At 30.8% G+C, this 57,671-nt stretch carries 64 protein-coding genes, 1 tRNA gene and 2 pseudogenes (1 of these 67 running past the window's edge); 32 read left to right on the top strand and 35 right to left on the bottom strand.

What is annotated here, in order from left to right; genetic code table 11:
- Nucleotide 1 carries a 1-nt sliver of an AAA family ATPase gene (locus tag A8C32_RS12815; protein ID WP_069830828.1) on the top strand. The gene continues 3,659 nt to the left of window position 1, outside the view, so only 1 of the gene's 3,660 nt is visible here; the start codon falls outside the window, past its left edge; its stop codon straddles the left edge of the window (only 1 of its three bases is visible, at nt 1).
- A gap of 221 nt (nt 2-222) precedes the next feature.
- Here A8C32_RS12815 and A8C32_RS12810 read toward each other — a convergent pair whose 3' ends face one another.
- From A8C32_RS12810 to A8C32_RS21120, 3 genes are all read right to left on the bottom strand, one after another.
- Nucleotides 223-1,116 (bottom strand): mechanosensitive ion channel family protein, encoded by an 894-nt coding sequence (locus A8C32_RS12810; protein ID WP_069830827.1) that lies wholly within the window; start codon nt 1,114-1,116, stop codon nt 223-225.
- A gap of 104 nt (nt 1,117-1,220) precedes the next feature.
- Nucleotides 1,221-1,406 (bottom strand): ferritin family protein, encoded by a 186-nt coding sequence (locus A8C32_RS21125; RefSeq protein ID WP_240491741.1) that lies wholly within the window; start codon nt 1,404-1,406, stop codon nt 1,221-1,223.
- An 83-nt stretch (nt 1,407-1,489) separates the two neighbouring features.
- Entirely contained in the window at nt 1,490-1,627 is a 138-nt protein-coding gene (locus A8C32_RS21120) for a hypothetical protein (protein ID WP_240491740.1), read from the bottom strand.
- A gap of 204 nt (nt 1,628-1,831) precedes the next feature.
- On the opposite strand from A8C32_RS21120, the gene A8C32_RS12800 reads away from it, so the two are divergent.
- Nucleotides 1,832-2,299, top strand: coding sequence for a hypothetical protein (locus A8C32_RS12800; protein WP_069830826.1), 468 nt, complete (start codon nt 1,832-1,834; stop codon nt 2,297-2,299).
- Nucleotides 2,300-2,326: 27 nt separating this feature from the next.
- The gene (locus A8C32_RS12795) at nt 2,327-2,530 is read left to right on the top strand and encodes a hypothetical protein (RefSeq protein WP_069830825.1); all 204 of its coding nucleotides are present in this window, start codon (nt 2,327-2,329) and stop codon (nt 2,528-2,530) included.
- A gap of 87 nt (nt 2,531-2,617) precedes the next feature.
- Here the strand turns inward: A8C32_RS12795 and cls are convergent, their stop codons facing one another.
- The 3 genes from cls to A8C32_RS19990 form a co-directional block, all read right to left on the bottom strand.
- A complete protein-coding gene (gene cls, locus A8C32_RS12790; protein WP_069830824.1) occupies nt 2,618-4,042 on the bottom strand; it encodes a cardiolipin synthase in 1,425 nt (474 codons plus the stop codon).
- An 83-nt stretch (nt 4,043-4,125) separates the two neighbouring features.
- On the bottom strand, nt 4,126-4,302 hold the full coding sequence (locus tag A8C32_RS20705; protein ID WP_165605842.1) for a hypothetical protein: 177 nt from the start codon (nt 4,300-4,302) through the stop codon (nt 4,126-4,128).
- A gap of 66 nt (nt 4,303-4,368) precedes the next feature.
- Nucleotides 4,369-4,530 (bottom strand): DUF1328 domain-containing protein, encoded by a 162-nt coding sequence (locus A8C32_RS19990; protein ID WP_083253342.1) that lies wholly within the window; start codon nt 4,528-4,530, stop codon nt 4,369-4,371.
- Nucleotides 4,531-4,714: 184 nt separating this feature from the next.
- On the opposite strand from A8C32_RS19990, the gene A8C32_RS12780 reads away from it, so the two are divergent.
- Nucleotides 4,715-5,749 carry a helix-turn-helix domain-containing protein gene (locus tag A8C32_RS12780; RefSeq protein ID WP_069830822.1) on the top strand — a complete coding sequence of 345 codons (1,035 nt, stop codon included), beginning with the start codon at nt 4,715-4,717 and terminating at the stop codon, nt 5,747-5,749.
- A 146-nt stretch (nt 5,750-5,895) separates the two neighbouring features.
- Complete coding sequence (locus A8C32_RS12775; protein ID WP_069830821.1) at nt 5,896-6,927, top strand: AraC family transcriptional regulator; 1,032 nt, start codon at nt 5,896-5,898, stop codon at nt 6,925-6,927.
- Here A8C32_RS12775 and A8C32_RS12770 read toward each other — a convergent pair.
- Nucleotides 6,920-7,624: an SOS response-associated peptidase gene (locus A8C32_RS12770; RefSeq protein WP_069830820.1), complete on the bottom strand. Its 705-nt coding sequence runs from the start codon at nt 7,622-7,624 to the stop codon at nt 6,920-6,922. The genes A8C32_RS12775 and A8C32_RS12770 overlap by 8 nt on opposite strands.
- Before the next feature lie 203 nt (nt 7,625-7,827).
- Between A8C32_RS12770 and A8C32_RS12765 the strand changes: the two genes are divergently transcribed.
- Entirely contained in the window at nt 7,828-8,871 is a 1,044-nt protein-coding gene (locus A8C32_RS12765) for a helix-turn-helix domain-containing protein (RefSeq protein ID WP_069830819.1), read from the top strand.
- An 80-nt stretch (nt 8,872-8,951) separates the two neighbouring features.
- On the opposite strand, the gene A8C32_RS12760 is transcribed toward A8C32_RS12765, so the two are convergent.
- Nucleotides 8,952-9,401, bottom strand: a complete 450-nt coding sequence (locus A8C32_RS12760) for a ferritin-like domain-containing protein (protein WP_069830818.1) — start codon at nt 9,399-9,401, stop codon at nt 8,952-8,954.
- Nucleotides 9,402-9,653: 252 nt separating this feature from the next.
- On the opposite strand from A8C32_RS12760, the gene A8C32_RS12755 reads away from it, so the two are divergent.
- Nucleotides 9,654-10,688, top strand: a complete 1,035-nt coding sequence (locus A8C32_RS12755; protein WP_069830817.1) for a helix-turn-helix domain-containing protein — start codon at nt 9,654-9,656, stop codon at nt 10,686-10,688.
- Between the two features lie 371 nt (nt 10,689-11,059).
- On the opposite strand, the gene A8C32_RS12750 is transcribed toward A8C32_RS12755, so the two are convergent.
- Nucleotides 11,060-11,134 (bottom strand) — tRNA-Pro (locus A8C32_RS12750).
- Nucleotides 11,135-11,294: 160 nt separating this feature from the next.
- On the opposite strand from A8C32_RS12750, the gene udk reads away from it, so the two are divergent.
- The 12 genes from udk (at nt 11,295) to A8C32_RS12690 (ending at nt 22,427) form a co-directional block, all read left to right on the top strand.
- Entirely contained in the window at nt 11,295-11,900 is a 606-nt protein-coding gene (gene udk, locus A8C32_RS12745) for a uridine kinase (protein WP_069830816.1), read from the top strand.
- Nucleotides 11,901-11,902: 2 nt separating this feature from the next.
- Complete coding sequence (locus tag A8C32_RS12740; RefSeq protein ID WP_083253341.1) at nt 11,903-12,259, top strand: FtsB family cell division protein; 357 nt, start codon at nt 11,903-11,905, stop codon at nt 12,257-12,259.
- Nucleotide 12,260: 1 nt separating this feature from the next.
- Nucleotides 12,261-13,625 carry a methylmalonyl-CoA mutase subunit beta gene (locus A8C32_RS12735; protein WP_069830815.1) on the top strand — a complete coding sequence of 455 codons (1,365 nt, stop codon included), beginning with the start codon at nt 12,261-12,263 and terminating at the stop codon, nt 13,623-13,625.
- Between the two features lie 21 nt (nt 13,626-13,646).
- A complete protein-coding gene (locus A8C32_RS12730; RefSeq protein WP_069830814.1) occupies nt 13,647-14,267 on the top strand; it encodes a hypothetical protein in 621 nt (206 codons plus the stop codon).
- Between the two features lie 11 nt (nt 14,268-14,278).
- Nucleotides 14,279-16,426, top strand: coding sequence for a methylmalonyl-CoA mutase (scpA, locus tag A8C32_RS12725; RefSeq protein ID WP_069830813.1), 2,148 nt, complete (start codon nt 14,279-14,281; stop codon nt 16,424-16,426).
- A 264-nt stretch (nt 16,427-16,690) separates the two neighbouring features.
- Entirely contained in the window at nt 16,691-17,455 is a 765-nt protein-coding gene (locus tag A8C32_RS12720) for a ParA family protein (RefSeq protein ID WP_069830812.1), read from the top strand.
- 4 nt (nt 17,456-17,459) lie between these two features.
- Nucleotides 17,460-18,389 (top strand): ParB/RepB/Spo0J family partition protein, encoded by a 930-nt coding sequence (locus A8C32_RS12715; RefSeq protein ID WP_069830811.1) that lies wholly within the window; start codon nt 17,460-17,462, stop codon nt 18,387-18,389.
- Nucleotides 18,390-18,432: 43 nt separating this feature from the next.
- On the top strand, nt 18,433-18,969 hold the full coding sequence (locus tag A8C32_RS12710) for a DUF5683 domain-containing protein (protein WP_349267248.1): 537 nt from the start codon (nt 18,433-18,435) through the stop codon (nt 18,967-18,969).
- A gap of 45 nt (nt 18,970-19,014) precedes the next feature.
- A complete protein-coding gene (dapB, locus tag A8C32_RS12705; protein ID WP_069830809.1) occupies nt 19,015-19,722 on the top strand; it encodes a 4-hydroxy-tetrahydrodipicolinate reductase in 708 nt (235 codons plus the stop codon).
- A gap of 67 nt (nt 19,723-19,789) precedes the next feature.
- Nucleotides 19,790-21,373, top strand: a complete 1,584-nt coding sequence (lepB, locus tag A8C32_RS12700; RefSeq protein ID WP_069830808.1) for a signal peptidase I — start codon at nt 19,790-19,792, stop codon at nt 21,371-21,373.
- Nucleotides 21,374-21,492: 119 nt separating this feature from the next.
- Nucleotides 21,493-22,119 (top strand): WbqC family protein, encoded by a 627-nt coding sequence (locus A8C32_RS12695; protein ID WP_069830807.1) that lies wholly within the window; start codon nt 21,493-21,495, stop codon nt 22,117-22,119.
- Entirely contained in the window at nt 22,119-22,427 is a 309-nt protein-coding gene (locus A8C32_RS12690; RefSeq protein ID WP_069830806.1) for a DUF6122 family protein, read from the top strand. Before A8C32_RS12695 ends, A8C32_RS12690 begins: the two co-directional genes overlap by 1 nt.
- A gap of 18 nt (nt 22,428-22,445) precedes the next feature.
- Here the strand turns inward: A8C32_RS12690 and A8C32_RS12685 are convergent, their stop codons facing one another.
- The 7 genes from A8C32_RS12685 to A8C32_RS12650 all read right to left on the bottom strand — a co-directional run bounded on the left by A8C32_RS12685 (nt 22,446) and on the right by A8C32_RS12650 (nt 29,042).
- Nucleotides 22,446-23,471, bottom strand: coding sequence for an endonuclease/exonuclease/phosphatase family protein (locus A8C32_RS12685; protein WP_069830805.1), 1,026 nt, complete (start codon nt 23,469-23,471; stop codon nt 22,446-22,448).
- A 30-nt stretch (nt 23,472-23,501) separates the two neighbouring features.
- On the bottom strand, nt 23,502-24,371 hold the full coding sequence (locus A8C32_RS12680) for a rhomboid family intramembrane serine protease (protein WP_069830804.1): 870 nt from the start codon (nt 24,369-24,371) through the stop codon (nt 23,502-23,504).
- On the bottom strand, nt 24,371-25,099 hold the full coding sequence (locus tag A8C32_RS12675; RefSeq protein WP_069830803.1) for a rhomboid family intramembrane serine protease: 729 nt from the start codon (nt 25,097-25,099) through the stop codon (nt 24,371-24,373). Before A8C32_RS12675 ends, A8C32_RS12680 begins: the two co-directional genes overlap by 1 nt.
- 3 nt (nt 25,100-25,102) lie before the next feature.
- Nucleotides 25,103-26,956 carry a DNA mismatch repair endonuclease MutL gene (gene mutL, locus A8C32_RS12670; protein ID WP_069830802.1) on the bottom strand — a complete coding sequence of 618 codons (1,854 nt, stop codon included), beginning with the start codon at nt 26,954-26,956 and terminating at the stop codon, nt 25,103-25,105.
- A gap of 3 nt (nt 26,957-26,959) precedes the next feature.
- Nucleotides 26,960-27,247 (bottom strand): riboflavin synthase subunit beta, encoded by a 288-nt coding sequence (locus A8C32_RS12665; RefSeq protein WP_069830801.1) that lies wholly within the window; start codon nt 27,245-27,247, stop codon nt 26,960-26,962.
- A gap of 514 nt (nt 27,248-27,761) precedes the next feature.
- Entirely contained in the window at nt 27,762-28,256 is a 495-nt protein-coding gene (gene ribH / locus A8C32_RS12655) for a 6,7-dimethyl-8-ribityllumazine synthase (RefSeq protein WP_069830799.1), read from the bottom strand.
- A gap of 15 nt (nt 28,257-28,271) precedes the next feature.
- Nucleotides 28,272-29,042 (bottom strand): tetratricopeptide repeat protein, encoded by a 771-nt coding sequence (locus A8C32_RS12650; protein WP_069830798.1) that lies wholly within the window; start codon nt 29,040-29,042, stop codon nt 28,272-28,274.
- A 137-nt stretch (nt 29,043-29,179) separates the two neighbouring features.
- Here A8C32_RS12650 and recF point away from each other — a divergent pair, with 137 nt between their 5' ends.
- The 4 genes from recF (at nt 29,180) to A8C32_RS12630 (ending at nt 31,526) form a co-directional block, all read left to right on the top strand.
- Nucleotides 29,180-30,259: a DNA replication/repair protein RecF gene (gene recF, locus A8C32_RS12645; RefSeq protein WP_069830797.1), complete on the top strand. Its 1,080-nt coding sequence runs from the start codon at nt 29,180-29,182 to the stop codon at nt 30,257-30,259.
- A gap of 18 nt (nt 30,260-30,277) precedes the next feature.
- Complete coding sequence (locus tag A8C32_RS12640) at nt 30,278-30,574, top strand: DciA family protein (protein ID WP_069830796.1); 297 nt, start codon at nt 30,278-30,280, stop codon at nt 30,572-30,574.
- A gap of 99 nt (nt 30,575-30,673) precedes the next feature.
- Complete coding sequence (locus tag A8C32_RS12635) at nt 30,674-30,865, top strand: cold-shock protein (RefSeq protein ID WP_069830795.1); 192 nt, start codon at nt 30,674-30,676, stop codon at nt 30,863-30,865.
- A gap of 469 nt (nt 30,866-31,334) precedes the next feature.
- On the top strand, nt 31,335-31,526 hold the full coding sequence (locus tag A8C32_RS12630) for a cold-shock protein (protein ID WP_069830794.1): 192 nt from the start codon (nt 31,335-31,337) through the stop codon (nt 31,524-31,526).
- Between the two features lie 407 nt (nt 31,527-31,933).
- Here the strand turns inward: A8C32_RS12630 and A8C32_RS12625 are convergent, their stop codons facing one another.
- Entirely contained in the window at nt 31,934-32,353 is a 420-nt protein-coding gene (locus A8C32_RS12625) for a nucleoside-diphosphate kinase (RefSeq protein ID WP_069830793.1), read from the bottom strand.
- Between the two features lie 249 nt (nt 32,354-32,602).
- On the opposite strand from A8C32_RS12625, the gene A8C32_RS12620 reads away from it, so the two are divergent.
- The 5 genes from A8C32_RS12620 to A8C32_RS12600 are packed head-to-tail and all read left to right on the top strand — an operon-like array spanning nt 32,603 to nt 36,761.
- Entirely contained in the window at nt 32,603-33,622 is a 1,020-nt protein-coding gene (locus A8C32_RS12620; protein ID WP_069830792.1) for a DHH family phosphoesterase, read from the top strand.
- On the top strand, nt 33,615-34,157 hold the full coding sequence (gene gldI, locus A8C32_RS12615) for a gliding motility-associated peptidyl-prolyl isomerase GldI (protein ID WP_069830791.1): 543 nt from the start codon (nt 33,615-33,617) through the stop codon (nt 34,155-34,157). The genes A8C32_RS12620 and gldI overlap by 8 nt, the downstream gene beginning before the upstream one ends.
- Before the next feature lies 1 nt (nt 34,158).
- Nucleotides 34,159-35,286, top strand: a complete 1,128-nt coding sequence (locus tag A8C32_RS12610) for a peptidylprolyl isomerase (RefSeq protein WP_069830790.1) — start codon at nt 34,159-34,161, stop codon at nt 35,284-35,286.
- 55 nt (nt 35,287-35,341) lie between these two features.
- Nucleotides 35,342-36,271 carry a prolipoprotein diacylglyceryl transferase gene (lgt, locus tag A8C32_RS12605; protein ID WP_069830789.1) on the top strand — a complete coding sequence of 310 codons (930 nt, stop codon included), beginning with the start codon at nt 35,342-35,344 and terminating at the stop codon, nt 36,269-36,271.
- Between the two features lies 1 nt (nt 36,272).
- On the top strand, nt 36,273-36,761 hold the full coding sequence (locus tag A8C32_RS12600) for a DUF192 domain-containing protein (RefSeq protein ID WP_069830917.1): 489 nt from the start codon (nt 36,273-36,275) through the stop codon (nt 36,759-36,761).
- A 450-nt stretch (nt 36,762-37,211) separates the two neighbouring features.
- On the opposite strand, the gene A8C32_RS12595 is transcribed toward A8C32_RS12600, so the two are convergent.
- The 6 genes and pseudogenes from A8C32_RS12595 to A8C32_RS12570 form a co-directional block, all read right to left on the bottom strand.
- Entirely contained in the window at nt 37,212-37,481 is a 270-nt protein-coding gene (locus A8C32_RS12595) for a hypothetical protein (RefSeq protein WP_069830788.1), read from the bottom strand.
- Nucleotides 37,482-37,483: 2 nt separating this feature from the next.
- A pseudogene (locus A8C32_RS12590) lies at nt 37,484-38,533 on the bottom strand (RHS repeat-associated core domain-containing protein); the annotation flags it as partial.
- Between the two features lie 1,016 nt (nt 38,534-39,549).
- Entirely contained in the window at nt 39,550-40,083 is a 534-nt protein-coding gene (locus A8C32_RS12585) for an ORF6N domain-containing protein (protein ID WP_069830786.1), read from the bottom strand.
- Between the two features lie 38 nt (nt 40,084-40,121).
- Nucleotides 40,122-41,039 (bottom strand): tyrosine-type recombinase/integrase, encoded by a 918-nt coding sequence (locus A8C32_RS12580; protein ID WP_069830785.1) that lies wholly within the window; start codon nt 41,037-41,039, stop codon nt 40,122-40,124.
- The gene (locus A8C32_RS12575) at nt 41,032-41,967 is read right to left on the bottom strand and encodes a tyrosine-type recombinase/integrase (RefSeq protein ID WP_069830784.1); all 936 of its coding nucleotides are present in this window, start codon (nt 41,965-41,967) and stop codon (nt 41,032-41,034) included. The genes A8C32_RS12580 and A8C32_RS12575 overlap by 8 nt, the downstream gene beginning before the upstream one ends.
- Before the next feature lie 39 nt (nt 41,968-42,006).
- A complete protein-coding gene (locus A8C32_RS12570) occupies nt 42,007-43,596 on the bottom strand; it encodes a hypothetical protein (RefSeq protein ID WP_069830783.1) in 1,590 nt (529 codons plus the stop codon).
- A gap of 145 nt (nt 43,597-43,741) precedes the next feature.
- Here A8C32_RS12570 and A8C32_RS12565 point away from each other — a divergent pair, with 145 nt between their 5' ends.
- Complete coding sequence (locus A8C32_RS12565) at nt 43,742-44,074, top strand: helix-turn-helix domain-containing protein (protein ID WP_069830782.1); 333 nt, start codon at nt 43,742-43,744, stop codon at nt 44,072-44,074.
- A 41-nt stretch (nt 44,075-44,115) separates the two neighbouring features.
- On the opposite strand, the gene A8C32_RS12560 is transcribed toward A8C32_RS12565, so the two are convergent.
- From A8C32_RS12560 to A8C32_RS12525, 8 genes are all read right to left on the bottom strand, one after another.
- Nucleotides 44,116-44,565, bottom strand: a complete 450-nt coding sequence (locus A8C32_RS12560) for a hypothetical protein (protein WP_069830781.1) — start codon at nt 44,563-44,565, stop codon at nt 44,116-44,118.
- Nucleotides 44,566-45,531, bottom strand: coding sequence for an RHS repeat-associated core domain-containing protein (locus A8C32_RS12555; RefSeq protein WP_069830780.1), 966 nt, complete (start codon nt 45,529-45,531; stop codon nt 44,566-44,568).
- Nucleotides 45,532-45,680: 149 nt separating this feature from the next.
- Nucleotides 45,681-45,989, bottom strand: a complete 309-nt coding sequence (locus tag A8C32_RS12550) for a type II toxin-antitoxin system RelE/ParE family toxin (RefSeq protein WP_069830779.1) — start codon at nt 45,987-45,989, stop codon at nt 45,681-45,683.
- 1 nt (nt 45,990) lies between these two features.
- Nucleotides 45,991-46,242: a hypothetical protein gene (locus tag A8C32_RS12545; protein ID WP_069830778.1), complete on the bottom strand. Its 252-nt coding sequence runs from the start codon at nt 46,240-46,242 to the stop codon at nt 45,991-45,993.
- 56 nt (nt 46,243-46,298) lie between these two features.
- Nucleotides 46,299-47,192: a tyrosine-type recombinase/integrase gene (locus tag A8C32_RS12540; RefSeq protein WP_165605841.1), complete on the bottom strand. Its 894-nt coding sequence runs from the start codon at nt 47,190-47,192 to the stop codon at nt 46,299-46,301.
- Nucleotides 47,185-48,099, bottom strand: a complete 915-nt coding sequence (locus tag A8C32_RS12535) for a tyrosine-type recombinase/integrase (RefSeq protein ID WP_069830776.1) — start codon at nt 48,097-48,099, stop codon at nt 47,185-47,187. Before A8C32_RS12535 ends, A8C32_RS12540 begins: the two co-directional genes overlap by 8 nt.
- A gap of 120 nt (nt 48,100-48,219) precedes the next feature.
- A complete protein-coding gene (locus A8C32_RS12530) occupies nt 48,220-49,821 on the bottom strand; it encodes a hypothetical protein (RefSeq protein WP_123803423.1) in 1,602 nt (533 codons plus the stop codon).
- 464 nt (nt 49,822-50,285) lie between these two features.
- On the bottom strand, nt 50,286-50,936 hold the full coding sequence (locus tag A8C32_RS12525) for a recombinase family protein (RefSeq protein WP_069830774.1): 651 nt from the start codon (nt 50,934-50,936) through the stop codon (nt 50,286-50,288).
- A 321-nt stretch (nt 50,937-51,257) separates the two neighbouring features.
- Here A8C32_RS12525 and A8C32_RS12520 point away from each other — a divergent pair, with 321 nt between their 5' ends.
- Nucleotides 51,258-52,232 (top strand): DNA cytosine methyltransferase, encoded by a 975-nt coding sequence (locus A8C32_RS12520; RefSeq protein WP_069830773.1) that lies wholly within the window; start codon nt 51,258-51,260, stop codon nt 52,230-52,232.
- Nucleotides 52,233-52,957: 725 nt separating this feature from the next.
- A complete protein-coding gene (locus tag A8C32_RS12515) occupies nt 52,958-54,211 on the top strand; it encodes a BT4734/BF3469 family protein (protein ID WP_069830772.1) in 1,254 nt (417 codons plus the stop codon).
- 80 nt (nt 54,212-54,291) lie between these two features.
- Here A8C32_RS12515 and A8C32_RS12510 read toward each other — a convergent pair whose 3' ends face one another.
- On the bottom strand, nt 54,292-54,894 hold the full coding sequence (locus A8C32_RS12510) for a hypothetical protein (protein WP_069830771.1): 603 nt from the start codon (nt 54,892-54,894) through the stop codon (nt 54,292-54,294).
- Nucleotides 54,895-55,171: 277 nt separating this feature from the next.
- Nucleotides 55,172-55,477 (bottom strand): hypothetical protein, encoded by a 306-nt coding sequence (locus tag A8C32_RS12505; protein ID WP_069830770.1) that lies wholly within the window; start codon nt 55,475-55,477, stop codon nt 55,172-55,174.
- 13 nt (nt 55,478-55,490) lie between these two features.
- On the opposite strand from A8C32_RS12505, the gene A8C32_RS12500 reads away from it, so the two are divergent.
- Nucleotides 55,491-55,790, top strand: coding sequence for a helix-turn-helix domain-containing protein (locus A8C32_RS12500; protein ID WP_240491738.1), 300 nt, complete (start codon nt 55,491-55,493; stop codon nt 55,788-55,790).
- A gap of 232 nt (nt 55,791-56,022) precedes the next feature.
- On the opposite strand, the gene A8C32_RS12495 is transcribed toward A8C32_RS12500, so the two are convergent.
- Both A8C32_RS12495 and A8C32_RS12490 read right to left on the bottom strand, forming a co-directional pair.
- The gene (locus A8C32_RS12495) at nt 56,023-56,490 is read right to left on the bottom strand and encodes an Imm26 family immunity protein (RefSeq protein ID WP_069830768.1); all 468 of its coding nucleotides are present in this window, start codon (nt 56,488-56,490) and stop codon (nt 56,023-56,025) included.
- 14 nt (nt 56,491-56,504) lie between these two features.
- Nucleotides 56,505-57,497, bottom strand: a pseudogene (locus A8C32_RS12490) (RHS repeat-associated core domain-containing protein); the annotation flags it as partial.
- Between the last annotated feature and the right edge of the window lie 174 nt (nt 57,498-57,671).

Here is a 57,671-nt window from a genome sequence, read left to right as displayed (position 1 = left end):
ATTTTTTCATACTCACCTTACACCAAATTTGATATGGCAATAACACAAGTTGGAAAGATTTTAATTTACAGATCCTTTCATTGCGTTTATTGTAATTGTAATCGGTCTAAAGGAATTGAACTCATCTTGACTTTTTTAGGAAATAGAAAAAGTCAAGATGAGTTCAATATTAAAATAATTTTGTTATTACGAAACTTCCAAACTTTTTGGAAATCTTTTAAATTAATTGCTTGAAGCAACATTTTGGGTTTTATCTATAAGCTTATTGTCAAACTGAAGAGTTCTTATTGGAAATGGAATATTAAAACCTTCCCGATTATATGCCTTCTTAATTTCCTTAATACACTTGCTTTTTGCTCGCAACTTCTCTAAACTACTTTCTCCATCTACCCAAAATCGAGTGATATAGTTTATTGAGCTGTCACCAAATTCGGTATAATAAAACTCAACTTCTTTACCTATATTTTTTTGATTGTAAAATTTCTCTATGGTTTCTTTTGTTATTTGTTCTACTTTTTCTAAATCTGATTCATAGCCTACGCCGCACTCAATATTGACACGCATTTTACTAGTTAGAGTATAGTTCTTAAATGGATTTTCGAGTATGGCTTTATTGGGCAATACTACTGTATTATTATCTGCTTCTCTAATAACAAAATAATTAACATTAATATCTATAACTTCTCCTGAATATCCATTAGTTTCTATCCAATCTCCAATTCTAATATTTTTTCTAAAGGATAATACAATACCAGAAATGGTATTGGACAATGTACCTTGTAATGCTAAACCAATCACTAATCCTGATATTCCTGCACCTGTTAGTAAACCTGTTAAAGCCTTTCCTAAATTCAATGCTCCTAATGCCAAAAATAACCCTAGTAAAACGATAACAATTGATGCGCCTCTGGCTACTAATTTGGATATAGAAACTTGTTTTATTTGTCGTTTTGAAATTTTAAAGGTTATATTATATATTAATTTTGATATAAAATAAGAGGCCAATAGAACCAAAAATGCAACTCCAATGTTTGGCAAGTTAGTTATTAAAGTATCTAACCAAGCTTCAAGCTTTTCTGTTATTTTTTTAAATGATGATATGGTTTCTGTTTTCATTTTTTTAAATTTTTAAATTTTTAAATTAAGCATGAACCTCTATGAGCTTAATCTACCAAGCTCTTAACATCCAACAGTCTTTTCTAATTTTCTAATATATGCACCTAGCAAATATATAGTTTCTTCTTTTGTTTTAATAAAACTGAAGAACCATTCAATAGATTATTAACCATCTCTGTATCTTGAATTAAAGATAAAGGTTCTTTTATAGAAGATATTTCTAAATAATCACTAAACCGACTAATAGGATGATAATTCAAAGTTAAAATACGTTCAGCTATAGCATCCATTTTAAGTTTAGTGTCATTCTACATGTCTTCAAATTTATTATGCAAATAAAAAACTATGTCCGACAATATTCTAATAAAAATTTCTAAGTTTCTGCTAATAATTTGTTTAATTCTTTTACTACAGGTAAAAGGGCTTCTTTATTCATATTTAAGTAATCCATATAATTTTTATACAAAGATATCTTCAAGTTAAATACTTGCTTTGCTCTTATCAAATTCATCTTAACTCATTTAAGATAAATGCTATTTAATTAACATGCTTTAACGGTTTACACCATGTAAAAAATATAGAAATCATTATATGTTATGATAAGCCTAATTTCTTAAATAAATTCTTGGTCAAATAAGCAAAAACTTGTATTAAATGAGTTAACCTACAAACCTAAATCGATATACTTTTGTCTTGAACTAAAAAACACATAAAAATGAAAAAATCATTATTTATAGTACCATTATTACTCATTAGTATTTCAATGTATGCTCAAGAAGTTTCTAAAAATGCATTAGGACTTAGGTTAGGAGACAATGATGGATTTGGAGGCGAAATTTCATATCAGAGGTATTTAAAAGAGAATAATCGGTTAGAATTTGATTTAGGCTGGAGAGATAGTAATAATGTTGATGCATTTAAACTAGCTGCACTATATCAATGGGTTTTTCCTTTAGATGGGAATTTTAATTGGTATGTAGGTGCTGGTGGAGGTATTGGATCGTTTGATGCTGGTCCAGTAGATGGTACTTTTATTTTTGCTGCAGGAGATATTGGTATAGAGTATAATTTTGATATTCCATTACTTTTATCTCTAGATTTTAGACCAGAAATTGGTTTTAACGATGATTACTCAAATGATGTGGATTTTGATATAGCATTAGGAATTAGATATCAATTCTAATACAACAATCTACTAAAATTATACATTATGAAAAAACCAATAAAAAACATTTTATTAATAATCGGAATTATACTTTCAAGTTACGGTTTCTATATGCTTGTAGCACCTGAAGCTTCTGTCGATTTTGGATCAATAGATTTTAAAGCTCAAGATAACACTAATGCTTTTATAACTATAGGAATAGGCATTGCAACTCTGATAACGAGCTTTATAGCAGAAAAGAAAGTGTAATTTATATTAAAAGAATAATTTAAAAAAAGGCTAAATTATTGATAAGTTAGCCTTTTAAATTTTGATTTAAAACGCACAAAATTAACTTTACAATAAAGGGCTAAAAAACCGTGCTAATCCTTCAAAAAACTTATCCTGTATTGGACGTTCTTTGAATTGAGCTTCGTTAACTCTTAAACTAGATTCACAATCAGTAATAAAAACTTCATGAACTTCTTTTGCGAGTACACTATCATAAATTAATGCGTTTGTTTCGAAATTATGGTCAAAACTGCGGTTATCAAAATTCCCTGAACCGACCGATACTATTTCATTATCAATTAATATTAACTTACTATGCAGAAAAGCATCACGCTTTAAATAAATTTCAACGCCAGCTGCTATAATCTCTTCAAAATAAGAGCGCATGCAATATCTAGCTGTTATTGAATCAGACTGTTCTGGTAATAATATTTTTACACGAACACCACTTAAAGCCGCTATCTTTAGAGCTGTTAAAACTTGTGAACTAGGAATGAAATATGGATTAGCAATACATATAAAATCTTCGGCAAGGTTAATAAGCATTATGTATTGTTGCATGATTGCTGCATAATCTGAATCTGGACCACTAGCTACAATTTGAACAATACTGTTTCCTTTTATTTCTTGTTTAGGTAAATATTTACTATCGAGTAATATATCTTCTTTACTAGCAAAATAGTAATCTTTTATAAATACCTTATGTAAACTCTCGACAGCTGGCCCTTCAATTTTTACATGTGTATCTTCCCAAATACCCATATTAGTATTGGATTTAATATACTTATCTGTTAAATTAAATCCACCTGTAAAACCTATAACCCCGTCTATAACAACAATTTTTCTATGATTTCTGTAATTAAAAGAAAACAGAAAATTCCCGAAACGTAAAGGCATAGAAGAACAAATCGTTACACCAATGCTTTTAAAACGTTTGATGGATTTTCGTCTCCAATCAAAACTTCCAATAGCATCATACATCACTCGTATTTCTAATCCTTCCGCAATTTTTTCTTTAAACAAATTAAACATTTCATCCAGTAATTCCCCTTCTTCTAAAATGTAATATTGAATATGTATAAAACTCTTAGCCTCTTTAATTGCTTCAAAGATTGATGCGAATGTGGATTTACCATCTTGAAGTACTTCTACTTTATTTCCATCAAAAGGTAAATATTTATTGTTATTAGAAATTAGAGTTGCTAATTTCTCCTTTTTATTTGACTTGAATTTTTCAAAAGGCTTATGGTCGTTCGCCATATGATGATTACTGTCGTACAACCTCCGTTTATAAGTTTGCTTTAATTTAAAGAATTTTATTTTCCGCCTATTAATACCAAAAAGCAGATAAAAAATAACCCCTATAAATGGCATGAAAACAATCACGAAAAGCCAACTCAATGATCTACTTGGTCTGGCACCATAAAATACAACCCCCAGAAAAGCTAATCCAGATGTGATTATATATAAAATTAAAAGAAAACTTGACATGTAGCTAAATTAATAAAATAAGGGCAGCATGATTTAATCATTACCGCCCTTTTCATATAAGTTATGGTGTATGGTTATTTATATTATTCCATAGCGTCTTCAACAGCATCTTCAACATCATCTGCAGCATCTTCAACGTCATCTGCTACTTCCTCTACTGTATCTTCAATTTTTTCTCCTGTAGATTTTTCTTCTCTACACCCTATAAATATTACAGATGTGGCGAATAATAATATAAATGTATATGCTATTTTTTTCATGTCTATGTATGTTTTAAAAGTTAATATTTATTTTATATAAATTGGTATGAGTTCTTATTTATTGAACTACTTTTTAACGACTCCTTTTAATAGAGATAAAACGAATAATACTAAAAATATAAAGAAACATATTTTAGCTATTCCAGCTGATGCTCCAGCAACTCCTCCAAACCCTAATACTCCTGCAATTATTGCAATGATGATAAATGTGATTGTCCAACGTAACATATTTTTGATTTTTTAAGGTTAATAAAATTGAGCAGTAGTAAACGTTTTACTATTGCTTACAATACAAAGATGATTAAATAGTATATTATTACTTAACCCTTATGATTCAAATATTTGCTCATACACAAATTTCTAGATTATTAATTATAAAATAGATTATCTTTACTTCTATAGATTTAGAAAAGTGAGCAAAAAATTAACAATTAGGGATTTAGAAGCTAGCGATGTTATAAAAGACATGGCTGATATTTTGAACATTAATTTTGATGTTAAGCATAATGAGTATTGTTTAAAAATTCCAAAAAAAATAGGCTCAGGATATATAAAAGCAACTTGTTTTGATAATGGCATTGGTGTTTTAGAGTCCGATTATCTTTTAAAAAAAGAATTACATTTTGAGCATAAAAAAGGCGTTGTACACCCTCTAAAAATAATGTTTAACAGAGAATCTTCATTTGAACATGAATTTACTGAAGATACCGAAACCCATGCTATTAATAGATTGGAAAGTGTTATGATATCTAGAACACCAACCAATAATCATATTTTCAAAATACCAGCTAACACTCAAATTTGTACTTTTAGTTTAGAAATAAACAGAAAGCTATTCGAAGAAAAAATAGAATCATTCATTTCTAATATGAATGAGGAGTTGGTTCATGTTTTTAGAGATTTAAATGGTATCAATAAATTTTATTATAAAGGGCATTACAGCTTAGAAATAGCCAAATTAATTGAAGAATTTACAGAATGTGATTTGGAAGAAGATTTTATGAAATCTGTGTTTCTTGAAGCTAAAGCTAATGAAATACTCATCCATTATTTACAACAATATCTTGACGATTTAAATACGCCTGAAAAAAGAAAAATATTACGTCAGTCTACTATTGAAAGTATTGAAAATGCTGTGAAAATTATAAAAGATGAAATTGCAAATATTGATAGCATTGCTGTACTTGCAAAACGTGTTGGCTTAAATCAGAATATATTACAGAGCGGTTTTCGTCACTTATATAATTCTACAGTTAAAGAATTTATAAAGAACTATCGTATAGAAAAAGCAAAAGAACTTTTAGAAAACTCAGATTTAAACGTTACTGAAATAACATACAGAATTGGTATTAACTCTAGAAGCTATTTTTCTAAAATATTCAAAAAACGCTACGGTATTACCCCAAAGGCATATTTAAACAAATCTAGACACAATAAATCTGCTTAATTTACTTACTTTACACTTAAAATTATCCAAAAACGTTAAAAATACACCCCAAAAGTGTTATTTTATATTTCATAAGTGTTAATCTTTTTTTCCTATTCATAGGTTCTTTGCATTCTAAAACCCCAAATTAAAAGGATTTTTTAAGAATGCGTCTATTACATATAAAAAACACATCTACTTATGACACTCTTATTCAATTACAAGATTATTTGAACGGTGATTTAAAAGAAGCTTATGGTGAATATATTTTGACATTTAATAATGGCTTTGGAAATGGAGTTATTCGAGGGATTGATTTTGACTGGGGCTTAACGCTTATTGATTTCAATGTTAACCTTGTCGAGGTCACAAAAATGATTTTTGAAAATAATGATAAAAAACTTGTCGAGTTTATCTTTATTTCTGAAGGTTATTTAGATTTTAAAGAAGAGGAAGAAGCTACCACTTTCATGAACTTTGACCGTTATCAAAATATCATAATATCAAGTAAAATACATTCAAAAAAAGTTTTTATTTTTCCTAAATCTACTCAAATTAAAGTAAATATTATTCAATTAGATACGGTAAGTTATAAAGAAAAACAAAATAATAATTTAAGTTATTTAGATAAGGCATTACGAACAGTTTTCGAAAAACAAAACGAAGTTAATTCTTATCATCATCTAGGAAGCTACAATCTTAAAATTGCCGATAGAATTAAGCTTTTAGATGATAGTTCAGATACCGGAATTGTTAAAACACTATCTATTGAAGGCCAGTTAAACCTAATTATGGCTATGCAAATTCTTGAACACCAAAAAACGCAATCTAAAGATTTTTTATCAGATTCGTTATCAAGAGACCACATCAAAAAAATTCATGAACTTTCAACGTACATAACTGATAATATTTCTGAACCTTTATCAATAAATCATCTTTCCAAATTATCTGGATTAGGTCCTAAAAAATTACAAACAGGTTTTAAAGTACTGTACTCTAAGTCTGTGAATGAATATATAAGAGATTTAAAACTTGAGGTATCAAGAGATCAATTAAAAAACTGCGATTTAACCATTTCTGAAATAGTATACTCTGTAGGGTTTAAAAGTAGAAGTTATTTTAGTAAAATATTTTTTGAACGCTATGGTATCTTACCAAAAGATTATAGGAATAACATTAAAAAAGTTAAAATTACTTAGCTTTTGGAATACTGTTATAATTTACAGGCTCTAAAACCGAGTTGAAGTTTACTCTCAATTTATGAAATTCTTTAGCAATTGGATAAGCCTTAAAATCTAATCGAGATTCAGTATTTATAATTTCAGTAATTATATCATTTTTAGTATGGACATCTAACCATAAATCCTGATTATTTTCATCTAATACAACAGGCATTAAATTATCTGAATTATTTATTTTTTTTATAAACGGATTTGCTTTTGAAACAATTAAAGAACAGGTAATAAATCCATCATCTAATTGATTAAAAATACCAGCTATAGCAAAAGGAGTATGAGACTTTTGATGGACATAATATGGATATAAATCGCCATCATGCAGATAATAGGTAAAAAAACCAGTAACTATAACTAAACATCTCCTGTTAGCCAAAGCATTTCTATATTTTTCATTTTCATTAATAGTTTCAAAACTTAAATTTAATGTGTTCTGTACATTTTGAAAATACTGCCAATCATCTTGATACGTTTCAGGTAAAATACCCCAAATAGCCAAAGAAATTTTATCATTTTCTGATATTTTTATTACCGAAACAGATGATTCAACCAAACCATCTATAACTGGAGATTCTTTATGAAGCTTTGGAAACTCAAAAGAGGCATTAAATGCTTTTTCTATAGTTTCTTTAGTTGCTGTATTTGATATTCTATAGCACATTGTTTTCTTTTTACATGTAAAAGTCTAAAATAATTCAAGTTTTTTTTGACTATAACCAATTAAATGCTAACGCATTTGAAAATAAATATTAAAACGCATTAGTGTTACACTAATACTGTAAAACGGCAAGTTCAAAAAAATAGAGTATTTACCTTTAACATATTATAAAACAACCCTTTAAATATTTATTATTTCACATAATTATGTCTTACATAAACAAATATAACTGCCCCATTTTCAACTTAAAAGAGTTACAATTTAATTTAGGAGGCAACATAAAAGTTATTAATGGTATTAATACACTTAGCGTTAATAATTCAAATGGAAAAGGCAGAATTCGTTATTTAAATTTTGATAAAGGGCTGGCAAGTATTAATATAGATTTGTTACTCCATAAAAATTTCTCTTTCTCTTTAAACAATTCAAATAATGACATGCTTCAATTTATATATTGTTTGGAAGGCATAAGTTTGCATTCTTTTGAAAATTCTATAGCAATTAGAAAGCTTGATGAATTACAAACCGCTTTTTTAAAAAGTGATGCTAACACAAAAAATATAATTCATATTAAACCTAATAAAAGAGCGGTAATCAATATTATTAGTATTGATAAAAAAGTGTATTTTAAAAATGAAACGAACACTTCTTATCTTCCAAAAAGTAAATTATTAGAATTATTAAACATCTTGAACTCTAATGAACCTATTTATTTTGGATCATACAACTTAAAAATTGGAGAATACGTAAAGGCTTTGCTAAAAACTAATACAGAGGACGAAATTACCGAGTCAATGAATTTTAGGGCAATTAGTTATTTCATATTAGCAAACCATATTGAGCAACTTTTTGATGAATCTATACAATCAATAAACCATTATACACTTACAGCTACAGAATTAAAACGCATTTCTTCTACTATTGAAGACATAAAAACAAACCCGCAAGAGCAATATAGCATAGAAATGCTTTGTCATAAAACTAGACTTTCTCCAGCCAAATTACAAGAAGGTTTTAAAGCATTAAGTAATCGTACTGTATCAGATTTTATTCGTCATATTAGATTAAAAAAAGCTCTGCATTTACTTAAAACTACCGATTTGAATATCTCAGAAATTGTGTATTCAATTGGTTTTACTAGTAGAAGTTATTTTTGTAAAATATTTAAAGCTAAATATGGCTGTAGCCCAAAACATTATAAAAAAAATAAAAAATTAACCGCTACTATTTCTACATTGAAATTACTGTAAAAATATCCAGATATTAAAAAAGGATGTCTTGAGGAGACATCCTTTTTAAAAATAACCAAATTAATCTATAACTTAAAAGGTTAAGCTAAATCTTCCAATCTATTTATTGTAGATAAATCATTTTCAATTATATTTTTCTGTTTACTTAAAACATCTTTAGTTGATGGTGGTAAACTAGTTTCACTTAGCACATCACGGTATTCATCTACTGAAGATTTTTCTCCTCTTATAGCTTCTTCTAGCATAGATTCGGCATTATCATTAGATACAAATGTTTTAACATCCATCCAAGTGCGATGTACTTTTCCTGCTAAACTTCCTCCTTTATCTACATCATGCCCAAAAGATTTAATTTCTGCTTTCAGTTCATGTCCAAAATTATAACGCTCTGTTGCCTTTCTTTTAAAGAATTTTTTAAGAGCAGAATGTTCAACATTTTCAGACGCTTTCATATATCCCTTTTCAGCATCATAAGTTTTTTCTAATAAATCATTTAACTTTTCTCCAACTTTTTCTGTGTAAGTATTCATGCTTTTTTTTTAGATTAGTAACAATTCTTAAATATTTTTAATGATGCATTGTTACTTAACATCATTTTTACTTTTGTTTTACACAAATTTAAGTAACAGCTAAAACGCTTATTTGTTCTTTTAATTGAACTTTTAACTCATATAATTTAAGCATCCAAAATGCTGAAAAAAATCTCATATGAGATCTTTTTTTATGTAAAAATGTTAAAATAAAACAGGTAAGACATTCATAAATTAAATATCTTTGGTATTATGACTGAAATAAATATAACAGCCGAAAGTACTGAAGGTACTGTGAAACAAATTCAAGATGTTATAGGTGGAGATACCGTAGAACGGTGGGGAGAATATGTTTTAACAGTAGATAGTCATTTAGCTAAAGGAAATATTCGGTTTATTACGTTTGATTGGGGAGTAAGTTTATTAGAATATGATATTACTTTTTTTGATGACATAACACTTGTTATGGATGCATCAAATTACAACCCTATTCATTTTACATACTGTTTAAATGGTCATTGTGATCATAAATTTGGCTTTCAAAAAGAAACACGAACAATAGAGCAATTTCAGTCAGTAATTATAACTAGTAAGGATGGCGGATATAATTATGGTTATTTTCCTAAGGATGTTAAATTAGAAATTAATGTCATTCAAATTACACGAAAATTATATCTTAAAAAGCGTCTCAATAATGTTTCTCAACTAAATAAAAAATTATACGAAGTATTCTTAGATAAAGACCACGAAAATGTATTTGCATATTTTGGAAGCTATAATTTAAAAATGGCAGATACAATAGCTAAACTTCGAAAAGTAAAGCAAAAGGGGATGATAAGAATCCTTAAAATTGAAGGTATGGTGTACCAAATACTTTCTATGCATATACACCAACATGATATTGCTACAAAAGGTAAAAAGGTAGAAACAAACTTACTTAAAAGTGAACTTAAAATTATTAGGAAAATATCAAAACATATTTTAAAAAATGTATCTTTTGATTACTCACTAGATCAATTATCCTCAGAATCAGGTTTAACCCAAGCAAAGCTTCAAGAAGGTTTTAAAATTCTATATGCTAGGACTGTTACGGAATATATTAGACATGCTAGACTTGAAGCCGCTCGAGACTTAATGAATAACTCTGAGCTTAATATTTCTCAAATTGTTTACACCATAGGCTTTAGTAGCAGGAGCTATTTTTCAAAAATATTTAAGGAAAAATATAATATTAGTCCAAGTGAATATCTAAAAGCAAAAAGAGAAAAAATAACGCTCTCAATATAAAACCAATAGTTTTATTTAGTACTACTTATTAAAATTATTATTCCTCTTTTAAATACTTATTTTAAAGTTTCTATAGTCTAGTTAATTAGCGCATGCATTTTAAACGAAATGGTAAAGGCAAGAACTGAAAATAATGATACCCTGCTGTAAAAATAGTATAGGTAATTCTTATTAATTACCTGCCATTTCTAAGGTAATATGGAACTCATCATTCTCTCTATTTAGGCTAACTAATATTTTTGCCTAATCATTTAATCTCAAAACTTTTTTACTTGATCTCTTTTATTTGATATCAAATAAAATGTGTAAAATAAAAAACACTGATAATCACATGATTAACAGTGTTTTGCTATAACCTATTTCTAGATTCGTCGGGGTGGCAGGATTCGAACCTGCGGCCTCCACGTCCCAAACGTGGCGCGATAACCGGGCTACGCTACACCCCGAATTGACTATCATTTTTAAGGACTGCAAATATATAACTTTCTTTTACAAATAAAATCTTTTTTACATTTCTTTTTTACTTTTTAAAAATATGATGCCCTTCTAAAATTTTTACAAAGAAATAATCTTAAATTTGTTTAGTTAATTATTAAACTAACATATATGCTCATAATAGGTATTGCAGGTGGCACGGGATGTGGTAAGACTACCGTTGTAAACCAAATATTAAACGAACTTCCAGAAGGAGAAGTTGGTATTATTTCTCAAGATTCTTATTATAAAGACACCACACATTTAAGTTATGAAGAGCGTGTTAAAATAAATTTTGACCATCCTAGATCTATCGATTTTGATCTTTTAACAGAACATTTAAAAGCACTAAAGAATAATAAACCTATAAATCAACCTATTTATTCATTTGTTAAACACAATAGAACTGGAGATACTATTTTAACCCACCCTAGAAAAGTAATGATTGTTGAAGGTATTTTAATCCTTACAAATCCAGAATTAAGAAACCTATTTGATATTAAAATATTTGTACATGCAGATAGTGACGAACGCTTATTAAGGCGCCTAAAAAGAGATATTTCTGAACGCGGAAGGGATTTAGAAGAGGTACTTACCAGATATAAAACAACCCTAAAACCAATGCATAATCAATTCATAGAACCCATGAAAGAATATGCAGATATTATTATACCAAATAACAACTATAATACTGTGGCTATAAATATAGTTAAAACTATAATAAACGAGAAGCTATAATTATGGCTATAAAGCAAAACAAATATTTCAAATCATTAAAAAATATATTTCGTGCTATTTTTGCTGCTTTTGCTGCGCTAAAAAATATATTCGTTATAATTATAATTATTTTTATGGTTTGGATGGTATTTTTTGACACCAACTCATGGCTTATTCATCATGAATTAAATACAGATATTGAAGCTTTAGAAAACGAAAAGGACTATTATAAAAAGGAAATAGAAAAAGACAATAAAGCAATTAAAGAAATAAGCACAGAAAAAGGTTTAGAAAAATTTGCTCGCGAAGCCTATTACATGAAACGTGAAAATGAGGAAATTTACATTATTGAATACGAAGACAGCTTAAAAACTAAATAAGATGAATAATCAGTTGTTTGATAAATTTGATTCGGTTTCTGCTAAACAATGGAAGCAAAAAATTCAGTTCGACTTAAAAGGAACTGACTACAATGATACTCTCATTTGGAAAACCAATGAAGATATTCTGGTTAAACCATTCTATCATGCTGATGATTTTCAAGAACACCCAAATATATCTAACACAAAAGCAACACAATGGAAAATTTGTCAATCTATTTTTGTTGCAGATGAAACGAAATCAAATTTAAAAGCTATTGATGCTATTAAAAGAGGCGCAGAAAGCATTCAATTTATTATACCTTCTGAAAACACTTCTATTCACAATTTATTAAAAAATATAAATACTGAATCCAATCTACTTTATTTTGAATTAAAATTTCTATCTGAAACATTTATAAAAAAATTATTTGATATTCTTCCTCAAGCAAAAATTAATGTAGACATTATAAATAACCTAGCTAAAAGTGGAAACTGGTATACAAACTTAAAAGCCGATTTTCAAGGCTTTGAAAAATTTACAAAAAACTCTAAATCGTTCACTATTGATGCTTCTTTATATCAAAATGCAGGAGCAAACATGGTACAACAACTCGCCTACGCCTTATCTCATGCAAATGAATACTTAAATTATTTAGATCACAATATTGAGCCAAAAACAAAACAATCACTTCAGGTTTATTTTAAAATTGCAGTTGGCTCTAATTACTTTTTTGAAATAGCAAAACTAAGAGCGCTTCGCATACTTTGGAACATATTATCTTCAGAATATAATATCAATACAGATTGTTATATTACAACAATTCCAACCAAACGCAATAAAACATTGTACGACTACAATACAAATATGCTACGTACAACAACCGAGTGTATGAGTGCCATACTTGGTGGGTCGAATTCGATTAGTAACTTGCCTTACGATTCTATTTATCATAAAGACAATGAATTTGGTGAACGCATTGCTAGAAATCAATTATTGATCTTAAAACATGAAAGTTATTTTGATAAAGTTGATAACCCATCAGACGGATCTTATTATATTGAAAGCTTAACCAATCAACTTTCAGAAAAAGCATTAGGTTTATTTAAAAATATTGAAACGAATGGTGGTTTTTTAAAACAATTAAAAGAAGGCACTATTCAACGTAAAATAAAAGAAAACGCCACTAAAGAACAACAGCAATTTGATTCTGGAGAAGAAGTTTTGTTAGGTACCAATAAACACACTAATACAAATGACGTTATGAAAAACGAATTAGAACTTTACCCATTTGTAAAAATAAAACAAAGAAAAACACTAATTGAACCCATTATAGAAAAACGATTAGCCGAAAATTTAGAACAAAATCGATTAAAAACAGAGTAATATTTAAATTTTAACATGAACATGAAAACACATTTTTTTAAACTTTTAACTTTTGTAATAGTAGTAAATCTTACAAGCTGTAAAAAAGAAAATACGTTTACAGACTATAAATATTCAGACAAACCCAACACTTTAACTTGCGAAAACTTAAATTCAAATTTATATAAAGAAGCACTTTATGCTTTTGAAGATGACATTTTGAATTTCTATAAAAAAAATAACCCAAAATCCACTTTAACACAATCATACTCTCAATTTGTCCGAAACGCCGTTAATGGGCGAATAAAATTTGAAGATATTGTTTCACCTCATACAATTAAAGTATTTGAAGCCTTAAAAGGTGAAAATGATTTATGGGACGCCGAAAATGCGAAAAGCCATCTAAATTACAAAGGAAAAACACTTACTTGTGTTTCTAACGGTATAAAAGATCACACCTTACAAACTACATTTAATGCCCTTGTAACAACAAATAGCATGAGCCCTAAATTATTTGGAGCGCCCTTAATAACAAAATACAGAGCAGCCCTTAACGATAAGTCTTTAGCCAGTTATATAGCATTGGATTTATTTTACGCAAAACTTTTTGACACAGATTTATCTAAAGTTAACTTAGATAAACCTGAACAACAAAAAAACTAAACTACACAACTATTTTGAGAAAAAACCTTCAGCATATAAAAATTAAAACGCAAACTATAAGCCAAAAACCTATAGTTAACAATTCCTTTTTATCTGCTGAAGGTATTGAAATAAAACCCACATACTCTAAAGATGATTTATCTACCGTAGAACATTTAGGTTTTGCCGCAGGAATAGCTCCAAACCTTAGAGGACCATATAGTACTATGTATGTTCGTAGACCATGGACTATTAGACAATATGCTGGGTTTTCAACTGCCAAAGAAAGTAATGCGTTTTACAGACGTAATCTAGCAGCTGGACAAAAAGGATTATCTGTTGCTTTTGATCTAGCTACACACCGAGGCTATGATTCAGACCATGAACGTGTCGTTGGTGATGTTGGAAAAGCTGGCGTTGCTATTGATTCTGTTGAAGATATGAAAATACTCTTCGACAAAATTCCTTTAGATAAAATGTCTGTTTCCATGACCATGAATGGTGCCGTACTACCAATAATGGCATTTTATATTGTAGCTGCTGAGGAACAAGGCGTTACCCTTCAACAACTAGCAGGCACCATACAAAATGATATTCTAAAGGAGTTTATGGTACGTAATACTTATATCTACCCGCCTACACCTTCAATGAAAATTATTTCAGATATCTTTGAATATACGAGTAAAAACATGCCTAAATTCAATAGCATTAGTATATCAGGGTACCATATGCAAGAAGCGGGTGCTACTTGCGATATTGAACTTGCATATACTTTGGCAAATGGTTTGGAATATATTAGAAAAGGCTTAGATGTAGGAATGGATATCGACACCTTTGCCCCTCGCCTATCATTCTTTTGGGGTATTGGCATGAATCATTTTATGGAAATTTCCAAAATGCGAGCTGCCAGAATGCTTTGGGCCAAATTGGTAAAACAATTCAATCCTAAAAACGAAAAATCTTTAATATTACGCACACATTGTCAAACTTCTGGCTGGAGTTTAACTGAGCAAGACCCTTTTAATAACATTGCTAGAACTACTATTGAAGCTGCAGCTGCAGTTTTTGGAGGCACACAAAGTTTACATACCAATGCTCTAGACGAAGCTATTGCTTTACCAACAGATTTTTCGGCACGTATAGCTAGAAACACTCAACTATTTTTACAAGAAGAAACAAAAATAACTAAAACACTTGATCCATGGGCTGGTAGTTTTTACGTTGAAAAATTAACCCATGATATTACACATAAAGCTTGGACTTTAATTCAAGAAATTGAAGAACTTGGAGGTATGACAAAAGCTATTGAAGCTGGCATACCTAAATTACGCATTGAAGAAGCAGCTGCTAGAAAACAAGCACGTATAGATTCTGGTCAAGATATTATTGTAGGTGTTAATAAATATGTTTTAGATCAAGAAGATCCGCTTCGTATTTTAGAGGTCGACAATCAAACAGTAAGAACTCAGCAAATTGAACGTTTACAAAAATTAAAAGCAGATAGAAATACTAAAAAAGTTAAACAGGCCTTATCTAAATTAACAAAAGCTGCTAAATTTTCTTTAAATTCGAAACATTCTAACTTCAATCAAAATTTATTATCATTAGCTATTGAAGCAGCTAGAGAACGTGCTACACTAGGTGAAATAAGTGATGCTCTTGAAGTGGAATTTGGACGTTATAAAGCACAAATAAAATCATTTTCAGGCGTGTATAGTAAAGAAGTAAAAGACGATAAATTCTTTAAAAAAGCTCAAGAGTTAGCAGATATTTTCGCAAACCAAGATGGTAGAAGACCTCGTATTATGATTGCTAAAATGGGGCAAGATGGTCATGACCGTGGAGCCAAAGTAGTAGCCACTGGATATGCCGATGTAGGTTTTGATGTAGATATTGGACCACTATTTCAAACCCCAGCCGAAGCTGCTAAACAAGCCGTAGAAAATGACGTACATGTTTTAGGCGTATCGTCGTTAGCCGCAGGACATAAAACCTTAGTCCCTCAAGTTATTGAAGCTCTTAAAGCATATGGTCGTGATGACATTATGGTTATTGTAGGCGGTGTTATACCTAAACAAGATTATCAATATTTATTTGATGCGGGGGCTATTGCCGTCTTTGGACCTGGAACCAAAATTAGTGAGGCTGCTATTAAAATATTAGAGATATTGATTGATTAACTATGTAAAAAGAATTGATAGAGATAATAATCTTCAATTATATTTTTAGCACTCATTTAAGGTAAAACAATAGTAAAAACATTAAATTATAGCACTACATAGCAACCTAAAAAGGTTTTACTTTCTTTAATTATTTATTAATCTAAATTTATTAGCTCCCACTTTTAATTATCATGCTTGCTAATTTTCAATACTGTTAACAAATTCGATTTTTATTCCTGATAAATAATTGTATTTTTACCATTCACAAAACCAAATCATTTAATGGGCAAAATCATTGCAATTGCTAATCAAAAAGGAGGGGTTGGCAAAACAACAACCTCTATTAACCTAGCAGCCTCACTTGGAGTTCTAGAAAAAAAAGTATTACTTATTGATGCTGATCCTCAAGCAAATGCAACTTCAGGAATTGGTATTGATGTAGAAACTGTTGAAATAGGAACCTATCAACTTTTAGAGCATTCTCATGATGCTAGAGAAGCTATTATGAAAACAGAAACTCCAAATCTGGATATTATACCTGCGCATATAGACTTGGTAGCTATTGAAATAGAACTTGTTGATAAGGATTCTCGTGAATACATGCTTAAAAAAGCATTAGAGAGTGTTAAAGAGGATTACGATTATATTTTAATTGATTGTGCTCCATCATTAGGGCTTTTAACGCTTAATGCACTTACGGCCTCAGATGCAGTTGTAATACCAATACAATGTGAATATTTCGCCCTTGAAGGTTTAGGAAAACTTTTAAACACTATAAAAAGTGTTCAAAAAATTCATAATCCAGAATTAGATATAGAAGGTTTACTACTTACTATGTATGATGCAAGATTACGACTATCGAACCAAGTTGTAGAAGAAGTACAAAAGCACTTTAACAATATGGTTTTTGAAACTATTATACAACGTAACGTAAAATTAAGTGAAGCACCTAGTTATGGTGAGAGCATAATAAATTATGATGCAAGTAGTAAAGGAGCTAACAATTATTTAAGTTTAGCAAAAGAAATCATCAATAAAAACTCCTAAATTTATGGCTAAGGCAACTAAAAAACAGGCTTTAGGAAGAGGTTTATCAGCATTATTAAACGATCCTAGCAACGATATTAAATCAGTAGAAGATAAAAATGCTGATAAAGTTATAGGGAATATAGTTGAATTAGATATAGATTACATAGAAGTTAATCCATTTCAACCGCGTACTAATTTTAGTGAAGAATCTTTACAAGAATTAGCATCTTCAATTAAAGAATTAGGTATCATTCAACCTATAACAGTTAGGAAATTAGGTGTAAATCAGTTCCAATTAGTATCTGGTGAACGTCGTTTTAGAGCATCCAAATTAATTGGACTAAAAACTATTACGGCATACGTAAGAATAGCTAACGATCAAGAGTCTTTAGAAATGGCATTAGTTGAGAATATTCAACGCCAAGATTTAGATCCTATTGAGATTGCTTTATCATACCAACGATTAATTGATGAAATCAATTTAACTCAAGAACAAATGAGTGAGCGTGTTGGAAAAAAACGCTCTACTATAACTAATTACTTACGTTTATTAAAACTAGATCCTATTATTCAAACGGGTATGCGAGATAGTTTTATTTCTATGGGTCATGGTCGTGCTTTAATAGCCATTGATGACCAAACCATTCAATTAGATATTTACGAAAAAATACTTTCTAACAAACTTTCAGTTAGAGAGACTGAAACTTTGGTTCGTAACTTCAACAATCCTGAAGAAGAAAATACTAAAGAATCGCCTTCAAAAGAAACAGAAAATGAAGAAGATATGCCAAAATTCGTTAAAAAAGGCATTACAGTATTTTCAGAATACTTTGGACATAAAATTGACGTTAAAGTCTCTAGAAGTGGTAAAGGAAAAATTACGATTCCTTTTCATTCAGAAGAAGATTTTAATCGTATTAAAAAATTAGTTCAAGGTGGTGAATCCAAATAAAATTGTAATAACAAGCGTTCTCTTTTTTATATCTTGTTTTTCTTTGGTTGCCCAAAAAAAAGAACTTCCTAAAAATGTTATTATAGATTCTATTGTAGAGGCTAGGGATCCTATAAATCCGCTTTCTCCTGCAAAAGCTGCCTTTTATTCAGCTATATTACCAGGGTTAGGGCAAGCTTACAATAAAAAATATTGGAAAATCCCTTTAGTTTATGGAGCTATAGGAACTGGTATATATTTTTACATTAGAAATAATAAAGAATATAATAGATATAGAGATGCTTATAAAAGTAGACTTGCTGGTTTTACAAATGATGAATTTTACTTTAATCCTCAAGGAGAAGGCCCTAGGCTTAGTCTAGAAAGTTTAGAACGTGGTCAAAAAGTATTCAGAAAAAATAAAGACATATCTCTTTTGGTTACAATTGGGATATATGCCTTAAATATTATTGATGCAAACGTTGACGCTCACCTATTACAATTTAATGTAGATGAAAATTTGTCCTTTGCACCACATTATCAATTCAACGAATTTGATGCCTCTAGCAATCTTGGATTAACTTTAAATTTTAATTTTTAGTTAATAATAAATTACATTTCAAAATAAAATAATAAAAAAACTCATATGAATATAGCTTTACTTGGATACGGGAAAATGGGAAAAACCATTGAGCAAATTGCCATTAAACGTGGGCATAATGTAGTATTGACTATTGATAAAAGTGATACAGCATACGATATTACTAAAGCTGATGTTGCTATAGATTTTAGTATCCCTACTGTAGCTTTCAATAATATATCTAACTGCATAAACAATAACGTACCTGTTATTTCTGGTACAACAGGATGGTTAGAAAACTATGATGAAGCTGTAGCGCTCTGTAAAGAAAAAAAAGGCGCATTCATTTATTCTTCAAACTATAGTTTAGGTGTTAACATATTTTTTGAGCTTAATAAAACACTTGCTAAAATGATGAGTACATTAAAGCAATATAATGTTTCAATGGAAGAAATTCATCATACGCAAAAACTAGATGCTCCTAGCGGAACTGCAATTTCACTAGCTAACGATGTTATTTCTAAACACGCTGGTTATGATAAATGGGCTTTAGATGAAACTGGAGAAGCAACCATTCCTATCGTTGCTAAACGTATAAAAGATGTACCTGGTACGCATACTATTAATTACGATAGTGAAGTAGACTCTATCTCTATAGAACATATAGCACATAACAGACAAGGGTTTGCATTAGGTGCCGTTATAGCTGCAGAATGGATAGCATCTGGAAAAACTGGAGTATTCACGATGAATGACGTGTTAAATATTGGTTAATACTTTATAAATGTGTAACAACATCAATACATGTTGTTACTAACAAAAAAATTAAAACTTTAAGATTATGACATTGATGCAATGGTTTATATTTATATTGATTATCCAAATCATTCATGGCCTAGGCACGTGGAAATTATACATTAAAGCAGGAAGACAAGCCTGGGAAGCTTTTATACCTTTATACAATGGTATCATTTTAATGAAGATTATAAATAGACCATGGTGGTGGGTTATCTTATTATTTTTACCTATTGTAAACTTAATTATGTTTCCTGTAATTTGGGTAGAAACCGCTAGAAGCTTTGGTAAAAACTCACAAACAGATACAATTTTAGCTGTAATAAGTCTAGGTTTATATAATTACTATCTAAGCTATGCTGCAGATGTAGAACATATTAAAAATAGAAGCCTACAACCTAAAACTGGTGCTGGAGATTGGACAAGCTCTATCCTATTTGCTATTGTTGCTGCAACTATTGTACACACCTATTTTATTCAACCTTTCACTATTCCATCATCATCATTAGAAAAATCACTATTAGTTGGAGATTTCTTATTTGTAAGCAAGTTTCATTATGGAGCAAGGGTGCCAATGACCACAGTAGCTGCTCCTATGGTTCATGATACTATTCCTAAACTAGGAACTAAATCATATTTATTTAATGACGATTTTACATCTAGAAAAACATCTTGGAAAAATAAATTACAACTTCCATATTTAAGACTTCCTGGATTTGAGAAAATAGAACGAAATGATATTGTCGTATTTAATCAACCTGCGGATACGTTGTTAGATATGAATGATTTTACGCCTGCTAGAAACTATTATAAACCAATTGACAAAAAAACAAACTTAGTAAAACGTTGTGTTGGTGTCGCTGGTGATTCTCTAGAAGTTCGCAATGGATATGTTTACATTAATGGCAAGCAAAATGAGCTACCAGATCGTGCCCATTTACAATTTAGTTATAATGTAAAACCCAAAACAAATCAGTTTAACCCTAAGTACTTAAAAAGCCGTTATGATATTACAGATATCGTTTATCCAACTAACGCTCAATATTCAAATTATCTATTCTCAGCAGTGTCAGATGAAGCTTTAAAAAAGTTTAAAAACCATCCAAATGTTACTAGCATCAAACCAAATAAACAAGAAAAAGGAGTTAGAGATCCTAGTATATTTCCACATGATCCAGCATATAACTGGAATATAGATTTCTTTGGTCCGTTATATATTCCCGAGTCAGGAAAAACTATCGATATAAATTTAGAGGTTTTACCACTATACAAGCGTGTTATTACAGAATACGAAGGAAACTCGCTGCAAGTAAAAGGAAATCAAATTTTAATAAATGGAGAAGTAGCCAATACTTATACTTTTAAACAAAATTACTATTGGATGATGGGTGATAATCGTCATAATTCAATTGATGCTAGACGTTGGGGCTTTGTACCATTTGATCATGTAGTTGGTAAACCTGTTTTCATTTGGATGAGCTGGGATGGGCTTAAACCACGCTGGGAACGCTTCTTTACAACAGTGAGCGGTAACGGTATGGCAACCTCTTATTTTATTCCATTCTTAATTTTATTATTTGGATGGATAGGCTTTAACAAGTGGAAAAAACGTAAACAAGCTAGTAGTTAAATAAAATGGATAATTCCAATATTTAAAATTAGGAAAATTATAAACCATATTGATTAGTACATTATTCCTGCTATAGTATTAACTAATATTATAGCAGGAATAAAACTAAGGTAATTGCTATGAGCATCATCATTCATCCAACATACTTTCCTAACATTGCGCACTTAGTTGCTATAGTAAACGCCAATGAGATTAAGTTTGAAGTAGATGATAACTTCTTAAAACAAACGTATAGAAACCGTACTTATATTTATGGCGCCAACGGAAAATTAGCTTTAAATATACCTGTTATTCATTCACAAAAGAATCGTCAAAAATATCGTGACGTTAAAGTTTTCAATGAAGAAAAATGGCAAAGTCTACATTGGAAATCATTATTATCGGCATATAGAACATCTCCTTTTTTTGAATATTACGAAGACGAACTTCTCCCTTTATTCACAAAAAAAGTCGATTATATCTTAGATTTCAACTTAAAATGTTTAGACGTTATTTGCGATTGTTTACAGTTAGAATTAAACATGTCAAAAACCCAAACTTATCAAAAACATATTGAAGATAAAACAGATTATAGGTATTTAGTAAATGCTAAAAAAGAGCAATATCAAAATTTTGATACCTATACTCAGGTTTTTAATGACAAACATGGTTTCATTCCTAACTTAAGCATATTAGATTTACTGTTTAATGAAGGTCCTAATGCCTTAAATTACCTAGAATCACAAATTATATCCCCTTTATTGTAATGCTACAAACATATACTCATTATGGGTGTCATATTCTTATTCCCTTACTTGTTGCTATAATTGGGTATAGAAAACAATGGAAAAGAGCTTTTCTAGTTATGATTGCAGGCTTTTTAATTGATCTAGACCATTTATTAGCAAACCCAATATTCGACCCTAATAGATGTAGTATTAATTATCATCCCCTTCATTCTTCTTTTGCTATCTTATTTTATATATTTCTTTTAGTTCCTAAAAAGTCAAGATTAGTAGCTTTAGGCTTGGTTATTCATATTATAGCCGATGTCGTAGACTGCTCGTTTATGTAGAAAATTATAGATAAACGACTAACGATCCAAGCTTAAAGTAGCCATAACAGGGTAATGGTCTGAATAATGCTCATTATAAGTTTTAAATCCATTTATATGAAAAGTTTTATCTGCCAAAATAAAATCAATTCGCATAGGAAATAATTTAAAGTCGTGAGTCCCACCAAATCCATTTCCAGCTTCTTTAAATGCATCATTAAAATCGCCCTTTATTTGTCTATAAACATAAGAAAATGCAGTGTTATTAAAATCGCCACAAATTACCATTTTGTATTTACACTTACTTTTATGCTTTAAAAATAATTCTGCTTGAAATTGCTGCATTCTAAAAGCATTGCCTATTCTTTTAAAAAGCCGTTCTGAATTTTCCTTTTTAAGACTTTCAACTTTAGCATTTATATGTAAAGATTCTAAATGAATATTATAAACTCTTAAGGTATCCTCCTCCTTTACAACATCTACATAAATAGCATTATTAGCAGTATTTGGAAACTCTACAGAACCTGAATTAACAATAGGAAATTGAGAAAAAATAGCTTGACCGTATTTAGTTTTATTTCCTGAGAGCTTTTCATATTTATACTTGAAAAATGACAAGTCAATATTTTTATGTGGATGATATTCTTGAACACTTAATACTTCTGGAGCTTTATCTTTTATAAAATCTATTATTTTAATTTCTACATCCTCATCTGGAAGCCATTTATATAAATTAAAAAGTCTCACATTATAATTCATAATTTTTATATTCTGTGAACTTTCTATTTTTTTAGAAGATGAAAACTTGTATAGAGAACCAAAAGAAAAATAACTTATTAAAAGTACTACGAGTGATAACATAAATTGTTTTTTCACTCTAATAAGCCAATATAAAAAGAATAATGTATTGATTAAAATTAAAAATGATACTCCTAAATTAAGCACAGATAGTAACGAAAATATTTTAGGAGGTAAAAAAGGTAGCACACATGAAAATAGTAGCAAAATTGCTACAATAGCATTTATAAAATAGAAAATCTTATTTATAAAGCTTAGTTTTTTCATATGCTTTAATGAGAATTTTTATAAGATGTTTTATTTCCCTGCCCTAAATAAAAAGTCTTTTTCTTCTGCAGTTAAACTATCATAACCACTCTTACTAATTTTATCTAAGATAACATCTATCTTCTTCTGATTATTAAACTCATTAAAATCGGCTTTCGTATATCCGCCTACCTTACTTTTATTTTTATGTACCGTTTTTAAAGGCCCTCTTTTTGATAGCTTAAACATACCGGTAATACTATCCATAAAACGCTTGAAACCTTTACCTATATCTTGACCTTTTAGTAATTGTTTTGCATAAAAGTATCCTAACAAAGCACCGCCTATATGAGCCAAGTTACCTCCTGCGTTTCCAATAATAGGATTACGTATCCCTGAAAAGACTCCAATAATATCTATAACAACAATTCCAACACCTATATACCAGAGTTTTAAATTAAAGGTAAAAAAACGCACCTCTTGATTTGGCATATAAGCACAAAGAAAAATTAACAAAGCTCTAACTGCTGCAGAAGCACCAACCAGTCTAGTATTATTGTTAAATACATTTGGAAAAAATGTATAGCACAACATAAATAATAATCCTCCAGAAATAGCTCCTAGAAAATAAATGTTTAATGCCATTTTTGCATTAAACAAATTTAGAAACATACGCCCTATAAAGTATAACCAAAGCATGTTAAATAGAATATGCATAAAATTATAATGCATAAAAGCATACGTTATAATTGCCCAAGGTCTTACAATAAACCTTGAGAAATCACTTGGTAATTCAAACCAAACTAAATAGGGTTTTAAGACCAACCCAAAAAGAAAAATAATGCTATTAGCAACTATTATTTTTTCTAATACATTAAGTCTAGATAATTTATCTTTTATGTCTTGCGTAAGGGATGTCATTAATTCCAACGGTTTTTATTAAACTGCGTTTTTTTCCAATACCACATAATTATAAAACCTGTTAAAGCACCACCAACGTGAGCCATATAAGCCGTATTACTAGGACTAAAAAAGGATTGCCCAGTAATACCAGAAACTAAATCCAGAATAATAATACCAGGAATAAAGTATTTAGCTTTTATAGGTATTGGTAAAAACAGCATCATGAGTTCTGCATTAGGATTCATCATACCAAAAGCAGCAAGAATACCCATAATACAACCTGAGGCTCCTACCATTGATGCCAAGTATATCTCATTAAAGCCTTGTCCTATAACTGTAAAAATCTTGCCTTCTTTAAAAACTTCAATAATTTGATCATGAGTAAACCCCAAATTCAAAGCTTCTGCTTCCATTGGTAAGTATTGAAAATAATAATGACCGACTTGTAAAGCAACAGCTCCCAAACCTGCTGAAATGTAAATAAACAAAAAACGCTTTGTCCCTAAAGCCTGCTCTACTGGTGAACCAAACATCCATAAAGCAAACATATTAAATAAAATATGCATTGAACCTCCGTGCATGAACATATGTGTTATAATTTGCCAAGGCTTAAACAATTCATTTTTTGGAAAATGCATTGCAAACCAGTCATAAAACAAAACGCCTTGTCCTATGGCTAATGTACCAATAAACATAATCACGTTAATGATTATTAAATGTTTAACGGTTTCTGAAATCCTCATCATATCTTAAATAAATTTTTTATCTAACTCATCAACACTCATAGTAACAAATGTTGTTCTGTTAGTAGGAGAAGCATTAGGTTCTTTACAAGCAAATAGCTTATTTACTAAATGTTCTTGTTCATCTTTTTGTAATGACTGCCCTGTTTTTATGGCTAAACTCTTTGCCATAGATTTGGCTAACAAATCTGTAGCGCTAAAATTACTATCTGGCACTTCATTTTCTACATCGCTAATAAGTTGTTCTAAAATAATGGACACTTCACTTTCTGGAACACCAACAGGTACACCTGTAATATCTAAAGAGTCATTAGTGACTTCTGAGAATATAAAGCCTGTATGTTCTAAATCATCTTTTAATTGATTTATAATTTCAATTTCTTGTATTGAAAAATGAAGTTGAAGTGGAAACAATAATTGTTGTGTTGCTGCTTCCTTAATAGTCATATTCTTAAGAAAATCTTCATACAAAATACGTTGGTGAGCTCTATTTTGATCTATAACCAACATCCCAGATTTAATGGTACTAACGATATACTTATTATGAAGTTGATATGTTGTATTGGCTTGCTCTACTTGAGTATCCTCATCGAATATAGATCCAGTACTTTCTTGACTTTCAAAATGTACTTCGCTAAAATCTTCTTCGTTTTTTGTGCTTTTAGACTCTAAACCTACATATAAACTTTCCCAACTTGTAGCTGGTTCTTTTTTATAGCTTACTGCTTTGGTAGGAGCATTAGTTTCCTCTTGAAACGGATTAAAACTTCTATCAACCTCTATAGTTGGGGTGCTTACCTTACTGTTTTTAGTATAATCATAAGGCGTATCAAGATTAGCATCCCGATCAAAATCAAGTACAGGAGCAATATTAAATTGCCCTAAACTGTGTTTAACTGCAGAACGTAATAAAGCATATAAAGTATGCTCGTCATCAAACTTTATCTCAGTTTTTGTTGGATGAATATTAATATCTATAGTCAATGGATTTACCGTTAAGTTTAAAAAATAACTGGCATGTGTACCTGTTTTTAATAAACCATCAAACGCAGATGATATCGCATGATTTAGATAAGCGCTTTTTATAAAACGATTATTTACAAAAAAATACTGCTCGCCTCTGCTTTTTTTAGCAAACTCTGGCTTACCAACAAAGCCTGATATTTTAAGTACTTCTGTATCTTCTTCTACAGGTACTAATTTTTCATTCGTTTTATTTCCAAAAATATTTACAATACGCTGTCTATAATTACTAATAGGTAAATTAAAAGCCTCATTGCCGTTATTATATAAGGCAAAACTAATATCTGGGTGCGCTAATGCAACACGATGAAACTCATCAATAACATGACGTAATTCGACAACGTTTGACTTTAAAAAATTACGTCTCGCAGGAATATTAAAAAAGAGATTCTTTACAGAAACTGAAGTTCCTTTAGGTGTTACAACAACATCTTGTGAAACAACATTACTACCTTCAATTATTATTGCATTACCAACATCATCATTTTCCTGTTTAGTTTTTAGCTCGACATGCGCAATTGCAGCAATACTGGCTAATGCTTCTCCACGAAACCCTTTGGTATTAAGCTGAAATAAATCTTCGGCAGTTTTAATTTTTGATGTTGCGTGACGCTCAAAACTTAATCTAGCGTCGGTAGTACTCATCCCTTTACCGTTATCAATAACTTGTACAAGCGTTTTGCCTGCATCTTTTATAATAAGTTTTATAGAGTCTGACCCTGCATCAATGGCATTTTCAAGTAACTCTTTAACTACCGAAGCTGGGCGTTGTACAACTTCTCCAGCGGCAATTTGATTTGCTACATGATCGGGCAAAAGTTGTATAATGTCTGACATATATTATTTAGAAAAGAATATAGATAAATCAAAATCAATGATGAATAAAAATACCAAGATAAGCACAGCAGCAATAATTAAAACACGTCTGTTTACTTCTTTATCTGGATTATTTTTCAGCTCATCTAAAGCATTATTGATTTTAGATTTTAAACCTGTATTACCTCCAACTGACTTTCTGTAGTCATCAAATTTATGTTTGATTTCGAAAGGATTTCCTTGTCCTTTATCATCATAGTAACGAGGTGTGTAGCTAAATTTTTTGTTTTTGCGCAATTTTAAAATTCCCATAATTTCTAAGTTTTAAATTAATTGATTTTAGAATCTAGTATATACATACAAATCAATAATAATACCAAAACAAAAATTAAGGTCTTAATTGACAAACTGCCTTTAACTTTTCGTTTATTATCTCTACCGTTTTTCCATTTCGAGATAAAATCTGTGGTTTTCTTATCTTTTTCACTAGAATCCACTTGATTTTCACTAGAAAATCTAGACTGATAATTAAAGGTTTTATTTTTGCGTTGTTTAAACAAAATATATAAATGCTTATACTTCAAAAATACTTAAAAATAGGGAGAAATTAAGGGCTTAAACCTCAAAAATTGTTAACAACCTCAGAAGTTTTTGAGCATAAGTTATAATCTAGAGGCATAAGATTATAACTTTAAAAAAGATTTTTCTTTATTTAAAGATGAGCCATAGTTTATTAACAAATTCTCGTTAAAGTGAAAACCGTATAGAGATACCAAAGTATTTTATCTCTTTTATTAAAACATCAAAGACTTCATAATTAAAGCTATTACTTATGGGTACTAATTCTACGTAAATCAGCCATTTTAATAGCAGCTACCGCAGCTTCGGTACCTTTATTTCCATGTATCCCTCCAGAACGATCTATAGCTTGTTGCATATTATTATCTGTAAGCACACAAAAAATCACAGGTGTATCGTGTATTATGTTCAAATCTTTAATCCCTTGCGACACGCCTTCACACACAAAATCAAAATGCTTTGTTTCACCTTGAATAACGCTACCTATTGCAATAACAACATCAACTACCTGCTCCTGCATTTTCTTACTTCCATAAATAAGTTCGTAACTTCCAGGAACATTCCAACGCATAATATTCTCTGATAATACTCCATGTTCTATTAATGTGTTATATGCACCTTCATATAACCCTTCTGTAATAGACTCATTCCATTCTGAAACAACAATCCCAAACCGAAATTGATTCGCGTTTGGGATTGTTGTTTTATCGTAATCGGATAAATTTTTATTTATCGTAGCCATATATAATTAATGGTATTATTTATTTACCAATACTTGAGCTTTTCCTATAAACACATCTACTTTAGAAGCCTCAGTTGAATTAGAGTAATCCTCTTTTATTCTTTTAAAGTAAGTTAACGCTTTATCTGCTTTTCCTAAATCTAAAGCAATAGTACCAGCTTTAAATAAATACATTGGTGTTGTATATTCGTTATTGCGCATTTCGGCAGCTTGCTCATAATAATCTAAAGCATCTTCTCTTTGGTTTAATTGCACAAATGCATCACCAATATTTCCTTTAGCTAAAGGTGCTAATATTTCATCTTCACTTTTAAAATCACCTAAATGCTCAACTGCTTTTTTGTAATCTTTTAATCTTAAATATGCTGTACCAGCATAATAACTTGCTAAATTAGCAGATGGTGTTCCACTATATTCTTCAAGAATATCTAACATTCCAAATTTACCTTCTCCTCCATTTAAAGCTAAATTATATAAAGAATCTTTTTCTACGCCTGTAACTGCTTGGTTAAAATACTTTTGAGCTTGAAACATATCATTCATCGCTTTAGTTTGTTTTGGCTTAGCGAAAAACTCTTTATAACCTAAAGATCCTAAAACTACTACAGCGACTAGACCTATAATTATAAATATGTATTTTTGATTCTTTTCAACAAACTCTTCTGTCTTTGAAGCTGTTTCATCTAGTGTGTTAAATACTTCAGCAGTTGTTGATTCTTCTTCTATATCGTGTTGCTTTTCTACCTTTGTTTTAGGTTTATAACCTCTTTTATTATAAGTTGCCATCTATTGTCTGTAAATTTATGTGGGGCAAAAATATAATTTTTCTTCAGAACTAAAAGGGTATTTATTTGATATTTTTCAATAATTTGCACATCTTTTTAAGAGTATGCCTTCTAAACACACTCTAAGTTGCTTTTTATATGATTTTAAAATCACTTTCATTACTTAATTATAAAAATTTTGACAGTAAGTCATTTACTTTCAATGATAAAATAAATTGCATTGTTGGTAACAATGGCATTGGCAAAACAAATGTTCTAGATGCTATTTATCATTTATCATTTGGAAAAAGCTATTTTAACCCCATAGCATCACAAAATATTAAGCACGATGAAAGCTTTTTTGTGATTAATGGTGCTTACGAAAAAGATGACAAGACCGAGAAAGTATCTATTAGTTTAAAACGCGGACAAAAAAAAGTAATAAAACGTAATGCTAAAGCTTACGATAAATTTAGTGAACATATTGGCTTTTTGCCTTTAGTTATTATTTCTCCTGCAGATAGAGATCTTATTATTGAAGGTAGTGACACACGTAGAAAATTTATTGACAGTGTTATTTCACAAAGTGACAAAAGCTATTTAACACACTTAATTAATTATAATAAAATACTTACACAACGTAATGCTCTATTAAAATATTTTGCATTAAACCATACCTTTAACAACGATACTTTAGAAGTTTATAATAGTCAACTCACAAATTTTGGTACACTTATTTTTGAAAAACGCGATGTTTTCTTAAAGGAATTTATCCCCATTTTTAAATCCCGCTACAATGCTATTAGTAATGGTAACGAAACTGTCGATTTGGTATACCATAGCCCTTTATTTGAAGCCGATTTAAACATACTTTTAAAAAATACTATTAATAAAGATCGTGCTTTACAGTATACAAGTATTGGTGTGCATAAAGACGATTTACATTTTAACATTGAAGGGCATCCTATTAAGAAATTTGGAAGCCAAGGGCAGCAAAAATCATTTTTAATAGCATTAAAACTGGCTCAATTTGATTTTATTAAAGACCAGAGTGGTGTGAACCCTATTTTATTATTAGATGATATTTTTGATAAGTTAGATGAGCTACGTGTAGCTCAAATCATTAAATTAGTAGATGATGAAAATTTTGGACAATTATTTATAAGTGATACACATGCAGAACGAACTGAAAAGGCTGTAAAACAAGTCCATCAGTCTTATGAAATTTTCAAACTTTAAGTATAAAACAACCTATACATGGCTAAACGTAACAACGAACATATAAGTATTTTTGATGCACTAAAGGAATTTGTAGAAACCAACAAATTAGAAAAAGGTCTAGACAAGGTTAATGTAGCTGATGCTTGGGCTAAACTAATGGGGAATGGTGTAAACAATTATACATCTTCTGTAAATCTAGAACGTGATACTTTATACATACAACTAAATTCCAGCGTTCTTAGAGAAGAATTAAGCTATGGTAAAGCAAAAATAATAACCATGCTTAATGAAGAGCTAGGAAAAGAAATCATTAAAAAACTGGTTTTAAGATAATTAAACAAACCAAATTTATATAAAAAATAAAAAAAAAAGTACCAAACTATTATAATTTATAGTACCTTTGGTGCTTAATATATTTTAATACAAATTACAATGAGTAAAGGTACAGTAAAATTTTTCAATGATTCTAAAGGTTTTGGATTTATCGTTGAAGATGACAACAACAAAGAGCATTTCGTACACATTTCAGGACTTATCGATGAAATTCGTGAAGGTGATACAGTGGAATTCGATCTACAAGAAGGTAGAAAAGGATTAAACGCCGTAAACGTAAAAGTAATCTAATACATATACTTTAACAATTACAATTAAGAGCCTATCATTTATTTGATAGGCTTTTTTGTGTTTAATTATTAAAGATTTCTTGCTTAAAAAAGTATATTTAATAAATGAGATTAATCATTATCTATATATGTTTACACTTTTAATTATATACCCCCTTATGGATCGAGTCAAAAAGTTGTGGAATTAGAGATTAGGCAAAAATATTAGTTAGCCTAAATAGAAAGACTTATCCCGTATAAAAGGAGTTTTTTTTAAGCTTAATTAAGCATTATAAATTTACTACAAAAGAAACCTCCATAGATCCAATTCACAAAAAAGATAAAAAATACGATATCAGTAATCCAACATAAGGATTCGAACTATTGTAGCAAAATTCTGTCAAATTAACCGCTAGTCTTTTTAAATTTTTAATGATTTATAAATTATTTCGTGCTATATTTGTAGTATTATTAACACAAAAATTAAAGTAATGAGTAAAGGAACAGTAAAATTTTTCAATGATTCTAAAGGTTTTGGATTTATCACTGAACAAGACAACAACAAAGAGCATTTCGTACACATTTCAGGGCTTATCGATGAAATTCGTGAAGGCGACTTGGTAGAATTCGAACTACAAGAAGGTAGAAAAGGACTAAACGCAGTAAACGTAAAAGTACTTTAACACATATACTTTAACAGTTACAGTTACAAGCTCATCATTTATTTGATGAGTTTTTTTATAACATCAACTTTACAACTTAAAATTATGTATAATAAATATTAAGGAAGAATAAAACCTTAAATAATTCAAAAAATCTGGATTAATTGATTTAATTCTACCTCCTTGTTAGCAATTAAGTCGTTTTTAATTTTTCTATTTCTAACAAACATATTACAAGACAATCTATGACATATATTCTATCACTTAACATAGACACTTTGTCTTGACTTTTTCTATTTCCTAAAAAATTTCTGAAACTCATTTTCGGTTAAAAACAAAAAGTCAAGACGGGTTCATATTATACTTTAATATAAAACAAAATGCCTTGAAATTTCAAGGCATTTTGTTTTATATATTATGATAAGCTATTAAAACATCTCTCTTCCCGAAAAGTGGAAAGCTCCTTCTATAGCTGCATTATCATCACTATCACTACCATGTACAGCATTTTCACCAATAGAAGCCGCATACAATTTACGTATAGTCCCCTCTGCTGCATCATCTGGGTTTGTAGCACCTATTAAAGTTCTAAAATCTTCAACAGCATTGTCTTTTTCTAAAACAGCTGCAACAATAGGTCCACGAGTCATATATTCCACTAATTCTGGGAAAAATGGACGCTCTTTATGTATTGCATAAAATGCTTCTGCATCTGTAGTTGTCATCTGTGTTAATTTCATTGCCACAATTCTAAATCCTGAAGCAGAAATTTTCTCTAATATTGCGCCAATGTGTCCTTTCTCAACAGCATCTGGCTTAAGCATTGTAAATGTTCTATTTGTTGCCATTATATTGTTTTATTTTCGGCAAAAGTAATCTATTTCTAATGAAACCCAAATCATAATTAGAAATTCGTTATGAAGCATGAAACTATAATGAAATAAGATACATTTAGTATTACATTACTATGCCTAAATTTAAAAATACAGTAAAGGGCTATATTCTTTAATAACTATAGGACTAAAGTAAATTTCCTAATATATGATTTGAGTTAAAACAAGTCTATCAATTTTAAAAAATTTGTATCTTCGGCCTCTATGAATAAACAAGATATTATAAGTATAAAACAGTTATTATCTACTAAAAAAAAGATAATTATTGTCCCTCATAAAAACCCTGATGGTGATGCTATTGGATCGACACTTGGTCTATATCACTACCTTCTAAAAGGCAACCATCAAGTACATGTTATAGTTCCAAATGACTACCCTACATTTTTAAAATGGATTCCTGGAAATGATTCTATATTAAAACACGATTCGCAAACAGAAGTATCCGAACAATTAATTGATGATGCCGATATTATTTTCACCTTAGATTTTAATGCCTTTCATAGAACAGGTAATATGGAATCTATATTAGTAAAAAGTAGCGCTATCAAAATAATGATAGATCACCATCAAGCACCAGATAGTTACGCAACGTATATGTTTAGTGATGTAAGTATGAGTTCTACTTGCCAAATGGTATATCATTTTATCGATATGCTTGATGATACCTCTCTAATTGATGCAGATATCGCTACTTGTTTATATGTAGGTATTATGACGGATACAGGATCTTTTAGGTTTGCATCTACCACGAGTAAAACACACCAAATTATAGCACAACTTATTGAAAAAGGTGCTAATAATAGTGAAATTCATAATAATGTTTATGATACGAATAGCTATGAACGTTTACAACTTTTAGGTTGTGCTTTAACCAATTTAAGAGTTATTCCCGAATCAAGAACTGCCTATATAACATATTCTCAAGAAGAACTCAATAAATTCAACTATAAAAAAGGAGATACAGAAGGCGTTGTAAACTATGCACTATCACTAGAAGGTATTGTACTTGCTGCTATTTTTATAGAAGACAAACAAGAAGGTATTATAAAAATATCATTACGTTCTAAAGGTAATTTTTCTGTGAATGAAATGTCTCGATTACATTTTAATGGTGGTGGACATAATAATGCTGCTGGTGGTAAAAGCGATTTATCACTAAAAGATACAGTTGAAAAATTTATTAGTATATTGCCCAGTTATAATAAAGCCTTAAATAATGAATAAATTCTTAATATTCGTCTTAGCTTTACTAACTTTTAGTTGTAAAACTCCCGAAGCAAGACGACCTGTTTCTGTAAAAACAGGATCCTTTATTGATGCTTCAGTAAAACGTAATAAAAAGCTTTATGCCAAAGAGCAAGCCTCTATTGAAAAACTAATGATAGAGGAAAACAAAAACTATATTGCATCTAAAAATGGGTTCTGGTACTACTACAACAATAAAATTGAAATAGACTCGTTAAAAACACCTAAGTTTGGTGATATTATTAATTACAATTACAATGTTAAAACTCTTAATGGCAATTTAGTATACTCTACAAAAGATATTAAAACTCAAAATTATGCCATGGATAAAGAAGAATTATTTACAGGATTACGAGAAGGTTTAAAACTTATGAAAACTGGAGAAACTGTAACTTTTTTATTTCCATCTCAAAAAGCTTATGGCTACTATGGAGACGAAAACAAAATAGGGAGTAATATTCCTTTAATTTGTGAAGTAACCATAAACTCAATAACCCTAAATAAAACACATTAAAATGACCTTATTAAAAAACGCTATAAAAGCTTTATTACTAACCTTATTTATAACCCTAGCATCATGTAAAGCACAATATCCAGACTTGGAAGATGGTATGTATGCTGAATTTGTAACTACTAAAGGTGTCATGCTAGTTAAACTAGCGCAAGAAAAAGCACCTATAACAGTAGCAAACTTTGTAGCACTAGCTGAAGGAGAAAACACTATGGTTGATAGTACACACCAAGGCAAAAAGTTCTATAACGGCACTATTTTTCATAGAGTTATTGACGGTTTTATGATTCAAGGTGGAGATCCTACAGGAACAGGTACTGGAAATCCTGGTTATAGGTTTATAGATGAATTCCATCCAGATTTAAAGCATGATAAGCCAGGTATTTTATCTATGGCTAATTCGGGTCCAAAAACAAATGGTAGTCAGTTTTTTATAACTGAGAAACCTACCTCTCACCTAGACAACAGGCATACTGTATTTGGAGAATTAGTACTAGGGTTAGATATTCAAGATTCCATTTCTAATGTAAAAACAGCTGGAGGTGATAAGCCTATAGATCCTGTTATTATTCAAGAATTAAATATTATTAGAAAAGGAAAAATAGCAAAATCGTTTGATGCTCCTAAAGTTTTTATTGATCATTTTGCTGAAGCAGAACGTATTGAAAAAGAAAAAAAGGCTAAGGCTGAAGCCATTTTAAAAGCCACACAAGACAAATTTAAAAAGCAAAGGGAAGAAGCTATTACATTGGCTTCAGGCTTAAAATATATTATCACTAAAAAAGGTACTGGTGAAAAATTACCAGAGGATACTAAAGTACTTACGCATTATGCTGTTTATTTTGAAAACGGAAAACTTATAGAAACTAGTAAACTAGAAACAGCTGAAGCTTTAGGTGTCGTTAATCCGCAGCGTAAAGCTGCAAATCAATATAAGCCCATTACTGCGGATATTGGCCCAGATGCACACATGATACCTGGTTTTAAAGAAGGATTACAACAACTAAGTGTTGGTGATAAAGCGACTTTATTTATTCCATATCATTTAGCATATGGTGAAGCAGGAACAAGAGGTATTCCTGGTAAATCTAATATTGTTTTTGAAATTGAAGTTGTAGAACTTCTTAAATAATTTTTAACACTAAGAACACCTCAAAGTATTACATTTACGTTGAAAAACTAAACCTATGCATTTATTAAAATTTGATTGGAATCCTGTTACTGGGATTGATATTATTGGTAATTTTAAAATCCACTTCTATAGCCTCATGTGGGTTGCAGCTTTTATACTTGGTTGGTATATTATGAAACGTATTTTTACCAAAGAAAAAATATCATTAACATACTTAGACCCGCTATTTATTTACACCGTTTTGGCGACTATGCTAGGCGCTAGATTAGGTCATGTTTTATTCTATCAATCTGAATTAATTTCTGAAGATTTTTTTAGCATATTTCTTCCTTTTAAATTTAAAGGAGGTTTTGAATTTACAGGTTTTCAAGGTTTAGCTAGTCATGGTGCCGCTATTGGTATTATTATAGGCATGTATTTATATAGAAGAAAATACAATTACAAATCGATACTTTGGATATTAGATCGTGTCGTTATTTCTGTGGCTTCTGGTGCCGTTTTTATTAGAATAGGTAATTTTATTAATTCTGAAATTATTGGAAAAGTTACAGATTCTAATTTTGGAGTTCGATTTATTCAAGATGAATATTACAAAAGTCAAATTGTAAAACTTACAGGTATTAAAGATATAAAAAAAGCATATGCTGCAGTAACAGATAATCCTCAATTTCAAAATTTATTAGATGCTGTTCCTTACAGGCACCCTGCACAACTTTATGAATCTTTTAGTTATATTTTTGTGTTTTTAATTTTATGGTACTTCTACTCTAAGACTACCAAAAAAGATCAACCAGGCTTTTTATTTGGTTTATTCTTAATACTATTATGGACTATACGTTTCTTTGTGGAGTTTTCAAAAGAGCCTCAAGGAGATGAATATATTAATTGGTTTAGCCTAAACACTGGACAATGGTTAAGCATACCTTTTATTTTAATTGGTCTTTATTTTATGTTTGTTTACAAACCAAAATCTACAGTTAAATAATATGTATTTAAAAAAGTTTGCTGTCTTTTTATTATTAAATGTCTTTTTTTTAAGCATCTTGGCTTGTAAAGAAGATAAAAAACTGATAAAGCAAACTGAAGTTCATTTTAAAAAAGAAGGTGAACTCACTATTTTTAAATCTATAGATTCTACTAAAACCACATTGGATATTGAAATTGCTGATACCGATTTTGATATCCAAACGGGTTTAATGTATAGAGATAACATGAAAGTAAAACAAGGTATGCTCTTCGTTTTTGATGATGAAGAACCTCGTTTTTTCTATATGAAAAACACAAAAATACCTTTAGATATTATTTACATTAGTAAGTATAAAAAAATAGTTAGTTTTCAAAAAAACGCAAAACCTTTTGATGAAACTTCACTTCCTTCAAACCTACCTGCCAAATATGTTTTAGAAGTTAATGCTGGCATGGTAGACAAATGGTTACTTTCTGTTGGCGATAGTTTGAATTATCGTTTAAATTAATTGTAAATATATTAATGTAATTTCTTATTCTTGAATACCAATCGTTTAACGCTATTAGCAAAATGCTAGCAGCAACACGTATTACCCTAGTTGGTTAATAGTAAAATATGTAAACTTTTTTTAGGACGAGACATCTTCGTTATCACTAACTTGTAGTTAGTGACCGTAAACTAGCTAAAAAATATTTTAAACCGTATTCTACTCTTACTTTTTTCTGCCAATCTTTAACGCCACTAACTACAAGTTAGCGGTAGCGAGGCTACCAAGTACAACTTGGCAGTAGCGACACGTGTTACCCTAGCGGGGTAACGCCACAAGTTAAAAACTTGCGGTAGCGCATACTAGGGAACAGCGGACCATGATTAGAGATACTAAAGCTCGTTTGGCTTATTCATAACAAAAAAAGCCTTTACATTTCTGTAAAAGCTTTTCTATCTTTATTTTATTTGATTACTCTAAAATTGAAATTTCCTTTTGGGTAGAGAAAAAATCATTCAATTGTTTTAATTCATTCGAGTTTTTATATTTCAAATTTAACCCTACAGATGACTCTCCATTTTTAAAGTCTAAATATTCAATTGAACATATTTTATAAAAATTATTTTCTACATTTATTTTCATTCCTTTCTTTATTTCACCTTTTTTTACATTCCCTGAAATAACGAAAATATTATCAAAAGATAATTTAAAAGCTTTTTCAACATCAAATTTTACATTCATAGTTATTCTATTACTTTTGCTGCTTTTTCAGCAAATTGGAAAGCAGACATCGTTTCTTGAGTCGCAAGTTTTTGAGTAAGTCCAGCTCCTTCAGTTGAAATTTTAGAGGTTGTTAATCTATATAATTCATGTAAAACAGTTTTAGATACTTCTTCTGTACTTGTAAATGCTTTACCGCCCATAACGAAAGCACCTTCCTCCATTAATGTAAAACCTTCTGAGGGCAAGTTCGGTTCAAAAATTACTCTTCTTCCATTTATGACAACTTCTTCGAATTTTCCTTTTTTTGCAGCTTCTTCAATTAATTTAAACCCGTTAGATTTTAATATTGCTGAAGCTTCATTAATAACAGCATTTTCGGTAGCATTAAAACCATTATGGACAATTTCTGTAACCTTGATATTGTATGTTCTTGATTTTGGAACTGCTGCTGTACTTCCATAATATCCTGATGAAACCCCATACGCATTTGCAAAAGCCATTCCAAAAGAAATAATAAGCCCATTCCATTCATCAACCTGTTTATTCCAAACCTTGACAACATCACTAGCTGTACCGACATTCAAAGCAGCTTTAAATAGGTTTTCATAATACTCGCCTCTTCCGTTTTTAGCTTGTTCAAAATAATACTGTCTTTTAGAGATATCTAATAATTGAGAAATAATAGCAGAATTTCCAGAGATACCCTGAATCCATGAGTTTTCATGTAAGTCTTTCGCAGATTGAGAATTCAAAGTTTTAGCTGAACCATAATGTTTATGTAATTGCCAGTAAACTATCGATGCTTGAACTTGAGCCGCTTCTGTTTCTGTAGCTTCTAGCCCTTCTAATTCAATTCTATCCATAACCCTGTTTTCACTAAAAGCATACGAACTATTCCATGGATACTCTTTAGCCAAAGGGTCAACCGCAAAAAACCTACCAATTCTTGGGTCATGCATTCTATACTTGTAATTATAGCTATTCCCTTCTCCCTTGATTTCATCATCTTTCTCCTGTCCTTGGAAGCCGTAACGGTAGCGATGCGTTTCATCATGCCTATTAGGTAAAAGTTGGCCAAAGGGGAACTAATCTATGGCATTTTTTAAAGGCGTACTTTCGTTTTTCTTAGAAGTGCTTCAAAAATTTATTTAAAAGAACGTATGCTTTTTCAAGCCTTGTAAATATAGTATTTTCTTATAAATTCCACGCAGGTAAAACCCAGTTTTTTGCACACAAAAACCCTCTGTCTTTTACCTGCTTCCTTTGCCACGGTATGTTACATAATTGGCATTATAAGTCCGCTGCGCACAGTTTTTATACGTTTTTATTTTTAGTGGTTTAAAAACTGTCGTTATAATGTAAATTATGTAAAATACTCCCTATCGCTCAACTTCCGACGCTCACTTCTGAACTTCAATTGCTGTTTTTAGGTTTTATTAATGAGATTATGGAGACTAACGCCTTTCAGTTGTTGCATTTTAAAAAGCTGAAGATTTACAAGCCTAAAACTTTGGGATTAACACCTGTCTTAATCAATCTTCAGCTTTTTAAAATGTTAGATTAAGCGACGATTGAGCGTCACGTAGTAATGACGGAACGAGTTGTACAAAAAAACAAGCAAAGAAGTAAGGCAAGCTTTTTCGCTTGATGTCTTTTTGCGACGTTTTTTTTGTGCAAATTCGGAGCGGTGGCTTACGAAGTAAATAAATATGGTCTCCTAGTGCGCTGGCAGAAGTGGCGGCTAAAAGCGCAGAGGCATAGCGGCAATTTTACATAATAGCAGTTATAACTATCGCCCGCAACCATAAAAACCCGCCGAAGGCAACCAAAAGGGAAGTATTATAACTTCTATTATGTAAACATAGCTTGGGGTATTTTTTGGCTTTCAGCGGTGGGAACAGCTCTTTACTTTTTTAAGATATCCCCTAATGCTAATAATCGACTAAATTTCTTAAAAAAGTAATGTGCTGTGTGAGCGATTTGGCAAGCCAATAAAATGCAGAAGTGTGGCGAGCGGAACAAAACAAAGGACAGAGGTTTTTTGCCTTTTTCGGCAATAAACCTCTGTCCTTTGTTTTGTGGGGATTTATTCGGTATCTGGTTTGTAACCTATTTGTTTTCTTGGTTTTTCGTTGTCTTTCTTTTCCATTAACTCGTCAAGATAATTGAACACTAATTCTATGTTTTTACTGTGATTTGTTAACTTCTTTTTGATTTCTTCAATGTCAAGTTTTAAACTTAAATTATCGGTTAAAGCTTCTCGCATTTGTACAAAAACCTCAATAATTCTAATACTCATTTGCGTTGCTCTATCGCCTGTTAAAACATTGGCTAACTGCAATATTCCGTGTTCTGTAAATACATAAGGCAAAGAACCACCAAGATGTTTTTTGGAAGGTATCGCATTTTGCGATACCATAAAATCTGTCTCCGTTTCTGTTAATCTAAACATAAAATGCTCTGGGAACTTATCTGTATTTCTTTTTACTTGTTCTCGTAATCGGATATTCTTAACATCATAAAGTTCAGCTAAATCTCTATCTAACATTACTTTTTGACCTCTAATCAAATATATTTTATTGGTAATTACTTCGTTTGGTATGATACTTTTTTCGCTCATTTGTATTATAAATTCTGTTTGTAAAAATAATATTTTAATTATAGCATTGGATGATATTTGTCTATATCGCTTTGTAAATCTTCTAATCTATTTACTAAATAACTTTCGGTTGAACTTACATATTTATGTCCTGCCATATATTGAACTTGGCGAAGATTGTACATTCCTAACCAATGTGTAATTACTGATGCTCTAACTTGTTTGAAGTTTGTAAACTTTGGATTTTGTTCTTTGATTACTTGACTTAATCGTTTCCAATTATTATTGGATTGTATATTTTTTCCTTTGCTTATAAAGAGTTGATTGGTTTCTTTTTGAGCAATTTTAAGCAGTTCTAAACGTGTTTTTAATTGATATTCCATAATGTCCATTATCTGATGTGATTTCAGTTCTAATATTCTTTCATTGCTCTTTTTACTACCTTTTATAAATACTTTTCCTTCTCGTAATTGCAAATCGGTTTCGGTTAGTTTATCTATTTCAGCAGTTGTTAATCCTTGATAAATTAATAATCCCAACGCTACTTTATTTCGCTTTCTTGTTAGTAAATGTTCTTGCCACCAATTTCTGTTATTACGTTTATCATCTTCACTTGGTATTGTATAATCATTGTATAATTTTTCTAATTCTGTGATTGTAAATATATCGTGTAGTTTCTTGGTTTTTGTTCCTCGTATTTTAATATGTTTTGCAGGATTATCATTTCTTTTATTGCATTGTATCTGCCAGTTAAAATAATGTTTTAAACAGTTGATTCTAATGGCTTTTGTCTTGTTCTGTAATCCTTGTTTTTGTAGTTTTAATAAATATGCTGTGAGTTCTTTTGTGGTTACATTTTCTACTTCTGTATTGTCTTTATCTAACCAACTTATAAAATCTAAAACATAGGTATTGTAATGTGTAATTGTACTTTTACTTAATTCTCTACTTTCTAAATATTGCTTAAAACTATTCATCTTTCTTGTCGATTAAATGTGTATAAATCTGTGTGCTTTCGAGTGAAGAATGACCTAAAAAACAACTGATTTTATCAAGTGGCATTCCTGCTTCTAAAAGATGTGTTGCGATGCTGTGGCGTAATGTATGTAATCCTATAGTTTTGTTTTGTAATTCTATATCTTCTATTTGTAATTGTAATAGTTTTAATCTTGTATATAATCCACCACCAAACATTGGTTTTCCAGAGTAGCCAATAAATAAACTACTTTCTTTTTTGGATTTGGCCAGTAATGGCCTAAAGTCGTAAATGTATTCTTCAAAGATTTTCGTATTGGATTTGCTAAATGGAACAAAGCGTTCTTTATAGTTTTTCCCTTTTCTAACGTGCAATACACGTCTGTCTAAATTAATATCGTTGAGCTCTAAATGCGCCCCTTCTTTTCTTCGTAAACCACAACCATAAAAAACAGTTAATAATACTCTATCTCTTGATTGTAAAGCTTCCATTCTTTGGGTTTCTACATCTTTATAAGTGGCTTTATAAAGTAGTTGTATTTCGTCTTGTGAGAGTACTGTTATTTCTTTGGTATTGAGTTTTAATAGTGTAATTCCAAGATGTGGAACATTTCGCATTCCTTTATGGTGCAAGTATTGTAAAAACTTCTCGATTGCCTGTAAATGCTTGTTAATGTAGTTATTACTTAATCCTCCGCCACGTCTTTGATTTCCTCGATTGTAGATGTACTTATAATAATCCTTGTAGTGTTGTTGCTCTAAATTATTGATGTGATTAATATTTTTACTTTCTAAAAAGTGTAAAAACTCACGTATGATATTTGGAAGATTATAAACGCTCATTGGATTGTAACCCAAGATGTCTAACCATTCTTTAAAACCACTTTGTAAATATTCGTAACTGCTGTTTTTTAGGATTAATTTTTTCATTGCACTTATACCTATTTTGGGAACGATGGAACACTAAACCTAACTTGCTGTTTTTGTTACTTTTGACCGTTCCACTTTTGCTTTGGAACGTTTTGGAACAATGGAACGCTTTATATCTTGTAAGCAATCATCCAACATAGTCTGTATCTGCGTTTCCAGTTCTTTGTATTCCTTTTCGTTGGTGACTTGATATTGATTTGTTTGCTTACCTTTTTTCTCTACTTTCTTGATTAAATAAGCATCGACTAATTGCTTGTGATAACGCCATTGTGATGTTTTTGGTAATCGTAATTGCTTGCGGATTTCTAATGCGGTAAACTGTTTCTTCTTTTTTAGTTTTAAGTACGATTTAAGCAACTCTAAATAGTTTCGGCAACTTCCTGTTAGTTCGTCGCTTTTACGTAGTAAAATCTCTTTTAAAAGGCTGTTAGCATTTTCTATGTCCTCTATCGTTACTTCGATGTATTCTTCTCCTGTTTGTTTGTCGTATTTCTTTTCCCGTTGGTACTGATAATAAAATGTAATGGCTTCTATGAACTGTAAATAATGGTTGTTGGTTCTTCTTGGTTTAAATACTGATTGTGGAAGATTGAGTTTATTAGCAAAAGGATTGATTACTCTGATTGGTTCTAATATGCGTTGTGTATTTTGTAAAAACCCTTGTATTTCTTTCTGCTCATAAAAATTAATTTCGCCACTTGATATTTGGCGTTGATAAGCCATTATTTTCTCGTCCTGTTCTTGGCTTTCATCGAGATAAATTAGAAAGCTACGGTTGGCGTTATCCTCGTAGATATATTCTTTGGTGGTACAACCTGCAACGCATACAGGACCTTCAACTACTAAATACTTGGTTTGGGTTTCGCCTTTATTGTTTTTACTGGCAATGGTTTTTACAATACGTTTTTTAGTTTGTAATTCCCGAAGTGGATAGAGTGCGTTTTCTGCTCCGTCTAAATCCTCTATTAATATTACTTTGTGTTTTAATTCTTGTTTACCAAAATAATAAAAGGCGTTTTCTGACAGCGTAGTAATACTTACTCGTTCTTCTTCTGGAACTAATTCGCCTACTTTTTCTTGTAAATGTGTTTTTCCTGTTCCAGAACTTCCCAAGCTGATAACGTGTAATGGTTGTTCTCGCTGTCTGCTTGTAAAGATGATATACATTAATAATCTGTTGATTTCTTCGCCAATAACTCCAGATTTTCCGATTAATTCATTGGTCTTGTTCAGTAAGTCTTTAGACTTTAAAAAGGTTTCAGCTTCTTCTTTTTCTGCTAAATTGAGTTGCTTAATTTTTAGCTTTAAATTCTGTTCAACTTCTTTTATTCTTTCGATACGGTACTTTTCCAGTTCTTCCGTGAGTTCGCTTAAACTGGCTGATATTACTGATGTTCCTATTTCCAGTTTCTCCGCACACTTTCTAATAAACTTCTCTAATTGTGTATCGTTATATAAATCAAGATTATGCCTTATTGGTGGTCTGCTACTTTCCTGTAATTCTAGTTTTACAGTTATTCGCATTCTGTCTAATCCTTCTATTTTTATACCACCTAAAACTGTGAGTTGTAGTAATTCGTTCTCGTAGATTAGTTGTTCTGCATTCTCAATTTGAAGTTTTGTAGCCATTGTTGATATTTTTATTTTCTGAACAATTATTCACAAAACTATATAATTATTCAGATACAAACAAGAACTAAACCATTTGTTTCTGATGTTTACTTCATATATATTTGTCCTTTATAGCTTTTATACTCTGTAAAAATGAATGATAATGAACTTTGGAAGTAAAATAATATTAGTACGTAAACAGAAAAAAATGTCTCAAAGTGAGTTGGGTAAACTTGCTAATGTGTCTGGTGATATTGTTGGTAAGTACGAACGTAACGAGATGAAGCCATCTATTGAGACTGCTCACAGATTAGCTAATGCGCTTAATGTTACGTTAGATTATTTGGTAGGCGATAGTGATACCGTTCTTTTTGATAAGGACATTACTGCTCGTATGGAAGCTATTGTTAATATGGATAGTGAGGATAAAAAAGCACTCTTTAAAATTCTTGATGCTTATATTAGAGATACTAATGCTAAAAAAGCTTATTCATAAAAAAAAGCTACTTTTTACAGTAGCTTTTTTTAGTTAGATTTTTATGCATTACAAACAAAACCTTCAATATAATTATTATTATATTCTTTGAAAATATTTATCCTTTCTATTGAATTTAAAACATTAAATATCCACAATCCAAAATCAGAATCTTCATTTTCTTCAGAATAAGATAACGTACTTAATGGTTCTTCAAAAAAATATTTCAACTCATAAGAATGAGTATTTTTAGTAATCGACAAATGTGCAACATTATCTACTCTTTTATAATTCACTTTTAAATTCGTATCTAACTCATAGCAAGCTCCTTCTACAAATAAAAACAAACTTTCATTTATCGAACTTAATCCTAAAACTTCATCTCCTAATAAGTCATAAAACCCAAAAGAGGCAACATTATCACTACAAATTTCATCTTTAAATTTAAAGTCTTTTAAATCCAATAAAATTTTCTTGTTGGCTTCGTTATATTTATTTAAATAAAATCCCATCTATAACATTTCGTATTTATTAAGTATTGGTTTAATTTCATCTCCAAATTCTTTAAACAATGCTTTCCCTAAAGCTTTTTTATCTCCTAAAGGTCGAGAAGCGCTATCTATTATTTGGTCATACGTTTTTCCTTTCTTTCTTAAACTTTCAAATGTAGGTCCTAATTTATCGCCATATCTTTTTTCATTGAACTTATAGATATAACCCTTTAAATCATCTGGTGTAACATCTTTATACAGCTCTCCTAAATTTCTTCTAGCTTGGTGTAATGCTTTATTACTTAACCCAGATTTAAGCATTCTACTTCCCTGCCTTTTAAGCCCTCTTACTGCATTGGTATATGCATTTCTTAAATTTTGAGGATTTAATTTAAATTTATTCGCTCCATCAAAAATCATAGCGGTACTCATCGCTAAACTTGCAGTGTTACCGATTCTTTGAAGAGAATTACTAATAACTAATGCATCGTGGGCATCATTCCTAATTTCAAAAGAATTTACTTTATCAGATACTTCTTGAGGTGTACCAATAGTATTTAAGGATTTATTTTCAAATTCTTTTGGTAAACTATGCCAATTCCCATCAGAACCGTAAATAAAAGTACCTGAACCTGCATTAGCATTATAATCTCCAAAAAATGTTTGAATAGTAGCGTCTAGTTCATCATATGTTACTAATCTCACTGACTGTTTATCTTCCGTGTAAGCCAACATATAAAAAGTATATTCTAATCCTTCTAACTCAACACCATCAATCACTCTATTCTCACTAAACGCATAAGGAGAGTTATGTGGATATTGGGAAGATAAAGGATCTCTACTAAAGAACCTTCCTACTCTCGGGTCGTGCATTCTAAACTTGTAGTTAATGGAATTTCCTTCTCCTTTTACTTCATTATCCATCTCTTGCCCTTGGAATCCATACCTATAGCTATCACTGGTGCCGTGACGGTTTGGTAACAGCATTCCGAATGATAACACCCTATATACTATTTCTAGGAGTTACTTTATTTTAAAGAACGTATGATTAATAACTAGATTAATCGAAATCTAAGATATAAAAAAACCACCTAGCGACTAGATGGTTTTGCATTAATTTTTATGTGGTAATTACTTTATTTACGAAGTTTTATAGGATTCTGATAGGTATCAAAAACTTGAAGTATTCTTATTTCTTTATTACCTACTGGTTTATAGATAATCTTAAAATGTCTAACAACTATTCTTCTATGTGGTTCACCCAAAAATTCATCTACTTGATATTGTTCAACAAAATGAATCTTTTTACTGGCTTCAAGAATATCTGTAACGACATTGGTTGCATTTACAATAGATTTGGTCTTTTCTAATATACGTTCGTAAATGAATCTCAAATCTGCTTTTGCTTCGTTCGCAAAAACAATCTTAATATTAGTTTTAGTCATACTACCAATTCCGCATTTCCTTTTCTAAATCTTCCAAAGTAGTATATCTTCCTGCATCTATTGAAGCATCTGCATCTTTTACTTTTTTGATATACTCTTTTTTAGTTAAAGGTTCTCCCTGAACTGTATAAGCAACAATTTCATCTTTGCTATTGTATTCTTCTATATAGCGCAAAACACCTTGTAAAATAGAAGAATCCTCAATAGTATTGAGTTTACTTAAAATGGTATTTCTTAATTCTACTGCTCCCATAGTTACAAATATACAAATTATTAAATTCTCATTATTTATTACCTCACAAATCATACCTAAAATGCCATACTTTCCATTGGATGATGAAATTCCAGCTTTTTCTGTAAATCATCGATACTCTTAAAATCATATCGCTGTACACTAGTTACATACCTGTAACCACCTAAATATTGTGCTTCACGCAATCCCAGTTCCTTCACCCAAATAGTAATCCTAGATTGTTTTAGCTGTTGAAAATCCCTTATATAATGAAATTCCTGTTTTAATCTGGTTATCATTCTACCCAAAGCACCATCTAGGTTTGTTGCTTCACCCGAACTAAAAAATAGATTATTCGTTTCACGCCTGAATTGCTCTAACAGCATTGGTCTTGTATCATAGATATAATTAGATAAATGCAATATCTGTTTTGGGTGTAAGTTGATATATCTTTCATTTGAAATCGTTGTTGCGGGTACGTATAAACGACCTTCTTCTAAGTCTAAGTGATTTAACTTTAACAACTGTAATTCTTTACGCTGTAATCCTAGAAACACCATCATACCTAACATACACCTATCACGTTTTTGCACCAATGTATTAGCTTTGGTTTCACGATAGATGGTATTTAAAAATTCCTCATCCAATAGCTGTGTTGGTGTCGTTCTGTTACTTTTAGCTACATGCACCATGAGCATCGGATTTATTTTCATACCTATACTATGATTGAAATGTGTTACGATACCTTTATAGCCTTTTACGGTTGAATGTGCATCACCTCGTTGTTGCCGATACGCTATAAAATCATAACTTTCTTGCAACGTTACCTTTTTAGGTTTGATATTGTTATCCTCTAGCCAATTTAAGTAACTATTAAGGCAATTCTTATAGCCTGTGGCTGTTCTATGCTGTAATCCCAAATCGTTAAGTATATAACGTTCAAATCGTTTTATTAGCTTATCTCTATCCATAGTACTCATGTTTTAAGTGGGTGTATATCATGGTGCTATCTAAATTTCTATGACCAAGAAATTGTGCTACGTCCTGTAACGTTAAAAAACGGTGCAAGTGCGTACCAATCGAATGACGGAACAGGTGGCACGTTATCTTTTTGGAAATACTGGACCTTTCGTTTAACTTTTCCATGATTTTAGCCAAATTGCCATTGCACATTGCTGTACCACGTTCCGTTATTAAAAAATTAGTTACGGTGCTATTAGAATCCAGCATACGATTTCTTACATTAAATAAATAATCTTCAATATGCTTTTGCACATTTCCTGTCATAGGGATATCCCTAGCGTATTTTGTTTTGGAATCAGCTATATGGATTCTACCTTTATTTAAATCTATGTCGTTCATTTCCAATGTCAAAAGCTCTTTTCTGCGCAATCCACAACCATATAACAAACTAAGGATTGCTTTATCCCTAATACCTAGCATAGTATCATCACAAACGTTGAATACTTCTTTTACTTCATCTTCCAATAAAATTACTTTAGATGTAGGTTTGCTTTTAACTAATCGGATGCGAATACCACTTTCACCTTTACCAACCGGTAAGCCTATTAATCCCAATACAAATTCTATAAAACGCAATACAGCTTCACGGTGCTTCATCAGATAACCATCAGACATACCACCAGCTTTAGTTTCCAGTGGTCTGTTTCGTAGGTATTCAAAATACTTATTTACCAATTTTTGGTTAATCTGATTGAATTTGGTCTTACCGTTCTGTTCCATGTAATACAAAAACTCTTTAACCATATTGGGTTTGATGTATTGCTGGTCTGTGGATGCTCTCTGTGTCTGCAACCTAATGCTAAATTTTTCTAATGTATTTTTAAATACCTCATTTTCTAAGTTTAATTTCTTCATCTTTTTTCTCTTTTTTTTACAATTATTTTTTTATTTATTCCAATTGGTGTTTTATCACCTTATATACATTCCTTAAGTTTCTCAAAATACTTAGCCAAGCCTTTTATAATGTGGATTGAGCTACTGAGAAACTTCTGTTTTAAATTGCTCGAAACGTTCCATTGGGGTGTTGTCATTCCAACTGATAACTTTATAGGTATAGCCATCTTTTTGGTTGCCACCCGTGCGTTCTATTTTATTGTAATCATATAGAGCAAGGATATGTCGGGACAATGTTTTAGGATGCATTTTTAAACGTTCTCGCATAGCTTTTACAGTAAACTCGGTATTTTGGTGGTTCTTTGGGGAACCCTTTTGTAGAACCATTTTGATATTACGAAACGTGGTCGCTATTTTATAACTGAGTTCAGATTCTTCTTTTACCCATAACTCCTGAAACAATTCTAATACAATTAGCATGTGCTTGGGTTGCACTTCAGCCTGAATAGCATTGCCCTTTTTGGTAACTCCTAATTGTTTTTGGTGCAATAGGGTTACTAGACTTGTTAATTGTAGAAACTGCTTTATTTGTTTATAATCTTCATCGAAGTACCTAGCAATGTTTAATTGCTCCAAATGTGGATTTACTACGTTTACGGGTTTTAATTCCCGGAAAACAAATTGTAATAATTTGGTAGCTTGTTCAACCTCGGTTTCATTTATCAACCCACCACATTTTTTAATGGCGTGTGTGGTAATGGCTTGTTTTATGGCTTTCGGGTTGGTAAGTGGTAGCGTTACCACATTATCATTATTACACAATTCATTATAGCCCGCATTGGTTGAACTAATAAGGCTTAGCCTTCCGTTTATCAGTCTGTTTTTGGCTCTATAGATGCCTTCGGTGGTGTTTTCTGTAACCAACCTATCGACCTGACCTTGGGAAATAAGTTCTGATAGTGCGGTATTGTTTTTACCGAGTTTATCGATGGTTGGTAATAATAATACTTTGTTATTCCAGTAATTTCTATCAGGTGCGTAATACAATACATTATCACTTATAGAAGTTTTAAAACGATTTACCTCATTTGGTAATACTTTTGAAAATGATTGTATTAATATGCTAGTTAGCTCTGGGTTACCTTGCAGTATGGCATGTGTCGTACTTGGTAATTTACTGCTAAGGGCTATTAAAAATAGTTGCAACCCAATCTTAGGGCATGCCATACCAGATTTAGCAAATAGCTGTTTTAAACCTTCTGTTAGTGTATCGCTCCTAAGTATTTTATCAACTTTTTTAGAAACCTTGGGTTGTGGTGATGCTATAACATGGTTTTCTGGAATATAGGTAGCTTTGTCCTTGCGATACTGTTCCAACCTTTCGATTAAATCATAGATGAAATCCGTTATTTTGGTCGCATCCAGATTTAATTTGATTTGTGCCTGTTTTACAAAGTGCTGAATATTGTTTTCGTTGTACAGGTCCACATTATTGCGATACACGTCCATTGCAGATTGCTGTGGTCGCTTGGCTATTTTTAATAATACGTTAAATCTCGTTAGTACTTGTGTTTGTATACCACCGATAATTTCGGCTTGAAGATTTTCCCGTTTATAGGTGATATAATCGGGATTGGTTAAATCCAATCCATATTTATTAAACCTAGGTTCTTCTGCCTCTGGTGTTGTCTTTGGGTCGAATACGATTTTAGGTATTTGAACAGCAGACCCCTTGCCGTTCAAAGTTTTTTCCATACTTTTACTTCTCATTACATTATTAATTTTTTTTAACCGAATTTTTAATAATCAAAAACTTAAAAGTTCCGAGGTCCAGTCGGGACTTTTGTTTTTTACTACTATTTCTTTTTGTGCCTCTTTTGAGGACTTTTTTTAATTAAACTTCAATTTTAGCTATAGGTATAGCTGGTCGCATATAGTTGAACTAGTGCAACGGTAAGTTTCAAAAACTTGTTTTCCGGAATTTTATAAAACTAGAGAAGCAAAAAGGCTATCAACCTTAGAGACATCTGAAAACAGAAAAAAGTAGTTTTTCTGTAAAACGTAATTAATCTAAGTTTTACCCAGAATAATCACGATTAAAGCAATTATATATAAATTCGTTCAAAAATGCAAGGAAATTTTACTTTATTTTAAAAATAATTGTAAAAATATTTTGCAGTTTAATATTGTTTTTGTATAAAGAACAATTATGCCGCTTCCAAAAGCTCTAAATCTTCTTTTATATATCCTCTTATTTTCATAACTGTTCCCAATGATACCGAATAAAGCTTGACACATTCTCTTGTGGAGAATTGACGTAGTAATCCTTCTACCACTTTTGGATATTTGGTTAAGAATTTTTCTCTGCTTTCGGTAGTGCCTTTGTGTCGCCCACAATGAACACCACGTTGTTTAGCTAATGCCATACCTGATTTTATACGCTCAATCGTAGTTCTGCGTTCGTTTTTCGCAAATAACGATAACATGTGCAACATCATTTCGGTCTGCATATTCATTTCGCCATCCTCGTTGAGTGTTTCGGTATTCAAATCTCCGAAATAGATGCTAATACCATAGCTATGTAATTGGCTTACGGCTCTTAGGGTTCCAAGTACGTTTCTTCCTAATCTCGATACCTCTGAAATTAAGACCTTTTGGAATTTACCCGATTTAGCTTCATTTAACAGTTGTTGGATTCCTGAACGTTCATCATTGGATTTTGCTCCGCTGATTTTTTCTGTAATAACCGATACTACTTCGTAATTGTTTCTATCGGCTATTTTTTGCATATCAACAATCTGCCTTTTGTAATCTTGTTGGTTGGTACTGGTTCTTCCGAAAATTGCCACTTGAATCATAATTCTAAATTTACTGTTAATCTTGCTTTTGCCGTACTAAAAAAAGGTGTAACGTATTTTTTAGTCATTTTACTGGTGTTTTGCCCTGATTACGGGGCTTATTGCCATGCCGGGAAATGCTATACCTTTTTTTGTATCAGTTATTCAAGGGTAGGCATTTCAAGGTTACCATACCAGCGTTTTTTAATATTCCCTGCATAATGCGGATTTCCCCGTTATGCCGTCACATATACCATAAACAGGGAGGTTGGAGCGTTTACAATTAATTTAAAATTCTCCAGCGGAAGCAACAAACTGCACTATTTACTAATAAAGAATATTATGAATAGTACAGATAATCCCAACGAAACTGGCTTAACAGTTTTCTCTGCCTTTGATGGTATTTCAATTGGTCAGTTAGCACTAAAGCAATTATGTATTCCCGTGAAAAGGCATTATAGTTCTGAGATAGACCGAAATCCAATATCGGTGACTCAATACCATTTTCCAAATACAATCCAATTAGGAGATATAAGAAACATTGATGCTCACGCATTACCTAAAGTGGATTTATTTCTGTGTTCTTCAAGTTGTCAGGATTTGAGTGTAATGAATAAAAATAGGCTTGGATTGGAAGGCGATAAGTCCTCGGTTTTTTATGATGCGGTGCGTATCTTAAATGTTATCAGCGAAAAGAATCCCGATTGCATTTTCATTTTTGAAAATGTAATTATGCCAGCCAAAGACAGGCAAATCTTTACTGAATTACTTGGGGTTGAGCCAATCAATATAAATAGTGGGCTTTTAGGTCCTGCATTACGCAATAGATTATACTTTACAAACTTGAAAGGTATTAAACAACCAACTGATAAAGGTATTTATCTTAACGATATAATAGAAAACGGCATGTTACCACCTAACACCAAAGGTAAATGTATTTTAACTAGAGGTTCTGGCAGAACAGTAAAGGCTTTGTACAGACACCTATTGCGTTCGGTAAATAATGTAGTTTATCTGGATGAACAGTATTGTAACCTTTCTAAACGATTTAAAAAAATACAGTTGGAGCAGATTGAAAATAACGAATCTGTTAAACGTTTATTCAGACCTATTACCTTAGTCGAGGCGGAACGTTGCATGACCATTCCTGATGATTATACAGCTATTTTGAAGCCTACCGCTAGGTTAAAATGTTTAGGTAATGCATATCATCTTGAAACTATAAAATGGCTATTACAGTATTCTGATTGGTTTACTGACGTAGCTACAACCGTTCCTGTTGATAATATTGGAAACGTTCTTAGCAATGCTTCCTGAAAAAACTATCGGTAGTTTTATCGGTTCGGTTTTTAATACTGTTTCCAATTGATTTAATGTAATTTTTAGTGTCATTTCCTTTTATATATAAGTAGTTGAAAATTCAAGTGCCTCTATTTTTTTTAGCCAAAAAATTTTAGAAAAATTTTTCTGGGATTTATGAATGGCATAGAGTGCATTCGTTTTTAAGCCCCCTAAAGCCTTTATAAACGGGGAGTTGCGTAAAAGCCCAATTTTCCCAGTAAATCTGGGGTAGGAAGGCAGGACCACCATTAAAAATGGCGATTTTAATACCTATTTAAGGCTTTTTAGCCCTAATACCATCTAGTTTGCAGGTACGCATATGAAAATTTAGGAACGGAAAGGAGCCTTAAACACTGCGTTTAGGTACGGTTTTGGTACTATTATATTGGTTATGGAGTTGACTTTGTTATTTAATTTGTTTATACTTTGAATAATTGAGTATTTACTGCTAAAAGTTTATAAAAAATCAAAATATATAGATTTTTAGTTGTTTCAAACATATTTATAATAAACACTTGGTATTATATTGATTAAAAAAACTTAAACATAGCTTTTATCGGAGCTAAAGAAAGTCTGTATTTTCATATTTACCAAGTGATATGAAGGTTCAGGCTTTTTTATTGCTGTGTACTTCATAACCATTGGTAAACAAAAGTTTACTAATGCTATTAATAACATAAAAATAATGCCCCGATAAAAACATGTACAACATTTCAAAATTTAAAAATTGTGAATCGCCTAAAATATGGTATTCATATCCTGTAGAGGAAATACTAGACACAATAAAATATGGTGATAAACATCTACCTATTATTCAAAAAGCCAGAACTTATGCAAAAGTTGATGATGAGTATGATGAAATAAAAAAGCTAGAACTTCCTACGCACCGTTTTAACTTCCAGTTTAATGGTTATGCCTCAAATGCAAATATAGTAGACTCTACTGGCTTAATATATCTTGATGCTGATAATGTTGAAGATATTCCAGAAAATGATTTTATATATGCTAAATGGAAATCTTTATCTACAACTGGCTATGGTATTTTAATAAAGACTCACAATGTTACACAAGATAATTTTAGTGATACTTACAACCATATTGGTTATTTATTGGATATTGATTTAGATAACAATGCTAGAAAAGCTACGCAACAGACTATTTTATCTTACGACCCTGATTTATATTTCAATCCCAATTCAACTATATATAGTGCTGTTACTACTACAAATAATAACATTGTTACCAATAGTGATATTTCTAATTTTAATGATATTACTATTGAAACTAAAAAGGTATCAAACCATAGTATTAAAAAAAGAAAAGAGTGTATAGGGAGGAATGATACCTTTTGTATTCATTCATCCCATATACGTTTTAATAATATCAATGATTATTTTATTAATAGTGATGATATATATGAAGTACGTGAAAATAGTGTTATGATATGTGACCCTTTTATACCTATGAGGGTTCCTAAAGGTAAACGTAATAGTACCATGTTCTTTATATTATCTCAATATCAATTATTAAACCCTTTACAGGGTTTTAATTTCCTAAAGTCTATATCTAATACTATTAATGATAGATGTGTTGTTCCATTGAATGATAATGAAGTGCATCGCATTATTAATAGTGTTATCAAGATGCATTCGGAGAATAAACTTGTAATGCACTATAATAGTAAACGTAAGATACTTTTTAATCCTAAGTATAAATTAACTAGAGAAGAAAAGATGGTTATAGTCAATAGAGAAATGGGTAAACTACGTGTAAAGAAATCACAACAAAAAATATATAATGCTATTGAGAATTGGGATTTTAGCCTATTTAAGAAAATAACTCAAAAAAATGTAGTTGAGTGTTCTGGAGTGAGCATTGCTACTGTTAAACGTCATTGGAGTGTTTTTAAAGATTATGTAAAAGAGTTTAATGATATTAATAAGCAAAAAGGCTAACAATATTGATGTATTGTTAACCTTTTACATGTGAGAGACTTTTTAATTGCTATTAATTAACTCGCTTTATTGGTAATAGCTCAATTCATTTTATAATAGGTAACGGTTTCAGTTCCACCATCGCTAGTATCTATTAATCCGCAATGGTGGGTGATGTCTATGGTGTTACCGTTATCGACTATTTCTAGGTAATTTTTACCAGCACCTTGGCATTGTACCAAATCAAAGTAATTAACCATAAAACTGCCACCATTATTGGTGCTAGGGATGCTTAGCAGACAATCTGATGCAGAACGTTCACTATGGTAGGTTATCTCATAGTCGCTGTCATTTAATGTCATTAAATCGACTGTATTAGTGGCTGAATCGATATTCAATACTTTTATTTTGTAATAGGTGTTACCATTGTCATTACGTATTTGTCCGTCTGTACCAAATAATTCTTTTTCGGTCGTAGTTTCAACAATTTGAAAGGTTACGGGTAGGTTTCTGTCTGGTATATCGTTGACGTTTATAGTAGTTCCTGTAACTGGTATTTGAGAATAAGTATTACTAATGATGGTTTTGTAACCGCAATCGGTACTGTTATTTTCATCACTATTGGAATCATCATCACTACTGCATGAACTTATTACTAATATTAATGATGCAATAATTAGGTTAAGAATTTTGAATGTTTTCATGTGTTTTTAATTTATTTGGGTTTAATGTTTAATAGCCTTGATATTTGAGTTCCTGTTGTATTTCTCGCTGGACTGTCTTCCAGCATGGTGTACAATAGTATCCACCATTTGAATATATTCTATTGACATCGTTAGTTAAGTCTTTAGAACAGCGTTTACAGTGCTTTTTTTCGGTTTCATTGGATGAACTTCATAAGCCTTTATCGCATTGGTGAGCTATGAAAAACAACACAGCAACTACTAATAATATTTTTTTCATTTTTTAAGTAGTTAGAAATTAGTGGTTACGTTTTTTCTTTGTGGCTTCATAGCACATATAGCATTTTCCTTTCCACATTTGGTCTGCATGCTTGCCTGTTTCTTTACTGCAAATACTACATGTATATATTTTTTCTTTGGATTCGGTTTCCTTTTTATCTATGGTAGTACTTTGGTAAGTTCTGTTGTGATTAGAATCGTTATCACCAGCTAGAAATTGATAGATATAACCTGAGTTTAAGGTACAAATTAAGGCTATTGCTGAGAATAAAATATAACCCCAGTAGTTTTCGTTTTCGTTGGATTTGGTGGTAGGTTTTTCCATGATATATTAATTTGTGGATTCAAATATAGAGAAAATTAATGACTCTACGGTCATTATAAATGATTTGAGAATAAATGACCTTGTTGTCATGAAAGCATTCAATAACAAATCATTATTAATTTTATTAGCAAAACGCGTTAAACAGCTTAGAACTGCTAACAAATTAACCCAAGAACAGGCTTATAATGATACTGGAATACATTTTGGTAGAATTGAACAAGGTAAGCGAGATGCATCGTATACTACTATTTATAAAATTGCAGATTATTTTAACCTGAGTATGGAAGAATTCTTTGGTGATGGATTCAAATAAAAAATAAATGGTTTTCCTAGAAATTGAAATATCTGAGTTCTTCAAGCTAATTGATGAGTAGTCACTTCGATTATTTAACCTTAGACCAATTGGTCAAACCTTAAAATATTCACCGCATAAAAAAAACGAGCATAAAAGTTATACCCGTTTTTAATTAAAATTATAATGTTATTATTATTTACTTTGCTTACTATCACTAGTCACAGACTAGCTAAGAAAACATTACCTCATTTTATATTAAAAAATTCTCATAATACTCTTCTTTTGGTATAACGCCAAAAAAAGCTTTAGAAGTATTAACTACAACAGAAGGAGAGACATTTTTCATATATGGTAAGTTTTTTGCTTCACTTTCTGATATCTTATGCAAAATTTCACCTTTATGATTAATGGAAAAAAGACCTTCTGGAGTCATAACCTTAAATTTAGTCTTAAGAAAATCCTTATATATAACACTTAATTTTTCTAATAAAAACCACCTTCCTAATTTGAAAAAATTTTGCATTGTTGTCAAAGTTAAAATGATTTTATCAGCAGAAAACTCATCTAAATTGAATTTATCTTTTTCATCAGATAATAAGTTAAAGACAACAACAGTAATAGCCCTTCCTTCTTTATGAATTACCTGTCCGAAAGCATACTTGTTTTTTTCTATTTCAAAAGAAAATAAACTTCCCGTTTCTATTTTATTTCTTTTCATAACTTCTATTATAGTTAATACGACCCCTCTTGCTTCTCTTGTTTTCCTCCATTTTCTTTATATTTCTTATCGTTCATTTGATACCTTTTGTTTTCTATAGTTGCTGTTCCATTAGCTTTAGTTTTTTTAGTTGTTGGAATTCCTGCTTGTCTTATAAAATCTTCTTCCAACACATCTAGTTTAGTTCCCGGCTCCGCAGTACCGATTACGTCAAATTCAAAGTCTGCATCTGGGTTATTATCATAATGTTCTTCTATTCTTTTATCATATCTTGCCTTACTTTTGGTTTGCCCAATATAATACTTCCCTGTCTTTTTATTAAATCTCCTATAAATAATTCCAACTCCATCTTTAATGTCTTTTGGGTTAATAACTGGAAAACCTGTAGCTGCCTCTACCGCATATTCAACTGCTTCCTCAACAACAAATTCTGTAAAAGTAGCCCAACCAATTGCCTCTATTACTATTAACCCTCCGACGATTGTAGCTGCTCCTCCAATAGAATATGTGGCAAAATCTACAACCTCTTCAGCATTAGCTCCAATATTATTAGGGTCAAATCTTATCCAGTCTTGAGCTGTTTTATCATAATAATGATGATATAACTCATCATTTCCACCTGTAATGTCATATGTCATTAAAACATAAACATCTTCTCGTGTAGGAATTGTCCACCACTTCGATTCTTTTAAACCATGTAAGCCTACTGTTTTAAACATTACAGCATTCTTTATGTCTTTACCCAATTTTTTCTTTTCTTGCTCAGGAGTAAGTCTTTTCCAATGTATTTTAGAATCTGTTGGTTCTAATCCTTCTAACTCATTATTAGCTATGACTCTATTCCCACTAAATGCATATGGGCTTAACATACTATACTTACTAAACAAAGGGTCAACCGAAAAAAACCTACCCACCCTTGGGTCATGCATTCTATACTTATAGTTCAAAGAATTTCCTTCTCCTTTAACCTCATTATCTATTTCCTGTCCTTGAAATCCGTAGCGATAATCCGAACTGTTTCCGTGTCTCCCTAGTAAAAGAGAACCAAATGAAAACTAATCTTACGCTTTTTTTGAAGCAGTCGACCGATTTTCCCTAAAGCCTTATTTTCAAAATTTTATTAAAGAACGTATGTCTTTCGACCTTGCTAAGATAACAATATTTCTCACTCACAAGATGTC

Source organism: Flavivirga aquatica, assembly GCF_001747085.1.
Classification (GTDB): Bacteria; Bacteroidota; Bacteroidia; order Flavobacteriales; family Flavobacteriaceae; genus Algibacter_C; species Algibacter_C aquatica.
Note: the sequence above shows the minus strand (reverse complement) of the source record. Positions and strands in the feature narration are given on the sequence as shown.

Excerpts from the sequence above, each read along its gene's own strand:
- A8C32_RS12720 (WP_069830812.1), top strand. The coding sequence starts at position 16,691 with ATGGGCAAAATCATTGCAATTGCTAATCAAAAAGGAGGGGTTGGCAAA.
- A8C32_RS12760 (WP_069830818.1), bottom strand. The coding sequence starts at position 9,401 with ATGAATACTTACACAGAAAAAGTTGGAGAAAAGTTAAATGATTTATTA.
- A8C32_RS12620 (WP_069830792.1), top strand. The coding sequence starts at position 32,603 with ATGAATAAACAAGATATTATAAGTATAAAACAGTTATTATCTACTAAA.
- A8C32_RS12755 (WP_069830817.1), top strand. The coding sequence starts at position 9,654 with ATGACTGAAATAAATATAACAGCCGAAAGTACTGAAGGTACTGTGAAA.
- A8C32_RS12800 (WP_069830826.1), top strand. The coding sequence starts at position 1,832 with ATGAAAAAATCATTATTTATAGTACCATTATTACTCATTAGTATTTCA.
- A8C32_RS12695 (WP_069830807.1), top strand. The coding sequence starts at position 21,493 with ATGAGCATCATCATTCATCCAACATACTTTCCTAACATTGCGCACTTA.
- A8C32_RS12795 (WP_069830825.1), top strand. The coding sequence starts at position 2,327 with ATGAAAAAACCAATAAAAAACATTTTATTAATAATCGGAATTATACTT.
- A8C32_RS12535 (WP_069830776.1), bottom strand. The coding sequence starts at position 48,099 with ATGAAGAAATTAAACTTAGAAAATGAGGTATTTAAAAATACATTAGAA.
- A8C32_RS12685 (WP_069830805.1), bottom strand. The coding sequence starts at position 23,471 with ATGAAAAAACTAAGCTTTATAAATAAGATTTTCTATTTTATAAATGCT.
- A8C32_RS12640 (WP_069830796.1), top strand. The coding sequence starts at position 30,278 with ATGGCTAAACGTAACAACGAACATATAAGTATTTTTGATGCACTAAAG.
- mutL (WP_069830802.1), bottom strand. The coding sequence starts at position 26,956 with ATGTCAGACATTATACAACTTTTGCCCGATCATGTAGCAAATCAAATT.
- A8C32_RS12495 (WP_069830768.1), bottom strand. The coding sequence starts at position 56,490 with ATGAAAAGAAATAAAATAGAAACGGGAAGTTTATTTTCTTTTGAAATA.
- A8C32_RS12740 (WP_083253341.1), top strand. The coding sequence starts at position 11,903 with ATGGCTATAAAGCAAAACAAATATTTCAAATCATTAAAAAATATATTT.
- A8C32_RS12540 (WP_165605841.1), bottom strand. The coding sequence starts at position 47,192 with ATGGATAGAGATAAGCTAATAAAACGATTTGAACGTTATATACTTAAC.
- A8C32_RS12630 (WP_069830794.1), top strand. The coding sequence starts at position 31,335 with ATGAGTAAAGGAACAGTAAAATTTTTCAATGATTCTAAAGGTTTTGGA.
- A8C32_RS12665 (WP_069830801.1), bottom strand. The coding sequence starts at position 27,247 with ATGGGAATTTTAAAATTGCGCAAAAACAAAAAATTTAGCTACACACCT.
- A8C32_RS12610 (WP_069830790.1), top strand. The coding sequence starts at position 34,159 with ATGACCTTATTAAAAAACGCTATAAAAGCTTTATTACTAACCTTATTT.
- A8C32_RS12675 (WP_069830803.1), bottom strand. The coding sequence starts at position 25,099 with ATGATGAGGATTTCAGAAACCGTTAAACATTTAATAATCATTAACGTG.
- A8C32_RS12770 (WP_069830820.1), bottom strand. The coding sequence starts at position 7,624 with ATGTGCTATAGAATATCAAATACAGCAACTAAAGAAACTATAGAAAAA.
- lepB (WP_069830808.1), top strand. The coding sequence starts at position 19,790 with ATGACATTGATGCAATGGTTTATATTTATATTGATTATCCAAATCATT.
- A8C32_RS12810 (WP_069830827.1), bottom strand. The coding sequence starts at position 1,116 with ATGAAAACAGAAACCATATCATCATTTAAAAAAATAACAGAAAAGCTT.
- A8C32_RS12690 (WP_069830806.1), top strand. The coding sequence starts at position 22,119 with ATGCTACAAACATATACTCATTATGGGTGTCATATTCTTATTCCCTTA.
- A8C32_RS12735 (WP_069830815.1), top strand. The coding sequence starts at position 12,261 with ATGAATAATCAGTTGTTTGATAAATTTGATTCGGTTTCTGCTAAACAA.
- A8C32_RS12550 (WP_069830779.1), bottom strand. The coding sequence starts at position 45,989 with ATGACTAAAACTAATATTAAGATTGTTTTTGCGAACGAAGCAAAAGCA.
- A8C32_RS19990 (WP_083253342.1), bottom strand. The coding sequence starts at position 4,530 with ATGTTACGTTGGACAATCACATTTATCATCATTGCAATAATTGCAGGA.
- udk (WP_069830816.1), top strand. The coding sequence starts at position 11,295 with ATGCTCATAATAGGTATTGCAGGTGGCACGGGATGTGGTAAGACTACC.
- cls (WP_069830824.1), bottom strand. The coding sequence starts at position 4,042 with ATGTCAAGTTTTCTTTTAATTTTATATATAATCACATCTGGATTAGCT.
- ribH (WP_069830799.1), bottom strand. The coding sequence starts at position 28,256 with ATGGCTACGATAAATAAAAATTTATCCGATTACGATAAAACAACAATC.
- A8C32_RS20705 (WP_165605842.1), bottom strand. The coding sequence starts at position 4,302 with ATGAAAAAAATAGCATATACATTTATATTATTATTCGCCACATCTGTA.
- A8C32_RS12650 (WP_069830798.1), bottom strand. The coding sequence starts at position 29,042 with ATGGCAACTTATAATAAAAGAGGTTATAAACCTAAAACAAAGGTAGAA.
- lgt (WP_069830789.1), top strand. The coding sequence starts at position 35,342 with ATGCATTTATTAAAATTTGATTGGAATCCTGTTACTGGGATTGATATT.
- recF (WP_069830797.1), top strand. The coding sequence starts at position 29,180 with ATGATTTTAAAATCACTTTCATTACTTAATTATAAAAATTTTGACAGT.
- A8C32_RS12560 (WP_069830781.1), bottom strand. The coding sequence starts at position 44,565 with ATGGGATTTTATTTAAATAAATATAACGAAGCCAACAAGAAAATTTTA.
- A8C32_RS12505 (WP_069830770.1), bottom strand. The coding sequence starts at position 55,477 with ATGGAAAAACCTACCACCAAATCCAACGAAAACGAAAACTACTGGGGT.
- A8C32_RS12765 (WP_069830819.1), top strand. The coding sequence starts at position 7,828 with ATGTCTTACATAAACAAATATAACTGCCCCATTTTCAACTTAAAAGAG.
- A8C32_RS12510 (WP_069830771.1), bottom strand. The coding sequence starts at position 54,894 with ATGAAAACATTCAAAATTCTTAACCTAATTATTGCATCATTAATATTA.
- A8C32_RS12680 (WP_069830804.1), bottom strand. The coding sequence starts at position 24,371 with ATGACATCCCTTACGCAAGACATAAAAGATAAATTATCTAGACTTAAT.
- A8C32_RS12595 (WP_069830788.1), bottom strand. The coding sequence starts at position 37,481 with ATGAATGTAAAATTTGATGTTGAAAAAGCTTTTAAATTATCTTTTGAT.
- A8C32_RS12580 (WP_069830785.1), bottom strand. The coding sequence starts at position 41,039 with ATGAATAGTTTTAAGCAATATTTAGAAAGTAGAGAATTAAGTAAAAGT.
- A8C32_RS12625 (WP_069830793.1), bottom strand. The coding sequence starts at position 32,353 with ATGGCAACAAATAGAACATTTACAATGCTTAAGCCAGATGCTGTTGAG.
- A8C32_RS12575 (WP_069830784.1), bottom strand. The coding sequence starts at position 41,967 with ATGAAAAAATTAATCCTAAAAAACAGCAGTTACGAATATTTACAAAGT.
- A8C32_RS12730 (WP_069830814.1), top strand. The coding sequence starts at position 13,647 with ATGAAAACACATTTTTTTAAACTTTTAACTTTTGTAATAGTAGTAAAT.
- A8C32_RS12520 (WP_069830773.1), top strand. The coding sequence starts at position 51,258 with ATGAATAGTACAGATAATCCCAACGAAACTGGCTTAACAGTTTTCTCT.
- gldI (WP_069830791.1), top strand. The coding sequence starts at position 33,615 with ATGAATAAATTCTTAATATTCGTCTTAGCTTTACTAACTTTTAGTTGT.
- A8C32_RS12635 (WP_069830795.1), top strand. The coding sequence starts at position 30,674 with ATGAGTAAAGGTACAGTAAAATTTTTCAATGATTCTAAAGGTTTTGGA.
- A8C32_RS21120 (WP_240491740.1), bottom strand. The coding sequence starts at position 1,627 with ATGAATTTGATAAGAGCAAAGCAAGTATTTAACTTGAAGATATCTTTG.
- dapB (WP_069830809.1), top strand. The coding sequence starts at position 19,015 with ATGAATATAGCTTTACTTGGATACGGGAAAATGGGAAAAACCATTGAG.
- A8C32_RS12515 (WP_069830772.1), top strand. The coding sequence starts at position 52,958 with ATGTACAACATTTCAAAATTTAAAAATTGTGAATCGCCTAAAATATGG.
- A8C32_RS12600 (WP_069830917.1), top strand. The coding sequence starts at position 36,273 with ATGTATTTAAAAAAGTTTGCTGTCTTTTTATTATTAAATGTCTTTTTT.
- A8C32_RS12565 (WP_069830782.1), top strand. The coding sequence starts at position 43,742 with ATGAACTTTGGAAGTAAAATAATATTAGTACGTAAACAGAAAAAAATG.
- A8C32_RS12525 (WP_069830774.1), bottom strand. The coding sequence starts at position 50,936 with ATGATTCAAGTGGCAATTTTCGGAAGAACCAGTACCAACCAACAAGAT.
- A8C32_RS21125 (WP_240491741.1), bottom strand. The coding sequence starts at position 1,406 with ATGGATGCTATAGCTGAACGTATTTTAACTTTGAATTATCATCCTATT.
- A8C32_RS12545 (WP_069830778.1), bottom strand. The coding sequence starts at position 46,242 with ATGGGAGCAGTAGAATTAAGAAATACCATTTTAAGTAAACTCAATACT.
- A8C32_RS12715 (WP_069830811.1), top strand. The coding sequence starts at position 17,460 with ATGGCTAAGGCAACTAAAAAACAGGCTTTAGGAAGAGGTTTATCAGCA.
- A8C32_RS12775 (WP_069830821.1), top strand. The coding sequence starts at position 5,896 with ATGCGTCTATTACATATAAAAAACACATCTACTTATGACACTCTTATT.
- A8C32_RS12585 (WP_069830786.1), bottom strand. The coding sequence starts at position 40,083 with ATGAGCGAAAAAAGTATCATACCAAACGAAGTAATTACCAATAAAATA.
- A8C32_RS12570 (WP_069830783.1), bottom strand. The coding sequence starts at position 43,596 with ATGGCTACAAAACTTCAAATTGAGAATGCAGAACAACTAATCTACGAG.
- A8C32_RS12555 (WP_069830780.1), bottom strand. The coding sequence starts at position 45,531 with ATGCTGTTACCAAACCGTCACGGCACCAGTGATAGCTATAGGTATGGA.